This window comes from Clostridium sp. Marseille-P3244, from assembly GCF_900120155.1.
In the GTDB taxonomy this organism is placed as follows: Bacteria; Bacillota; Clostridia; order Lachnospirales; family Lachnospiraceae; genus Mediterraneibacter.
The window spans coordinates 2,562,335-2,607,599 of record NZ_LT635549.1; the positions used below are offsets into that span (position 1 = coordinate 2,562,335).

Annotated in this window: 43 protein-coding genes (1 of these 43 only partly in view); 8 read left to right on the top strand and 35 right to left on the bottom strand. The window is 41.1% G+C overall.

Annotated features, from left to right (window positions below; translation table 11 throughout):
* The 4 genes from codY to BQ7367_RS14000 form a co-directional block, all read right to left on the bottom strand.
* Positions 1–19 carry the beginning of a GTP-sensing pleiotropic transcriptional regulator CodY gene (codY, locus tag BQ7367_RS13985; RefSeq protein ID WP_072526240.1) on the bottom strand. 761 nt of this gene lie to the left of the window's left edge, so 19 of the gene's 780 nt are visible here — the first part of the coding sequence; its start codon is at positions 17–19; its stop codon lies beyond the left edge, outside the window.
* A 140-nt stretch (positions 20–159) separates the two neighbouring features.
* Positions 160–2,238: a type I DNA topoisomerase gene (gene topA, locus BQ7367_RS13990; protein WP_072525995.1), complete on the bottom strand. Its 2,079-nt coding sequence runs from the start codon at positions 2,236–2,238 to the stop codon at positions 160–162.
* 27 nt (positions 2,239–2,265) lie between these two features.
* Positions 2,266–3,378 (bottom strand): DNA-processing protein DprA, encoded by a 1,113-nt coding sequence (gene dprA / locus BQ7367_RS13995; RefSeq protein WP_072525996.1) that lies wholly within the window; start codon positions 3,376–3,378, stop codon positions 2,266–2,268.
* A gap of 3 nt (positions 3,379–3,381) precedes the next feature.
* Complete coding sequence (locus tag BQ7367_RS14000) at positions 3,382–5,019, bottom strand: YifB family Mg chelatase-like AAA ATPase (protein ID WP_143142993.1); 1,638 nt, start codon at positions 5,017–5,019, stop codon at positions 3,382–3,384.
* Positions 5,020–5,200: 181 nt separating this feature from the next.
* On the opposite strand from BQ7367_RS14000, the gene sigK reads away from it, so the two are divergent.
* A complete protein-coding gene (sigK, locus tag BQ7367_RS14005) occupies positions 5,201–5,833 on the top strand; it encodes an RNA polymerase sporulation sigma factor SigK (protein WP_072525997.1) in 633 nt (210 codons plus the stop codon).
* A 163-nt stretch (positions 5,834–5,996) separates the two neighbouring features.
* On the opposite strand, the gene pckA is transcribed toward sigK, so the two are convergent.
* The 10 genes from pckA to BQ7367_RS14055 form a co-directional block, all read right to left on the bottom strand.
* Entirely contained in the window at positions 5,997–7,601 is a 1,605-nt protein-coding gene (gene pckA / locus BQ7367_RS14010; protein WP_072525998.1) for a phosphoenolpyruvate carboxykinase (ATP), read from the bottom strand.
* 334 nt (positions 7,602–7,935) lie between these two features.
* Entirely contained in the window at positions 7,936–8,337 is a 402-nt protein-coding gene (locus BQ7367_RS14015) for a cytidine deaminase (RefSeq protein WP_072525999.1), read from the bottom strand.
* Positions 8,324–8,668, bottom strand: a complete 345-nt coding sequence (locus BQ7367_RS14020; RefSeq protein WP_072526000.1) for a hypothetical protein — start codon at positions 8,666–8,668, stop codon at positions 8,324–8,326. Before BQ7367_RS14020 ends, BQ7367_RS14015 begins: the two co-directional genes overlap by 14 nt.
* A 15-nt stretch (positions 8,669–8,683) precedes the next feature.
* Positions 8,684–10,174: a threonine synthase gene (thrC, locus tag BQ7367_RS14025; protein ID WP_072526001.1), complete on the bottom strand. Its 1,491-nt coding sequence runs from the start codon at positions 10,172–10,174 to the stop codon at positions 8,684–8,686.
* Between the two features lie 127 nt (positions 10,175–10,301).
* Positions 10,302–11,597, bottom strand: a complete 1,296-nt coding sequence (locus BQ7367_RS14030) for a Na+/H+ antiporter NhaC family protein (protein ID WP_072526002.1) — start codon at positions 11,595–11,597, stop codon at positions 10,302–10,304.
* Positions 11,598–11,716: 119 nt separating this feature from the next.
* On the bottom strand, positions 11,717–12,208 hold the full coding sequence (gene leuD, locus BQ7367_RS14035; RefSeq protein ID WP_072526003.1) for a 3-isopropylmalate dehydratase small subunit: 492 nt from the start codon (positions 12,206–12,208) through the stop codon (positions 11,717–11,719).
* Entirely contained in the window at positions 12,209–13,522 is a 1,314-nt protein-coding gene (gene leuC / locus BQ7367_RS14040) for a 3-isopropylmalate dehydratase large subunit (protein WP_072526004.1), read from the bottom strand.
* A 91-nt stretch (positions 13,523–13,613) separates the two neighbouring features.
* Positions 13,614–14,699: an aspartate-semialdehyde dehydrogenase gene (asd, locus tag BQ7367_RS14045; RefSeq protein WP_072526005.1), complete on the bottom strand. Its 1,086-nt coding sequence runs from the start codon at positions 14,697–14,699 to the stop codon at positions 13,614–13,616.
* Between the two features lie 51 nt (positions 14,700–14,750).
* Complete coding sequence (gene argH / locus BQ7367_RS14050) at positions 14,751–16,130, bottom strand: argininosuccinate lyase (RefSeq protein ID WP_072526006.1); 1,380 nt, start codon at positions 16,128–16,130, stop codon at positions 14,751–14,753.
* Between the two features lie 61 nt (positions 16,131–16,191).
* Positions 16,192–16,842, bottom strand: coding sequence for an epoxyqueuosine reductase QueH (locus BQ7367_RS14055; protein ID WP_072526007.1), 651 nt, complete (start codon positions 16,840–16,842; stop codon positions 16,192–16,194).
* A gap of 199 nt (positions 16,843–17,041) precedes the next feature.
* Between BQ7367_RS14055 and BQ7367_RS14060 the strand changes: the two genes are divergently transcribed.
* Both BQ7367_RS14060 and BQ7367_RS14065 read left to right on the top strand, forming a co-directional pair.
* Positions 17,042–17,809, top strand: coding sequence for an ABC transporter ATP-binding protein (locus BQ7367_RS14060; RefSeq protein WP_072526008.1), 768 nt, complete (start codon positions 17,042–17,044; stop codon positions 17,807–17,809).
* Complete coding sequence (locus BQ7367_RS14065) at positions 17,802–18,500, top strand: ABC transporter permease (RefSeq protein WP_083588949.1); 699 nt, start codon at positions 17,802–17,804, stop codon at positions 18,498–18,500. Before BQ7367_RS14060 ends, BQ7367_RS14065 begins: the two co-directional genes overlap by 8 nt.
* 98 nt (positions 18,501–18,598) lie before the next feature.
* On the opposite strand, the gene BQ7367_RS14070 is transcribed toward BQ7367_RS14065, so the two are convergent.
* The 9 genes from BQ7367_RS14070 to BQ7367_RS14110 all read right to left on the bottom strand — a co-directional run bounded on the left by BQ7367_RS14070 (position 18,599) and on the right by BQ7367_RS14110 (position 29,026).
* On the bottom strand, positions 18,599–20,290 hold the full coding sequence (locus BQ7367_RS14070; protein ID WP_072526009.1) for a coiled-coil domain-containing protein: 1,692 nt from the start codon (positions 20,288–20,290) through the stop codon (positions 18,599–18,601).
* A complete protein-coding gene (locus tag BQ7367_RS14075) occupies positions 20,287–21,345 on the bottom strand; it encodes a dsDNA nuclease domain-containing protein (protein ID WP_072526010.1) in 1,059 nt (352 codons plus the stop codon). Before BQ7367_RS14075 ends, BQ7367_RS14070 begins: the two co-directional genes overlap by 4 nt.
* A gap of 185 nt (positions 21,346–21,530) precedes the next feature.
* On the bottom strand, positions 21,531–22,424 hold the full coding sequence (locus tag BQ7367_RS14080; protein WP_072526011.1) for a DUF5688 family protein: 894 nt from the start codon (positions 22,422–22,424) through the stop codon (positions 21,531–21,533).
* A gap of 25 nt (positions 22,425–22,449) precedes the next feature.
* Positions 22,450–23,268, bottom strand: a complete 819-nt coding sequence (locus BQ7367_RS14085; protein WP_072526012.1) for a recombinase RecT — start codon at positions 23,266–23,268, stop codon at positions 22,450–22,452.
* Positions 23,269–23,518: 250 nt separating this feature from the next.
* Positions 23,519–24,487: a YqaJ viral recombinase family nuclease gene (locus BQ7367_RS14090; protein ID WP_442855406.1), complete on the bottom strand. Its 969-nt coding sequence runs from the start codon at positions 24,485–24,487 to the stop codon at positions 23,519–23,521.
* Positions 24,460–25,395 carry a DUF932 domain-containing protein gene (locus tag BQ7367_RS14095; protein WP_072526014.1) on the bottom strand — a complete coding sequence of 312 codons (936 nt, stop codon included), beginning with the start codon at positions 25,393–25,395 and terminating at the stop codon, positions 24,460–24,462. Before BQ7367_RS14095 ends, BQ7367_RS14090 begins: the two co-directional genes overlap by 28 nt.
* A 248-nt stretch (positions 25,396–25,643) precedes the next feature.
* The gene (locus BQ7367_RS14100) at positions 25,644–26,951 is read right to left on the bottom strand and encodes a hypothetical protein (protein WP_072526015.1); all 1,308 of its coding nucleotides are present in this window, start codon (positions 26,949–26,951) and stop codon (positions 25,644–25,646) included.
* A gap of 22 nt (positions 26,952–26,973) precedes the next feature.
* Positions 26,974–27,312, bottom strand: coding sequence for a DUF2085 domain-containing protein (locus tag BQ7367_RS14105; protein ID WP_072526016.1), 339 nt, complete (start codon positions 27,310–27,312; stop codon positions 26,974–26,976).
* A gap of 1 nt (position 27,313) precedes the next feature.
* Positions 27,314–29,026 carry a DUF5050 domain-containing protein gene (locus BQ7367_RS14110; protein ID WP_072526017.1) on the bottom strand — a complete coding sequence of 571 codons (1,713 nt, stop codon included), beginning with the start codon at positions 29,024–29,026 and terminating at the stop codon, positions 27,314–27,316.
* A 116-nt stretch (positions 29,027–29,142) separates the two neighbouring features.
* Between BQ7367_RS14110 and BQ7367_RS14115 the strand changes: the two genes are divergently transcribed.
* Positions 29,143–29,463 carry a helix-turn-helix domain-containing protein gene (locus BQ7367_RS14115; RefSeq protein ID WP_072526018.1) on the top strand — a complete coding sequence of 107 codons (321 nt, stop codon included), beginning with the start codon at positions 29,143–29,145 and terminating at the stop codon, positions 29,461–29,463.
* Here BQ7367_RS14115 and BQ7367_RS14120 read toward each other — a convergent pair.
* The 3 genes from BQ7367_RS14120 to BQ7367_RS14130 all read right to left on the bottom strand — a co-directional run bounded on the left by BQ7367_RS14120 (position 29,447) and on the right by BQ7367_RS14130 (position 30,568).
* Positions 29,447–29,674 carry a DUF6809 family protein gene (locus BQ7367_RS14120; RefSeq protein ID WP_143142994.1) on the bottom strand — a complete coding sequence of 76 codons (228 nt, stop codon included), beginning with the start codon at positions 29,672–29,674 and terminating at the stop codon, positions 29,447–29,449. The two genes, BQ7367_RS14115 and BQ7367_RS14120, sit on opposite strands and share 17 nt — an antisense overlap.
* Positions 29,675–29,735: 61 nt before the next feature.
* A complete protein-coding gene (locus BQ7367_RS14125; RefSeq protein ID WP_072526020.1) occupies positions 29,736–30,068 on the bottom strand; it encodes an LPD28 domain-containing protein in 333 nt (110 codons plus the stop codon).
* A gap of 2 nt (positions 30,069–30,070) precedes the next feature.
* Positions 30,071–30,568 carry an SF0329 family protein gene (locus BQ7367_RS14130; protein WP_143142995.1) on the bottom strand — a complete coding sequence of 166 codons (498 nt, stop codon included), beginning with the start codon at positions 30,566–30,568 and terminating at the stop codon, positions 30,071–30,073.
* 470 nt (positions 30,569–31,038) lie between these two features.
* Between BQ7367_RS14130 and BQ7367_RS14135 the strand changes: the two genes are divergently transcribed.
* From BQ7367_RS14135 to BQ7367_RS14145, 3 genes are read left to right on the top strand one after another with little or no spacing between them, the layout of a single operon-like run.
* On the top strand, positions 31,039–31,314 hold the full coding sequence (locus BQ7367_RS14135; RefSeq protein WP_072526022.1) for a hypothetical protein: 276 nt from the start codon (positions 31,039–31,041) through the stop codon (positions 31,312–31,314).
* The gene (locus BQ7367_RS14140; protein WP_072526023.1) at positions 31,295–31,864 is read left to right on the top strand and encodes a hypothetical protein; all 570 of its coding nucleotides are present in this window, start codon (positions 31,295–31,297) and stop codon (positions 31,862–31,864) included. The genes BQ7367_RS14135 and BQ7367_RS14140 overlap by 20 nt, the downstream gene beginning before the upstream one ends.
* Positions 31,837–32,022, top strand: a complete 186-nt coding sequence (locus BQ7367_RS14145) for a helix-turn-helix domain-containing protein (protein ID WP_072526024.1) — start codon at positions 31,837–31,839, stop codon at positions 32,020–32,022. Before BQ7367_RS14140 ends, BQ7367_RS14145 begins: the two co-directional genes overlap by 28 nt.
* A gap of 73 nt (positions 32,023–32,095) precedes the next feature.
* On the opposite strand, the gene BQ7367_RS14150 is transcribed toward BQ7367_RS14145, so the two are convergent.
* From BQ7367_RS14150 to BQ7367_RS14175, 6 genes are all read right to left on the bottom strand, one after another.
* On the bottom strand, positions 32,096–32,281 hold the full coding sequence (locus tag BQ7367_RS14150; protein ID WP_072526025.1) for a hypothetical protein: 186 nt from the start codon (positions 32,279–32,281) through the stop codon (positions 32,096–32,098).
* Between the two features lie 19 nt (positions 32,282–32,300).
* A complete protein-coding gene (locus tag BQ7367_RS14155) occupies positions 32,301–33,407 on the bottom strand; it encodes an RtcB family protein (protein WP_235837605.1) in 1,107 nt (368 codons plus the stop codon).
* A 374-nt stretch (positions 33,408–33,781) separates the two neighbouring features.
* Positions 33,782–34,099: a hypothetical protein gene (locus BQ7367_RS14160; RefSeq protein ID WP_072526026.1), complete on the bottom strand. Its 318-nt coding sequence runs from the start codon at positions 34,097–34,099 to the stop codon at positions 33,782–33,784.
* Between the two features lie 87 nt (positions 34,100–34,186).
* A complete protein-coding gene (locus BQ7367_RS14165; RefSeq protein WP_072526027.1) occupies positions 34,187–36,010 on the bottom strand; it encodes a recombinase family protein in 1,824 nt (607 codons plus the stop codon).
* Between the two features lie 288 nt (positions 36,011–36,298).
* A complete protein-coding gene (locus BQ7367_RS14170) occupies positions 36,299–37,327 on the bottom strand; it encodes an ATP-binding protein (RefSeq protein ID WP_072526028.1) in 1,029 nt (342 codons plus the stop codon).
* Positions 37,314–39,098 carry a hypothetical protein gene (locus BQ7367_RS14175; protein ID WP_072526029.1) on the bottom strand — a complete coding sequence of 595 codons (1,785 nt, stop codon included), beginning with the start codon at positions 39,096–39,098 and terminating at the stop codon, positions 37,314–37,316. Before BQ7367_RS14175 ends, BQ7367_RS14170 begins: the two co-directional genes overlap by 14 nt.
* A 317-nt stretch (positions 39,099–39,415) precedes the next feature.
* On the opposite strand from BQ7367_RS14175, the gene BQ7367_RS14180 reads away from it, so the two are divergent.
* Positions 39,416–41,986, top strand: coding sequence for a P-loop NTPase family protein (locus tag BQ7367_RS14180; protein WP_072526030.1), 2,571 nt, complete (start codon positions 39,416–39,418; stop codon positions 41,984–41,986).
* A 96-nt stretch (positions 41,987–42,082) separates the two neighbouring features.
* Here BQ7367_RS14180 and BQ7367_RS14185 read toward each other — a convergent pair whose 3' ends face one another.
* From BQ7367_RS14185 to BQ7367_RS14195, 3 genes are all read right to left on the bottom strand, one after another.
* Complete coding sequence (locus BQ7367_RS14185) at positions 42,083–42,700, bottom strand: recombinase family protein (RefSeq protein WP_072526031.1); 618 nt, start codon at positions 42,698–42,700, stop codon at positions 42,083–42,085.
* A 143-nt stretch (positions 42,701–42,843) separates the two neighbouring features.
* The gene (locus tag BQ7367_RS14190; RefSeq protein ID WP_072526032.1) at positions 42,844–43,521 is read right to left on the bottom strand and encodes a retron system putative HNH endonuclease; all 678 of its coding nucleotides are present in this window, start codon (positions 43,519–43,521) and stop codon (positions 42,844–42,846) included.
* Positions 43,522–43,523: 2 nt separating this feature from the next.
* A complete protein-coding gene (locus tag BQ7367_RS14195; RefSeq protein WP_072526033.1) occupies positions 43,524–44,792 on the bottom strand; it encodes an AAA family ATPase in 1,269 nt (422 codons plus the stop codon).
* Positions 44,793–45,265 lie beyond the last annotated feature (473 nt).

A 45,265-nucleotide genomic window follows, 5' to 3' on the forward strand; every position in this document is an offset into this window, starting at 1 on the left:
CCAACAGTTGTACGCTCATTACTTCCTCCGCATCCTGATCTGTATACTTTTTTGTATACTTTTCAATTGTATAGACAAATTCAAATAAATAAAGAGACAGAATTATATTATCATACAATTTCAGGAATAACAATACAATTTATTTATTCTGTATGGTTTTTATTGTTTTTTCTGGTCCAGGACTGTCACATAACCGCATTTCTCATCCGCGCAGACCAGTTTATTGCCTTTCTCCAGCATGTATCCGCCGCATTCCGGACATTTTTCCTTCGATGGTTTCTGCCAGGACATGAACTCGCATTCCGGATTATTTTCGCACCCGTAATACTTTCTGCCTTTCTTTGTTTTGCGGATCACTACTTCTTTCCCGCACATCGGACAGGGTACTCCGATCTTTTCCAGGTAAGGCTTTGTATTCCGGCATTCCGGGAATCCCGGACAGGCAAGAAATTTCCCGTGCGGGCCATACTTAATGACCATGTTGCGGCCGCATTCTTCACAGATAACGTCTGTTACTTCATCTTCAATCTTTACACTCTCCAGTTCTTTTTCCGCTTTCCGGACCGCTTCATCCAGATCCGGGTAAAAGTTCCGGATCACTTCTTTCCACTCAACCTTTCCCTCTGCCACCATATCCAGCAGACCCTCCATATTGGCGGTAAAATTCACATCCACAATACTGGGGAAGGACTGTTTCATCATATTGTTCACTACTTCACCCAATTCGGTGATGTAGAGATTCTTTGCCTCCTTGATCACATATCTGCGCCCCAGGATGATAGAAATGGTCGGCGCGTAAGTGCTTGGCCGTCCGATGCCCAGCTCCTCCAGTTCCTTGACCAGACTGGCCTCTGTGTAGTGGGCCGGAGGCTGAGTAAAATGCTGTTTCGGATCAAATTTTTCTCTGGACAGAACGGAATCCATCGTCAGATTCCCTACAAGAACATTACTCTCTTCTTTTTCCTCATCCGCTTCTGTATATACGGTATGGAATCCGTCAAACAGCACTTTGGAGGTGGACACCGTAAAACAATACATATCCGCTCCGATTTTCACGGAGATCACCTCATAACGGGCAGGAGCCATGCGACTTGCCACAAATCGTTTCCAGATAAGCTGATACAGACGGAACTGATCCCTTGTCAGAGAATCCTTCAGCGAGGCCGGAGTCCTCGTGATGTCTGTAGGACGAATCGCCTCATGCGCGTCCTGGATCTTTTTGCTGTCATTTTGATTTCTGCTGCCCGCCACTGTATATTCTTTTCCATAAGCGGATGAGATGTAGTCTCTGGCCGCCGCATCTGCCTCGTCCGCGATCCTGGTGGAGTCTGTACGAAGATAAGTGATGACACCGACAGTCCCGTTGCCCTTGATATCAATCCCCTCATACAACTGCTGCGCGATCCGCATGGTCTTCTGAGTGCCAAAATTCAGTGCCTTTGCCGCTTCCTGCTGAAGGGTACTGGTGGTGAATGGAAGCGGCGCTTTCCGGATCCGTTCACCTGTCTTTATGTCTGTGATCTTAAATTCGGCATTTTCTATCTTTTTTAAGATTTCTTTTAATTCCTCCCCGGAACGGATGGTCAGTTTTTTCTTGTCCGTACCGTAGAATTTCGCGGTAAGAGGGCGCTTTTCTCCCTTTACTTTCAGGATCGCGTCCAGTGTCCAGTATTCCTCCGGAATAAACGCATTGATCTCGTCTTCCCTGTCTGCCACCAGACGAAGTGCTACCGACTGGACACGCCCCGCGCTCAGGCCTCTCTTTACTTTCGCCCAAAGGAGCGGACTGATGCGGTATCCCACCATACGGTCCAGCACACGTCTGGCCTGCTGGGCATTGACCAGGTTCATATCGATATCTCTGGGAGATTTCAGCGACGCTTTTACTGCGTTTTTCGTAATCTCATTGAACGTAATGCGCCTCATCTTTTTTTCATCCAGCTTCAGAGCAGCCGCCAGATGCCATGAAATGGCCTCCCCTTCCCGATCAGGGTCAGTGGCAAGGTACACTTTGTCCGACTTTTTTACTTCCTTCCTTAAAGCCGCGAGTATATCGCCTTTCCCACGTATCGTGATATATTTGGGTTCATAATCATGTTCGATATCGATGCCGAGTGAACTCTTCGGCAGATCGCGGACATGTCCCTGAGACGCCGCGACCGTGTAGCTGCTCCCCAGAAATTTTTTGATCGTCTTTACTTTGGCAGGCGATTCTACGATAACAAGATAATGTGCCATAAACTAAATTCCTCCATCCCGGCGGCCTTATGCCCGGACATAATGATTCTTTGAAATTTCTCTTACATATCCCTGTAATTCAAGGGATACCAAATGCTCCATGAGCTCTTTCGCGCTCAGTTCAGTATCCGATATAAGCTGATCTATACTCTTCGGATAAAAGCCAAGGCAACTATACACCAATTTTTCTGGACTTTCAAGCATTTTTTCATTTTTATCAGTCTTTTTGCCCTCTGCAGATCCCCTCTTTTTCTCTTCGACTGTCTCATTTTCGGCCGCCAGATTCCACTCTTTTACCAGTTCCTCTGGTGACAGAAGCACCCCGGCGCCCTGCCGGATCAGCCGGTTACACCCATCGCTCATAAGGCTGTTCACCGGCCCCGGGAGCGCATAGACGTCTCTTCCCTGCTCCAGGGCCATATCTACCGTGATCAGAGATCCGCTTTTTCTTCCTGCTTCCATTACCAGGACGGTATCTGACATTCCGCTGATAATCCGGTTACGGGCAGGAAAGTTCTGGGGGAAGGGCGGTGTACCCGGAGGCTGTTCTGATACGATCCCCCCTCCGTGATCCAGAATATCTCTGTAAAGTCCGATATATTCCTTCGGATAGCACACATCCACTCCTGAACCAAGCACCGCATAAGTCCTTCCACCGCCCAGAAGCGCGCCCCGGTGTCCCATTCCGTCAACCCCTCTGGCCATCCCGCTGATGATCTCCACACCGTGCTCAGCCAGTACTCTGGCAAAATCCACCGCATATTTTTCTCCGTATGGAGTACAGCGTCTGGCCCCTACAATGGCCACTTTTTTTCCTTCTTCATCAGGCAGTTTTCCCTTTACATAGAGCGCATACGGAAAATCAGGTATCTCACGGAGTCTTTGGGGATACCCGGGAGAAAACCATGGGAGGAATCGAATTCCTTTCTCACGCAGCTTTTCATATTCAGCCTCCGGATTTTTTATTTTCTTTGCCTGCATAATTCTATTTTGTTCCTGCTCATTCAAGAACCTCAATTTTTGTAATCGCGTATCTTCTATATAATAAACCGCTTCTGCTGTCTTCAATTTATCCCGCAGAAGGCATTTCTTTTTCATCGGTATCCCTTTGATCCGTGCCAGCCAGTATTCATATTTCATTCTTTATCTCCCCCAGTATCTCCTGTCTATCATCCGGTACCCGATCGCTTCCTTCAGATGCCTCTCCTTAATTTGTTCCGAGCGATCCAGATCAGCGATAGTCCTTGCGGTCCTGATGACCCTGTGGTAGGTACGGGCCGTCATCCCCATGGCAGTAAATGCCCGTTCCATCAGGGCCTGTTCGCTGCTGCCCAGCGCACAGTATTTCTTAAGATCTTTTCCTTCCAGCATGGAATTATTTCTGATCTCTGTTCCCTGATAACGCTCCTCCTGGAGTTTTCTCACCTGACACACCCGTTTCCTGATCTCTTCTGAGCCTTCTTTGTTTTCCTCTTCTGCCAGGTCTTTATAGTTTACTCTTGCCGCCTCTACACACAGATCAATCCGGTCCAGAAACGGTCTGCTTATCCTGTTTAAATATGCCTGGATCTGGGACGGTGTACAGGTACATTTCTCCAGATCCGGATAGCATCCGCAGGGACAGGGATTCATTGCCGCCACAAGGATAAAATCTGCCGGAAAACTGTAGGTGCCGTACGTTCTTGATATCTGGATCTTTCGATCTTCCAGCGGCTGGCGCAGTACTTCCAGGACCGGTTTTTTGAACTCCGGCAGTTCATCCAGAAAAAGGACTCCTCGATGGGCAAGGCTGATCTCTCCTGGTCGGGGAATGATCCCGCCTCCGGTCAGAGCCGCCCGGGTAACCGCATGATGCACTTCCCGGAAGGGCCTTCTGCGGATCAAAGGAGCCTGTTCGTCCAGCATGCCCAGGACACTGTAAACTCTTGTGATCTCCATACTCTCTTCCAGGCTTAAGGGAGGAAGTATCCCTGCAATACACTTTGCCGTCATAGACTTTCCGCTTCCAGGCGGACCGATCATAAGCAGATTATGGCCGCCCGCGACCGCGATCTCCGCGGCTCTTCTTACATTTTCCTGCCCACGTATCTCTTTAAAATCGGGACCTGTTTCCTCTGAAATCTCCTGACTGCGCTTTGCCGGAATAATCCCCGCCTTCCTTTCGCCTCTTAAAACTGCCGCTGTCTCCTCAAGACTCTTTACTCCTATCACCCGCATGCCTTCTACAAGAGCCCCCTCCGCCGCGTTTTCCCATGGAACAACACAGCAGGATATCCCTGCCTCTTTTGCTTTCAGCGCTACAGGCAGGATTCCCGGTACTTTTCTGACTTTTCCGTCAAGGCCCAGTTCCCCTATGATCAGGCAGTTTTTCACTGCCTCCGCACTGATCTGCCCGAGAGACATCAGGATTGCCGCGGCGATAGGCAGGTCAAAAGATGCTCCTCTCTTTCTCAGAGTAGCCGGTGATAAATTGATCACCGTACGTTTCGCCGGATATTCGAACCCCGAATTTCTGATCGCGGTCCTTACCCGCTCTCCTGCCTCTTTTACCTCAGAGGACAGATAGCCTACCATGTGAAATACCGGCAGTCCATTTGAGACATCCGCCTCCACATGGACAAATTCCACTCCAAGTCCTTCGATGGATGCGGATAAAATTGTGCTGAAACTCATCTGCGCTCCTTTCTCTTGAGTTCCCTGTAAATAATCACCCGTACAAACACCACTGATCTGTTGATAAAAGTGAAATCCGGCCGATACAGCCAGACACCCTGCCGTCATAACAAACGACCGCAGGCGGTAAGATCTCCGGGAAAAGACTTTCCCAAGAATGTACGTCCATCATAGCCTACGCGGCTGCGGATGTCAAGACCGAGATACCGGATGTCCTTCTTTCTTGTGGAAAAGCACAATCCCCGGAATCGTTTCATACACTATATCAAATGTGCTAAGAGGTGCCGTCTTGAAATCATTTCCCAACCCCCTCACTCCTTCGGAAGAGAAGTATTACATCCAGAGATATACAGAGGGAGACCTCGAAGCAAAGCACATACTGATCGAACGAAACTTAAGACTTGTAGCCCATGTGATCAAAAAATATCAAAATCTGGAGGAAGATCCCGATGATCTGATCTCGATAGGAACCATCGGACTGATCAAAGCAGTCGTCACTTTTAATCCGGACAAAGGAAACCGTCTTGCCGCATATGCTTCCCGATGCGTGGAAAATGAAATATTGATGCACCTGCGTTCCAGGAAAAAGGCCTCAAAAGAAATCTCTCTGTATGAACCGATCGGTACGGACAGGGAGGGTAATGAGATCAGGCTCTATGACATCATCGAAACGGATGAGGCAGATGTCCCCGATAAAATCTACCTGAAAGAAAATATACAGAAGCTGTATGAAAAAGTTGAAAACGAGCTTTCTAAAAGAGAAAAGCTCGTTTTAAAAATGCGATATGGGCTTTATAACGGAGAGGAATACACCCAGCGGGAAATTGCCAGACAGCTTGGTATTTCCCGCTCTTACGTCTCCAGGATCGAAAAAAGCGCGATTGAAAAACTGAGAGACTTTTTTGATCCGGATGAAAATTAGCTGATTTTCCGACTTCCCGGTCAAAAAAGCATCCCGAGAAAAAGGGACCATGTCCCGTCGCCAGCATACTGACAGGCAGCACTCATCCGCTCATCAGTATGCTCTGTTTTCAGACAGAACACAGTCCCTTTTTATTTTTCACAGATTTCCAAACAGAACCGGATCACTCCTGCGGGCCTGCTGCCACCAGGGCTTTTCCAAGCTCATTGCTCTCATATTTCTTGAAGTTCTTCACGAATCTTGCGGCAAGATCTTTCGCCTTTGTCTCCCACTCGGAAGCTTCAGCGTATGTGTCACGCGGATCAAGGATCGCGGGATCAACGCCCGGCAGTTCTGTCGGAACCTCAAAGTTGAAGAACGGGATCTTCTTTGTCGGCGCGTCCAGGATCGCTCCGCTTAAGATCGCGTCAATAATGCCACGTGTGTCTTTGATGGAGATACGTTTGCCTGTACCGTTCCATCCTGTATTTACGAGGTAAGCCTTTGCTCCGCTCTCCTTCATTCTCTTAACAAGCTCTTCCGCGTATTTCGTCGGGTGCAGCTCCAGGAACGCCTGTCCAAAGCATGCAGAGAAGGTCGGTGTCGGCTCTGTGATACCACGCTCTGTTCCTGCCAGTTTTGCCGTAAATCCGGACAGGAAGTAGTACTCTGTCTGCTCCGGAGTCAGTACAGATACCGGAGGAAGTACGCCGAAAGCGTCAGCGGACAGGAAGATCACATTCTTTGCCGCCGGAGCTGCGGATACCGGGCGCACGATCTTCTCAATGTGGTCGATCGGATAAGATACACGTGTATTCTCTGTCACACTCTTGTCTGTAAAATCAATTTTTCCATCCGCGTCAAGTGTAACATTCTCAAGAAGAGCGTTTCTCTTGATAGCATTATAAATATCCGGCTCAGAATCTTTGTCCAGATCGATGACTTTCGCGTAGCATCCACCCTCAAAGTTAAAGATCCCGTTGTCATCCCAGCCGTGCTCGTCATCTCCGATGAGAAGTCTCTTCGGATCTGTGGACAGTGTCGTCTTTCCTGTTCCGGAAAGGCCGAAGAAGATGGCTGTATTCTCGCCGTTCATATCTGTGTTTGCTGAGCAGTGCATGGAAGCGATGCCCTTCAGCGGCAGATAATAGTTCATCATGGAGAACATACCTTTCTTCATCTCTCCGCCGTACCATGTATTCGCGATCACCTGCTCACGTGTTGTGATATTGAACATAACCGCTGTCTCAGATCTTAATCCCAGCTCTTTGTAGTTCTCTACTTTTGCCTTTGACGCATTGTATACGACAAAGTCCGGTGTAAAGTTCTCAAGTTCCTCCTCTGTCGGACGGATGAACATGTTCTTTACAAAATGAGCCTGCCAGGCTACTTCCATAATAAAACGGATGGACATACGTGTGTCTTTATTCGCTCCGCAGAACGCATCGATCACGAAAAGTCTCTTGTTGGAGAGTTCCTTAATAGCAAGATCTTTTACCGCGCTCCACGCCTCCTGGCTTGCCGGATGGTTGTCGTTTTTGTACTCGTCGGAAGTCCACCATACTGTGTCTTTCGAATTCTCATCCATTACAATGTATTTGTCTTTCGGGGAACGTCCTGTATAAATACCTGTCATAACGTTAACTGCACCGAGCTCACTTACCTGGCCCTTATCATAGCCTTCCAGGTTCGGGTTTGTCTCTTCTTCAAACAGCATCTCGTAAGAAGGATTGTAAACAATTTCTGTAGTTCCGGTAATACCATACTGAGTTAAATCAATCTTTGACATATTACTCTTTACCTCTCTCTTTCTATAGTATTTGCCGCCAGATATACTGAAATATCCTCTGACGTAGGTACAGTTCTCATTATACAAAACTATTGGCAAAAAATCAACAATAATCTTTTCCAACTTTTTCTTTTATCTGAAGGTTTTTTTGCATTTAAATTCATACAATCCAGTCAATTTCCGCAATGTTTGTTGATTTTGGCATAAAAAATGCAAGATTTTATTTAAAATCTTGCATTTTAATTCATTTTTATGGTATCTACGCTCTCCTGATCAGCTGTATCAGGTATTCCCGCTCTCTCTGATCGTTAAATATTCTACATTTTCAACTTGCCTAAAACATTTCCGGAAGAAGTTCTCCAAGAGTGTATTCTTTGTATTCTGACACCGATCTGGCGCAGATGACTCTGAAACTGTCCGCCTGACAGAACTCCGCCATTACCTGCCGGCACACCCCGCAAGGATAACACCAGACCGGAGCATCTTCTCCGCCAACTATCGCAATGGCCAGAAATTCTCTCTCCCCTTCGGATACTGCCTTAAAAAAAGCTGTTCTCTCCGCGCAGTTCGTAGGGCCGTAGGCACGGTTCTCTATGTTGCATCCCGAATATATCTTCCCGTCCGTACAGAGCAGAGCCGCTCCTACCCGGAAATGAGAATAGGGACTGTATGAATTTTCACGGGCCAGCAAAGCAGCCTGGATCAGCCCGGCAGCATTTATTTCAGTAATATTCATTTTTGACCTTCGTTGTATAGATTCCAAACCAGATCAGCACGCACAGAAACACTACCATTCCCACCATATCCACTACGGCCATCGGATATATATAGCAGTGGACAATGTCGATGCCTCCGTATATTACCGCTGTGATCCCGAATATCAAAAGGGCCGGGCCGGCTTTTCTGATATAGGCTTCCTTGTCTTTGCATTTTTTATATCTGTACTCTTTTCCCAGAAGAAGCGTCTCGCTTACCTCACCTGTCGCTTTCATCTTCACAAACGCATATACGGCATATATCCCGCAGATAAATACCATAATTCCAATAAATCCCCAGACACTGTCCATTGTTTTTTCCGCTCCTTATATCCCAAGAATCTCTTTCACTGTTTGTTTCATATCTTCCGCGTCACATTCTCTTTTATGTCTGACCGGAGCCTTCCGGATCTCCTCAATGGCTTTCGGGATCGTTGTTCCGGATATACGGCTCAGTTCATCAATGAGACTGAATTCATCCGCCTCGGCGTATTTCTTCTCATCAATCGCTGTCATTACACTGTGGATAAACTTGTACGGGCTTGCCGTGGACGCCACCAGACATTTCCGCCCGTCTTTGCTGTCCTTCCGATATCTGGAACAAACAGAGGCCGCGACGGAAGTATGCGTATCCATTACGTAACCTGTACGCTCATACGTCCTGCGTATGGTTTGGGCGCACTCTTCTTCCGTGGCATACCCACCCACAAAATCTGCCAGCTTCTCTTTCATGGCAGGTGTGATCTCATAGACGCCCTTGTCCTTCAGCAGTTCCATAAGCTCTGCGTCCTTCCCGGCATCCTGCTCTGCGATCGTGTAGATCAGACGCTCCAGGTTGCTGGAGATCAGGATGTCCATAGAGGGAGATGACGTCAGGATAAAGTCACGGTTCCTGTCGTAAACTCCTGTCTGAAAGAAATCAAAAAGTACCTTATTCTCATTGGAAGCACAGATCAGCTTCCCGATGGGTACACCCATTTTCTTCGCATAATATGCCGCCAGGATATTTCCGAAATTCCCGGTAGGTACTGTCACATTGATCTCCTCTTCGGATGTGATCTCCTCATTCTCAAGAAGTTTTGCGTATGCATATACATAGTAGACGATCTGCGGAACAAGACGTCCGATATTAATCGAATTCGCGGAGGAAAACTGATAGCCTGCCGCCGCCAGCTCTCCTGCAAGCTCCCGGTCTTCAAATATGGCCTTCACGCCATTCTGGGCATTGTCAAAGTTGCCATGGATAGCGACTACAGCTGTATTGTCCCCTTTCTGGGTCACCATCTGCAGTTCCTGGATCCGGCTCACACCGCCCTTCGGATAGAACACGATAATCTTTGTCCCCGGCACATCCGCGAATCCTGCCAGCGCGGCTTTTCCTGTGTCGCCGGATGTGGCGGTCAGGATAACGATCTCATTGGATACATGATTCTTCTTCGCAGCTGTGGTAAGGAGATGAGGCAGTATAGACAGGGCCATATCTTTAAAAGCAATGGTGGCACCGTGAAACAGCTCCAGATGATAAGTATCTCCCACCTTGACAAGAGGCGCGATAACCTCTGTATCAAACTTTGAGTCATAGGCGCTGTTGATACAGTGCCGCAGTTCTTCCTCTGTAAAATCTGTAAAAAACTGTTTCATTACCGCATAAGCCGTCTCCTGGTAGGACATCCCTTTCAGTTCCTCCAAAGACACATCCAGTTTCGGAATATACTCCGGCACATAAAGACCTCCGTCATCCGCAAGTCCTTTTAAAACAGCCTCTGATGCAGTCACTTTCTTTTCTGAATTCCTTGTACTGTTGTATAATAGATTCATCGTTTTATCCTCTTTTTCTTCAGGGTTGGCGGACTCATTTCCCAAATCCTTACAGGTATGCCGCCGCTGTCCTGAATTATATCACAGTTACCTGTTATCGTGCAATTCTGAACTTATGATCATAAAATTATATTCTTCTGCTTTTCCCGCTCAACATAATAGCAAACACTCCGCACACTGCCATCAGTATAGGATATACCAGATAGGGCATCATATCCAGAGGCGTAAGTCCGGTCAGAGTAGCTGCCGATAACAGCTGAGCCCCATATGGGATCAGGCCCTGTCCCACGGAAGTAAACATGTCCAGAAGGGATGCAGAACGCTTCGGATCCACCCCGTACTCATCACTGATCTCTTTGGCAATGGGACCGGCCATAACAATCGCCACTGTATTATTGGCCGTACACATATCCACCAGAAGAGCAAGCAGCGCGATCCCGCCCTGCGCGCCCTTTTGACCGCGTATCCTGCTCCTGATCAGGTCCAGAATAAACTGGATTCCGCCGCCGGCTTTCACAAGTGATACGATACATGCCACGACAATGGAGATCACCGTGATATCATACATGGAAGTCACACCATCGCCTACCACGCTGAACATTTCAGACAACGCAATGTTTCCCATCGCCACCCCTACGATCAGAGAGATTACGATCCCGCTGATCAGGACAAGGAACACATTGATCCCGATGAGAGCTCCCACAAGCACAACAATATAGGGCAGCACTTCCCAGAGATTATACTCCAGCTCCGATCCGTTCTTGTAACTAGAGCCCATGGTGATAACGCAGAAAAATACGATGGTGATGATGGCTGCCGGCAGAACGATCAGGAAATTTGACTTAAACTTATCCTTCATCTCACATCCCTGTGTCTTTACCGCCGCGATCGTTGTATCCGAAATCATGGAAAGGTTGTCGCCAAACATAGCCCCGCACACAACTGCCGCAATGCAGACTGCCATGGAAAAACCGGTCTGCTCACTGATGCCCACCGCAATTGGAGCAAGAGCCGCGATCGTTCCCATGGAGGTGCCCATGGATACAGAGATAAAGCAGCCGATCACAAACAGTCCCGCTACAGCAAAATTGGCCGGGATCAGAGAAAGGCCAAGATTGACCGTACTGTCCACCCCTCCTGCCGCTGTCACTGCCCCGGAAAATCCTCCCGCGCACAGAAAGATCAGGCACATGGTAATAATGTTCTCTTCTCCCACTCCTCCTGCGATCAGCTTCATCTTCTCCTGAAAACCCATCTTCCGGTTCTGCAAAAACGCCACGAACAAGGCGATCAAAAACGCGACTATGGCGGGCATTGCATAGAAATCGTCAAACACGATCCCTGCGCCCAGAAAAATCACCAGAAAAACGCCGATCGGCAAAAGCGCTGCTGCCCTTCCCTTTGTCTGATTCTCGTTATTCATCCTTCTTCCCCTTTCTCTTCCTGCCGGCAATTCCATCCAAAAAGGGGTGCCGCACCATCTATGGACCTGTCACCTTTGGTCTTCCTTCTGTGCCGCATCCCTTTTCCCTGCTCAACTTTCTATTTCTTTTTACTGTTTGTATAATTCACCAGTCCGCCTGCCGCGATCAGTTTCTGCATAAATTCCGGAAATGGCTGTCCCTGGAACTGCGTGCCTTTTGTATGGTTATAGATCTTGCCGCTGTCAAAGTCTACTTCTACTTCATCCCCTGCTTCAATCCCTTTTGCAGCCTCCGGACATTCGATGATCGGCAGACCGATATTGATGGCATTGCGGTAGAAAATTCTGGCAAAAGTCTCCGCGATAATACAGCTTACACCGGCTGTCTTAAGGCACAGTGGCGCATGCTCCCTGGATGAACCACAGCCGAAATTCTTATTTGCCACAATCAGATCACCGGGCCGGACCTTCTTCACAAAATCCGGGTCAATATCTACCATCGCATGGCTCGCCAGTTCTTCCGCGTCAAAAGAATTCAGATATCTTGCCGGAATGATCACGTCTGTATCTACATTGTCTCCATATTTAAAAACATGTCCTTTTGCTTTCATTTATCTCTCACCTGCCTTCCTGGAATCTGCTGCTCCATCTGCGTCTGAAACTAATTTTTCAGGATTGGCAATACAGCCTGCGACCGCGCTGGCAGCAGCCACTTCCGGCGATGCCAGATAGATCAGAGAATCCACATGACCCATGCGGCCTACAAAATTGCGGTTGGTGGTGGATACACATTTCTCCCCTGCTGCCATAACGCCCATATGGCCGCCCATACAGGGCCCACAGCTGGGAGTATTCACCGCGCAGCCGGCGTCTATAAAGATATCAATGAGTCCCTCTTTGATACACTCTTTATAGATCTTCTGCGTTGCCGGGACCACCATGACCCGCACATCCGGGTGTACGGTACGGCCTTTCAGTATGGCCGCGGCTTTCCGCATATCCTCCATCCGTCCGTTTGTACACGACCCGATGACCACCTGGTCAATCTTGATGGGCTCCATCGCTTCTACTTCATCGATGGTCTTTGCATTCCCCGGCAGATGCGGAAATGCCACAGTCGGACGGACCTCTGACAGATCAATGTTAATGACCTGGTCATACTGTGCGTCCTCGTCTGCCTCATAGATTGTATATGGTTTCTTTGAATGTTCTTTTATGTAAGCCAGCGCCTTCTCATCTACCGGGAATATCCCGTTTTTCGCTCCTGCCTCAATGGCCATATTTGCCATAGTGAAACGATCATCCATAGAAAGGTTCGCAATACCGTCGCCGGTAAATTCCATGGATTTATACAGCGCGCCGTCCACCCCGATCATGCCGATAATATGAATGATAATATCTTTTCCACTGACATATTTTCCCGGTTTTCCGGTGAGTACGAATTTAATAGCGCTTGGCACTTTAAACCAGATCTCGCCCGTGGCCATACCGGTGGCCACATCTGTTGTACCCATGCCCGTGGAAAACGCACCCAGAGCACCATACGTACATGTGTGAGAATCTGCTCCGATAATACATTCTCCCGCAGTGACTACCCCCGCTTCGGGAAGGATCGCATGCTCCACACCGGACTTTCCCTGCTCAAAATACCAGGTCAGCCCCTGCTCTCTGGCGTATTCCCGGATCGCCTTGGAATTCTCCGCGGATTTAATGTCCTTATTTGGAGTAAAATGATCCGGCACAAAAACCACCTTGTCCTTGTCGAACACTTTGTCAGCCATCTGCTTAATGATCGGAAGAGCCATCGGGCCGGTGATGTCGTTCGCCATCACCACGTCAAGCTTCGCTTCGATCAGCTGACCCGCCTCCACAGAGTCAAGTCCTGCGTGGGCCGCCAGAATTTTCTGTGTCATTGTCATTCCCATATAAGTAAACCTCCTTTTGTGAAAATTCTGTGAAAGGGGCCGTGTACCTTTTAAAAGGTACACGGCCCCTTTTAAAAGAATATTCAGACTATTATTTTTTCTCAATATATCCTTTTGCTGTCAACGCCTCCGCGCACAAGACCGCACCGCCTGCCGCTCCTCTGACTGTATTATGTGACAGCCCGATAAACTTATAATCATATATCGTATCTTCTCTCAGCCGTCCGATGGAAACGCCCATGCCGTTTTCATAATCCACATCCAGTGTCACCTGCGGCCGGTTGTCCTCCTCCAGGTACTGGATAAACTGTTTCGGAGCGCTGGGAAGATTCGCTTCCTGCGGAAATCCTTTAAAATTCACCAGTTTCTCAATGAGCTGCTCTTTGGTGGGTTTCTTCTCAAAATTGATAAAGACAGCTGCTGTATGTCCGTTCAGTACCGGGACTCGCACGCACTGACATGTGATTTTCGGGAGCTCTGCTTTCACGATCTCGCCGTTCTCCACTCTTCCCAGTACTCGGAGCGGCTCCTGCTCACTCTTTTCTTCTTCTCCCCCGATAAACGGGATAATGTTCCCTTCCATCTCCGGCCAGTCTTTAAATGTCTTTCCCGCGCCTGAAATTGCCTGATATGTGGTCACTACAAGCTCTTTCGGTCCGAATTCTTTCCATGCCGCCAGACAGGGAGCGTAACTCTGGATCGAACAGTTCGGTTTCACGGCAATAAAACCGCGGCTCGTACCAAGTCGTTTTCTCTGATCCGGGATCACGTCGAAATGAGCAGAGTTGATCTCCGGAACCACCATAGGAACATCCGGGGTCCAGCGGTGAGCGCTGTTGTTGGATACGACAGGAGTCTCCGTCTTTGCATAGGCCTCTTCAATGGCCCGGATCTCATCTTTGCTCATATCTACCGCGCTGAATACAAAATCTACAGTGGAAGCCACATGCTCCACATCATTTACATTGAGGACCACCAGCTTCTTTACCGCTTCCGGCATAGGGGTATCCATTTTCCAGCGTCCGCCTACCGCTTCCTCATATGTCTTTCCTGCAGAACGCGGACTCGCAGCCACAGTCACTACCTCAAACCATGGGTGATTTTCCAGAAGAGCGATAAACCTCTGCCCAACCATCCCAGTTGCTCCAAGAATTCCTACTTTTAATTTCTGATCCATTCTTTTTCTCTCCTTCTCTGTACTGTCATTTCTTCTTCAGATTTCCGGCTTTTATTTGGCTGCCAGATACTCTTCTTCCAAAGCGATCACCTTTTCCATGGCCTCCCTGCCCGGAGCGCCGATAGTGTTGCGTGTCTCTACACAGGTTTTCATACTGATCGCGTCATAAATATCTTCCTCAAACACCGGGGAAACCGCCTGAAATTCTTCCAGGCTCAGATCATCCAGCGCGATTTTCTTTTCAATACACTCCAGTACCAGACGTCCTACGATCCCGTGGGCATCCCGGAAGGGGACCCCATGATTTACCAGATAGTCCGCCGCGTCTGTAGCATTGGTAAATCCATGTCTGGCGCTTTCCTCCATCCGGTCCGCATTGAACTTCATCGTCCGAAGCATGCCTGTGAACAGTGCCAGACATCCCTTTGTAGTATCGATGGCATCAAATACCAGTTCTTTATCCTCCTGCATATCTTTATTATACGCAAGGGGAAGCCCCTTCATCGTCGTCAGGAGGGAGGTCAGAGCCGCGTATACTCTCCCGGTCTTTCCCCGCACCAGCTCTGCAATGTCAGGATTCTTCTTCTGGGGCATGATGCTGCTTCCTGTACTGTAGGAATCATCGATCTCCACAAACCTGTACTCATTCGAATTCCAGATAATGACTTCCTCAGAAAACCTGCTTAAGTGCATCATTACCGTAGACATGGCTGCCAACAGCTCGATCAGATAATCCCGATCTGATACAGAATCCATGCTGTTCAGTGTAGGCCCGTCAAATCCGAGAAGTTCTGCCGTATACTCTCTGTCAAGCGGATACGTTGTCCCTGCCAGAGCCCCGGATCCCAAGGGGCAGAGATTCAACCTCTGATAAATGTCTTTCATCCTCATCCGGTCTCTTTTGAACATCTCAAAATAAGCGCCCATGTGGTGGGACAGTGTGACCGGCTGTGCCTTCTGCAGATGGGTAAAACCTGGCATGTAAACTTCCAGATTTTCTTTCATCAGTTTTAAGAGCACTTCCAGGAGCTCTTTCAGAAGCCCGTCCAATTCTTTGATCTCATCTCTTGTATAAAGCTTCATATCCAGCGCCACCTGATCATTCCGGCTTCGCCCGGTATGCAGCTTCTTTCCCGCGTCTCCGATCCGGTCGATAAGATTCGCCTCAACAAAACTGTGAATATCCTCATATTCATCCGTGATCTCCAGGATCCCGCTCTCAACATCCCGGAGGATGCTGTCAAGGCCTTCTATGATCTGACTCTTCTCTTCATCTGTCAGGATCCCCTGCTTCGCCAGCATCGTCACGTGGGCAATGCTGCCCTGGATATCCTGTTTCCAGAATCGCTTGTCAAACGAGATAGAAGCGTTGAAATTATATACAAGTTTATCCGTTTCTTTCGTAAAACGGCCGCCCCATAACTGCGCCATTTTCTCATCCTCTCCTCTGCATTTTTATCCACTAAGTTTATCACACGAAAGCGCGAAATGTCTACTCTTTTATTCTGTTTGACTTCGGATCCCGGCGGTCTCTCAGGGAAAACTCGCATCCACAGTAATCCTGACGGTAGAGTCCGTATTCCTTTGACAGTTCAATAGACCGCTTATATCCGTTTTTCTTTTTAAAATCAGAGACCAGATATTCTACCCCATATTCCTTCCCGGTTTTTATCCCGATCTCATTTAATTTCTGCGCGTTTTTCATCGGGCTGATACTCAACGTAGTCGTAAAATAGTCAAACCCTCCCGCGGCAGCCTGCCGCGCAGTCTCAGAAAGACGCAGTTCATAGCACTTCATGCACCTTTCACCGCCTTCTTTCAAATCCTCCAGCCCGGCCGCCATATCGTAAAATTTTTCCCTCTCATACTTGCCCGCAAGAAATGAGACCGGATATTTCAGGCTCATTTCCCGGATCAGTTTCTGCTGCTCCAGGATGCGTTTCGTATACTCACTTTCCGGATAAATATTAGGATTATAATAGAAGACCGTGATCACAAAATACTGGGATAAGTATTCCAGCACAGAACTGCTGCAAGGAGCACAGCAGCTGTGGACAAGAAGCGTCGGCACTCTTCCTTCCGCATCCAGCTGTTTTATCAGTTTTTCCAGTTCTTTCTGATAATTGACTTTCTGTACGTTCATAAAAATTCTCCTGCATATTCTCCTTGACAATGCCTCTGCTTTTTAGGGCAGAACACATTTTGTTTTCTATTATACAGCGTATTCCCCCTGGTTGACAAGCATGGCTGTGCTGCCAGATCTTTCTTTTTGTTTTCCTCACGCCATACTGTTTTTTTCATAAACTAACTATATAAGATACAGATCAGATGGAAGTGACTCTATGGATCAAATATTAGAATTGAACAATATAAATTATTCCTACCATACATTGGACGGGGAGACAAAAGCCCTGTCCAATATTTCATTTGCCGCTTCCCGTGGAGAATTTACGGCGATCGTCGGCCCGTCGGGCTGCGGAAAATCTACGCTCCTCTCCCTCATCGCGGGACTTATGAAACCGGAAAGCGGAGAAATCCTTTTAAATGGAGCCCCTCTAACCACAAACTCCTCTAAAATCGGTTACATGCTTCAACATGATCACCTGTTCGAATGGCGCTCTGTCCGGCGTAATGTTCTGCTCGGGGCAGAGATCAATAAGATGCTCACCCCCAAGATCAGGCAGCGCGCCGATGATCTCCTTGAACAATATGGGCTCAAACAGTTTGCCCACTCAAAGCCTTCTGAACTGTCGGGAGGAATGCGTCAGAGAGCCGCGCTGATCCGCACACTGCTGCTGGAGCCTGAGCTCCTGCTGCTGGATGAACCTTTCTCCGCTCTTGATTATCAGACCAGGCTGACAGTAAGCGATGATATCGGGCAGATCATACGACGTTCCGGAAAAACCGCCCTTCTTGTCACCCATGACCTGTCAGAAGCAGTGAGCCTTTCCGATCGGGTTATTGTTCTGACAAGGCGGCCGGCACGAATTGCCTGCGTTGTCCCTGTCACCTTTTCCCTGGAGAACGACACCCCATTAAACCGCAGGAATGCGCCTGAATTTAAGACTTATTTTAATAAGATATGGAAGGAGTTGAACAGTAATGAATAAAATATCTCCAGCGCAGGAAAGATTTCTTATCCGGCTGCGCCGTCATCGCCGGATCGTTGTGGCCGCGCGGGTGCTGATCCTTGTCCTTTTCCTTATTCTCTGGGAAGTATGCGCCAATACCGGAATTATCGATTCTTTTATCTTCAGCAGCCCTTCCCGTATCGCGGTATGCTTCTGGGAAATGGTGCTGGACCGCTCGATCTTTCTCCACATTGGTGTTACTCTGTATGAAACCATCGTAAGTTTTCTGCTGGTCACTGTTTTGAGCATCCTCACAGCTGTTCTGCTGTGGTGCAGCAGGAAGCTTTCCGAGATACTGGAGCCCTATCTTGTCGTATTGAACAGTCTGCCCAAATCGGCTCTGGCTCCTCTTCTCATTGTATGGCTGGGAGCAACACCGACAACAATCATCGTGGCCGGCATGTCGGTCGCTGTTTTTGGAAGTATCATGAATCTGTATACCAGTTTCTCAACCGTGGATCAGGAAAAGATCAAGCTCATATATACGCTCCATGGCACACGCAGGCATGCACTCTTCAAAGTGGTGCTTCCCAGTTCTGTGCCAGCTATCATCAGTAATATGAAAGTCAATATCGGGCTTTGCCTGGTGGGGGTAGTGATCGGAGAATTTCTTGCCGCAAGAAATGGACTGGGATATCTCATCATCTATTCCAGCCAGGTATTGACCTGACTGGACAAAAAGACATTTTGACTATCGTACCTGAAATGGTGCGAGGACACGCAAATGCGTGCCCTCTAAAAACAAATCTGTATGCAGCATTGTTGACTCTACAACTCTGCTTCTGTCATGAATTGAAATAAAAAAGATTTATCTTGCTCAAATTCTTCTTCAGACAATAATTTATATTTGTCATTGTTTAATTCAATTACATTACTAAATTTAATATCTGGAAATTCATCTTTTGTGAATCCTAAAGTTGAAACAATCAATTGGGTTTCTTCACCCATAACCTTAAAAAGATATTCTAATAATTCATGCTTCTTTTCCATATCTATTTCAGCATTACTAGGGCTATCAAACACTATCGGAAATTGTATTGCTTCCTCGTTAAATTCTCTTCTTAATTTGAGTAAATTTATATACCAAATAATAGTGGCAATCGGCTTATTGCTTCCTCCTGCTACAAATGTTGACTTTATGTTTTCTAACTTTTTATCTTCTATTTCAACTAATCCAAACCTAAATTTATCAGCTACCATCAGTTCATAATATTTTTTATTCACTTTCTTTTTTGCTTCATCATATTTTTTCCGTTGCTTTTTCAAATCATCCAAATTATTATTTTTTTCATTAAGTTCGGATGTTAATTCCCCTAATTCTTTCACTAAAGATTCTCTAATCTCAATAAATCCTTTATATCTCAATACATCTTCTACTTCACTCGTATTTATCTTAAGTCTTTCTTCATACTTTTGTAATTTTTCTAAATGTTCCTTATATCGAAGTTCTTCTTTATTGATTTTTCGTTCTATTTCAATTAACGAAGCTTCTAATTCTGTTTTTAAAAACAGAGCATCTTCAACTGTATTATATTTTTCTATCCTCAACTCCATTTGATCCACAATCGCAGAATGACAATATGGACACTCATGATTAACAATTTTCTTGATATCTCCATCTACATTTCGGGTAAAAATATCCAAATCATTCATATGTAATATCAAATCTTCTTTTTCATTACGTAGACGAATAAGAATCTTTTTGGTTTTGCTTAACTTCTTAACAATTTTCGAATACTCTTCTTTTGTATTCTCAATTTCACTCTGTAAATTATCCATATTAACGGAATAATCACTATTATTAATATTTTTATTCACGCGAACTACCATATTTTGATTCAGCGTTACATTTTCACCAAGTTTTTCACACTCAATACTCAAATCTTCAATTTGCTTTACTATAGTATAATACTCTTTATTATAGACATTAAAATGATAATATAATACTTTATCTTTATAATCTGCATATTGTGATAAACTTTTAAATGATGTAAAATTAGTACCATCCATCTTATCTTGGTCCAAATAATTCAAGATATAATTATAAGCAGGTGGTGCTATTTCCAAATTTCCGTCTCTATTGGGTAATTCAACTGCGAAATCAAAAATCCCTTTTAAATAACTAGCCAATTCATGCCTACTTATAGTTCGAAAAATCTCCTTAAAAGGGGTCTTCTCATAAATTTTAAAAAGACCTTGATTTCTAAAAATATAATAATTTTCATTTTCGACAGAAAAATCCATTATAAAGATTTTGTCGTTAATATTCCATTTATCTTCATAGTAACAATCCGCCCCTAATGTATGATAAATGCTTTTTAATATTACAGACTTTCCCCGTTTTGTACCATCTATACCACTTGATGTAATAATATTTCTTCCCCTAAAAAAAGGAATACTATAGGATCTTTTCTCTTTGACGGAAAATATATAAAGCTTATTTATTATCAATTGTTTCATAATAATCCCTCCTGGAATTTAGCCAATATTAAAATGCACAATGCTTGCTTATCATATATCGAATATTCAATGTCAAATGAATCCGCAAATTTTTTTACCATAAACGAAACATTCTCAGCAATTGTTTTATTGAATTCATCTAGGTGTTCTGAGATATACTGAGCTATTTGCCCTTGTGTTTTTTGCAAACACTTATTGAATGTCAAATCCTGTACAATTTGGGTTAAAGCGTTTTTTATCTTCACCTGATCGCTAAACAAACTGTATGTATTGTCAATTATAGTTTTAGCTCGTGCGACTGCTACATCTGAGATATCAATATACTTTTGTATCATATTATCAAACTCCGCACGAGTAATTCCTTTCTTGTCAATTACCTCTTGATAATCTTTACATTCCAATTCATAATTCGATTTTAGGGTTATTGTATCTGTCAATAAACGATATAGCGCAGTAACCTTTATAGGCTCTTTTCCAGTTAATTCAACAAAAAAGTTTACCGTTTGTCCTATCAAACTGTTCTGCGGATTAAATAAATCCATTGATGTATAAATATAGTACGTATCATTTAATGCTATATCATTATCTATTTCTAATTCTTTTTTTATATTATCAGAAATATATTTTCTGCTTTTTTCATCTAATTTAACAAGTTCTAATTCCCCCACCGAGCTATAAATTTTTTTATCCATGCCTCTCAAAGGGGTATTTACAACTATAGCCACTTTTGTTTTTATCTCTCCCCCCTGTTCGTTGGCTATATTTTTTAATATATATACCTTGCCTAAAATAGATTTTCCTGTCTTATCTGTCTTTGCAATTTTGCCAATTGTATATGGGCCTCCCCCACTATATGTCTTTATTTGGTAAAATTCTAATGCAGATTCCATATGCAATTCTAAATCGCACACATAATCAAAAACCATACAAAAATTCTTTCCTGTTTTGTAGACCTCATAAATTTTCCCCAGTCCCCACAAAACTTCATTTCTAAACCTATTTTTAGATCTTGCACCAGATAAATCAAACGGTAATTTTTGATATAGCTTTTCCAAACGTATCCCTCCAAAAGGTATAGTATTTCTATTCAAAATTATACAGTATTCCGCCTTTACTCTCAAGTATGTACATAGCGGAAAGCTTTCTGCATACCCAAAACAATATTCATATTCTATGCAAGTAAATACACCATTTTATTTGTGAATGCTGACAGTTTTTAACTGTCAACATTTCACATCTATCACGCCGCAATCTCCACTTTTCCGCTTCCCCTCTGATAATGATACACTTCATCCGAAAGCCGGTCCATTTCATCTACCACACCTCGGTTTACAGACCGGACCATTCTTCTCAACTCGTCCACAGGTATTTCATCATCTCTTAAAAGCAACACTTCATGGATCGAACTGGGCAGTATGTAAAGATCGCACCCGCTCCAATCAGCGAACTTATCCAATAAGTCTATCCTGAGTATTCCGATCGCACCCCTGTTCTGATATTTATTTGTAAGAACATACAGTGCAGACTCAAACTTATTCTTATCCGGCAGTCCGGTTAAGTCTCCCTTGGGAAATATAAATCTGAGGACTTCATTCAAGTCTTTTATGTCAAATTCTTCCGTTTTCAGATTGGAAAAAGCTGTCTCCCACAAAGCTTCTTCACTGATCCCCCACTCTTTGAGCATATGGTTCTGGACAATCGTACTGGCAACTCCGTTCTCATTTTTATCAATGATAATCCTGCAGTACAGGACTAAGTCAAGGAAATCTTTGTGCGGTATTCCTGACATAGCATCTGCATTCCATGCTTTATTGATTACCGTCATCTCAATTTTCCCACGGACATCTTTCCATTCTTTATATGCCATATCTATATCAATTTCCATGGCAGAACGATAGACTTCCACAGCAAAGCCAACACAGACAGACAATTCCGCTCCGGCGCGATACTGGCTGTAAATGCTGTCCAGATAGATTAGCGGCTGCAGATTATTTTCTTTGTCTGAAAATGCGATCGCATCCTTTTCAGCCCTGTTATTTTTCTGGATTGCGACAATCTCCACTGTCACATCCCTGCCTGCTTTTTCACGTACTCTTTTTAATAATTCCATTTTAAATTCATCATAACTTAACATTTTTATCTTCTCCGTTTCTTATTGATTATGCTGTCTGCTCCGTATATTCCGCATCAAAAATATCTTCGCCGTGGATTTCCGACATATCTTCCGCGATCTCGTTCTTGATCGTTTCATCTGTAGATAATGCTTTCCTGAAATCCGCCTTGATAGGAGCATATTTAAGGGCCTGTTTGATCACGGTTTTCTTCGCCATTGCTTCATAATTTGTTTTCCATGGACTGAATGAAGAATCAAACGATTTAGAGTATTCCTTCGCGTATGCGTCCACAGCCTCTTTGCTCATAACCTCAAACCCAAATCCACCGTTGACAAGTTTAAAAAGACCGTAGAAAAGTCTCAGCTCCCCACGGTCATGCAATGCAGGTCTGTGCTCCAGTTTCGGATTCAGACCAAGTTCATATTCAAATTCGTCATTCTCATAGACTGCCTGTGCAGAAATGATCTGCATTTGAGGATTGCGGTATCCCAAGTCGATCAGCCCTTTATATCCGATCTGGAACTGACACTCCATAGTTCCTTTATTATTAAACGGGATCAGATATGCCTGTCCGAGCGGTGTATTCGGCTCTAATCCCAACTGAGCGGCATTCATCAGCGCCGCAAGGAAACTCATTTGTGTACACTCCTGTAATTTAGGCGTTGTATTTAATGCCGACAAAGCCATCCGGGTAAACCGTTCCGGTGTAATAACTTCTGGCAGAGCTTTCTTGATCTCCGGAGCCATTGCTTTTATCAGATCTGCAATACTCATAGATCTTGTCAGTTTCTTTTCTCCTACTGCCTTTGTTTCCGCTTTCTTTGCAAGTTCTTCTTTTACACTATTTGTAGCTCTCGCTGCCATTTTCCTAGTCCTCCTTCAATAAGATTTTAAGAATCCAATATAACAACTTTTCTCTGTATTTCATTTCCCTGACCTCAAAAGCGACAGGACCGGAAAATCCTGCCGCCTTATCCATATATTTCATATCCCATGTACAATCTCTGAAACCAATTCAATAAGCTGTTCTTTGAAAAGTATCAGAAATATGAGCACCATCACTAAAATAATACATAGCTTTATGACACTAAACTTCATTGTGTTTTATCCTCTCCTATGCTGCTTTCACTGTAAATCTCCGGCTTGTAGTTTCCCTCCGATATTTTTCATAGATCTCCGGCTGTTCTGCTTTCAGACGCTTTTCATCTATACTGCTCCGGCTGTAATTTTTCCATGATATCCTGTAATGCTCATTTTCAGCTATTTCCGCGTCACCAAGATACAATTTCAACTCCTGATCAATCTGCCGTTTTTCTGTTTCTATTTTATCTAATAAGACAGAAAGTTCCTGTCTGCGTTTCAGCCGTTCATCAAAACCTGATAATGGTATGGTAATGCTCTTTGATTCTTTAAAGCGTTCTGCAATTGCTGCATCCGCCGTTTTTGAGCCGTCAGGATCAGGCATTATCCTTGGAATTATATGATTATCCCAAAATTCTTTTTCAATCTGTATCAGGTTTGCGATTATATCATCATCTCGGTCAATCCTGTAATATTTGAATTCTTTTCCATAGATCAGAACAGCAATGTACCAAGCATCCGCATCACATACAGCCATATAGTGATAACACTGGATCTGATAGGTAACCGGAATTTTCCCGTCTTTCCAATAATCAGCCATAAGCGGACTGGCAGTCTTACATTCCAGTCCGGCATTCTCTCCGACAATCATCCGGTCAATATCAGCGAGCATAAATGGATTCTTTCCATTATAATATATAGCATTTGCACGCCTGACCTTTTTCCCAGTAGCCTCACAGAAACGTCTTGCAACATATTCTTCAAGTTCCCGTCCCTGTCTCATTGCTTCATTATCAATATCCTTGATTGCATCAGAAGTTTTATCATAATAGACCTGCATAGCGGTACGGTATGGATTTAGCCCGCATACTGCACCTGCATCAGAGCCTCCAATCCCCTGTTTCCTGTAACGAAGCCAGCTTTCTTTATCAAGATTCAGAGTCGAAATAAGTTTCTTTATATCCTGTGCACCTCCTATGCAGCCATGCTTACAAGCTGATATGCTCTGTCAATCAGCGGATTGCCCTCTACAGTTTTAGAAAACAGGTTTTCTTTATATTTCGCAGTCTGTCTCAACGGCTTTGCATGGGTAGCAAAGTCTGATACTGCATTAATAAACCTGTAAGCGTTCTTTCCGGTATCTTTCAGATCGGGAGCATCAAAATACCTGCTCTTCATATCTTCCTGCAGACGCTTCATGTTCCTGATCTGCTGTGGCGTTGATCCGTCCTCAACCGGAAGCAGGATTTCGATATAATCCATGACCTCCTGATCGGTGAGCTTGTGCATCCTGAGCTGTTCAAACTCTTTTCCAAGTTCATCCATATACCGCTCTGCTTTAAAAAGCGTGTCGCTCGCTTCTTTCATTTTGCTTTTAATATCCCCTGTGTGGATCATAGACCATGTCCGTTCAGCTGTTCTGAGCGCCAGATTCAAAGTATTATTACATACGACACGGATAGGCGTCAGGGCTACTTTGATCGCTCCTGATCCATCATGGGTATTGGAAAACAGGAGATACGGGCTTATCCGTTCACCAGAGATGATATATTCATGGGGCATATGTGCCAGTAACCATACTTTCTTACCGTCCTGAAGACTTCCGGCTGTTTCATATCTGACACCCTGACCAAGAAGTTCATCCGTAAATGAAAAGGCTTCGTGATTCTGGACAACCTTATAGCGGTCTGTAACGACTCCCAGCACCTTGCGGTCTGAATCACGGACATTTGCTTTATAACCTTTGATCGGCTCATTTTCTGTCGTATAAATCGGTTCCTGAATCACGTTCCAGTTTAACCCTGCCGCGATCAGAGCCTCTCTTGAATCCGGAGCTGTCATAACCTTTGTTCCCAGTCCGTGCCACGGGGTTTCTCTTACATAAAACATTGATTCTACATTTGCTGACATAATAAAGTCCTCCTTTGATTTTTTAATTCATAATTGTTTGTAAATTGCTGTTATCAGGTTATTTAATCGTCGTCTCTGAAAATCTGCTGGACGATCACTGCAGCGGCTCCGAGAAGAGCTATGATGATCTTATCCATTGGCATCCCCCTTTCGGCATAAAAATAGGACAGAACCCGTAATGAGTTCTGCCCGCAGGTAGTGTTATCATTATTATAATATATAAGTGTAATTTCAAAAATTTCTTTGTATTATTCTATCTCCTCTATACTTTTAACAAAGAGGAACATATACGTGTCCGGCCCGAGGGTCGATGTCCAATATCCTTGTATTTTAGCATCTGTAAGAATATCAGGAGCCGAAACTCCTTCCTCTAATTTCATAGGAATAGCGGGCTCATATTCACCTACAGGAAACAGATAATAATCCTCACCTTCCTGAGCGCCAATCGTTCCCGTCACCTCAACATACTGCCCACTGTAGCTTGTTCGGTCTTCATATAATTCTTCCACAGTAACCTCTTTATACTCTGGTCCGGGTAACTTTTCAACATTTACTGAATTATCTGTATTTTCTATTTCTTCTGAAGAAGCATCCGCATCAACATTATATTCTTCAACAAATTCCGCATAAGCTCCCACAAAAATTGGTACATCATTGGTGCTTAACCCCACATAATCAGCATACATGAACACATTATCCCCATTCAGTATGTTATCAAATCCACCGTATACTGCCACATAGTCAGCATCAATATATCCAGTAAAATACATATTTCCGCTTTCATCAGTCTGCTTTTGACAATTCTCTAAGTAAAATGCATATGTTCCAAAGTCATCAGGATCTGATCTTTTAATGGAGTCAACTGTACACGTATCCTGATCTATTAATTTAAAATCGTCCAATGTTACCGAAGGATTACTTTCATATCCTGCATATGTAGAAAGACCACTGCGTGCAAGTTTACCATGCAAGTTTTCAGGCACATAGTATGCAATAGGTGTACCATTTATCTGATGGTCCACCCACCAATTCCCATATATAATATCAGAATGGTACTCACTTCTGTCATCAACTATACGGGTGTATATATTGCTCCCACCACCGGCTTGTTTTTCTTCTGATACAGTCATCTGCCTGCCTTTAACAGACGGATCTGCTATACTTAGCAGCGTGTAAGAGTAGTCTGTATCACCGACAGAATCTTCTTCTGTCATTGAGATATATTCTTCATCAATTATAATCTGCATATCATCAGTCATGGTATATCCGGCCATTATATCTCCATCAGATATTAATGTTTTTCTATCATTCGCTGTAATATAACTATATGCATCAATTATATTTCCGTCTTTATCTGTCACCCTTCCCTGTTTATTAATCCAGAGCAATCCTGCTTCTACATCCGCATGGAAGTCTTCGCCTATCTTTTCATCAGATTTTTCTTCAGTAACTTTTGTTTCTTCAGAAGATGAATTATCATGTTTTTCACTACCGCAAGCAACCAAGGATAACACCATAACTGTCACCACTAATAAACTCACTATTTTCTTTTTCATAAGTTTCCCTCCAATTTTTATCTTATTTTTCAAAAAGAAAAGCTATTATCTGTAATTCTATACTTAGCAACCCATACCCTGCCAAACTTCCAGTAATCAATCTTCTACAATTTGTTGAAGAAAGTATCATTTTATGCTGTAAGAACCAATCTAGAAGCATCACTATACAAAAAATTATACATAATAAAATATTCGGTCTAAAAACAAAGAATAAAACAACTGCAAATAAGGCACCTATATAAACACCTGTACATCTGGCACAAACTGGAAACTGATAGCCATTTATAAAAAAGCTCCGTTCTGGCATTTGATGGCATCCCAAGAAATGACCAAATTTCATTAATTTTTTCCATAGTTTCATTTTAGAGCTCCTGACCGTCCCCCGTCACAACATTAATTACATAATTCAGAGATATGCTTCCACGCGCTTTACAACATATCAAGTCTCCAGCAACTTCAAAATCTCCTGCTATAGATATATCTTTTGGCAATGCGATCGGCTTTCTATTTTCATTTGAGACTGTATACTGAACGATAAAATTGTCTTTATGATAATACAATTTATCCTCAGTTGAGTTAAACCCAGTTACCATTTCCTCAAGTATTCTTTTTTCATTCGTTTCTATATCAAACATCTTAAAATCCAAATCCATCATCCCTTTTTGGTAGAAGACTCTATTTCTGCAAATCGTATAATTCCCTATTTTTTCCTCATCCATTACCCTTTCAATTTTTTGATTTTGTAAGTCTAAACGATACAGCTTTTTCCGTTCACTTGCATTGATAAAATAAAGTTTATTGTCTCCTTTAATCATGGGTGCTTTGCATTCTATATCAGAAATAACTTCTTCCGTTATATCGCGCTCCAAATTTTTCCTCCACATATGTTTATTCATAATATAATACAGCCAATCATCAACTATTGTGAAATCTTCTATTTTTTCTTGTGATATGATATCTTCAAATTCTGCCACTCTATTTTTTATATTTTCCCAACTGATTTTGCTTAATCTGTCCTGACTTCTGAAATACAGATACCTCTCATCTGAGTCTATATGAAATACTGTCTCACGATCATGAAGAGGGAAACTATAATATTGACCGTTCGTATTAATCTCCAATAATGTGGAGCGATTCTCAAGCAGTGAAGAACTTTCTGTAAAAACATATAAATTGCCACTATGCATAAGTGATGCTTTATTGTTCTTCCCAATCGTATTATTAACTTCCTGTGTTCCTGACGACGAATACACAGCATTATCCGTTAAAGTTCCTTGCAAAAACCTCACAAATGCACGCATTGCATCTCCTTTTATTCTAGTTGCTTCTATAAAGTTTTTAAATGATACCCTCTGTGATGATTCTGGATTATAAATAATAATATCTTTTTCAGTTACTTGAATACTATCAATATCTTCATAATACCAATGGAACGTTTGATTTCCATCATAATATAAAAATTCTGTTTTCAACATTACTATTCCACTATAAAGACTAAGATCCCAACCATAATCAGGTTCTTGATTCAGGTTATCTGATATAGTTATGCCAGAGTCTGTAGAACTAAAAATGTCGCTTATCTTTTTCTTAGTACTACTTTTCTTCGCAACCATGCAGCATACTATATCTGGTATCTTTCCTTTAAACATTAGGATACCAAGAATTTTTATCATTTCTAACGAGCCAACTTTTCCATCAAATGATATGCATTCCCATATATCTGGGAACGTTTTAAAATGATTCAACGAAATACGAATTTTATATAATTGCTCGGTCGAATCATCCAATTTTACAAATTTCAAAGGATCGTGATAATTATCCATACGATTCTTGAACTCAAACATTTGCTCTGTCATGCCGTGCTGAAATTTTGCACCACAGCTATCACATAACCAATAAGAAATATGTTCTGTATTTGTTTTTGTTTTTCCTCCTATCCCACATAACGCACCTAAAATATTTCCGAATAAAAGAGCACCACAGCATCCTTTCCCACAACTATATCCTGACGACTGTGTTGTATTAGTTGTTTCTACAATATGAACTTTTTCACTGGCACATTTAGGACACCTCATTTAACTTTCTCCTTTTGATTTATAAGTATATTTTTTATAGCTATAGATAATTATACTCCAGCTATATAAATATTACAATCAGGACAATATATTTTCTATAGGGAGTTGATTAAGTGATGAAAAACATCGATTTTGCGCGCATTGGTCGAAAATTAAAAGAATTACGAATCTCAAAGAATCTTACCCAAGAATATATTGCTAATATGGCTGACGTTAATGTAAGCCATATCAGCAATATCGAAAACAACCGAGTTAAAATTTCTCTCCCTACATTAGTCCACGTATGCAATGCACTTGACACTACAGTTGATTATGTCCTATTTGAAGAATATGAACATCCGACCTCCGTGCTTGAAACAGAAATACTACATGAAGTACATTTATGTACTCCTGAAACTCAGAAGCAGATTCTCAAAATCATCAAGGCTCTCCAATAGCTCTATGAGACTCTGAATAGCATTCGCTCATCAGTTGTACTGCATATCTAAAGCCATTGATAAACCCGGCTTTTTCTGCTATAGATGATATTTCATATATCTGATCCCTGTACTGCTCAAATTTCTGCCAATCAAGCTCCTGCTTCTTTTCTCTGAGCACATCCTGAATCTTCTCCTGTACCTTTCTGCTTGCATTATCATTTCCTTTCATCTCCTGAATATAACTGTCATAGATTGCCTGAATTTTGGTATACATACGTTTGTTACGGAACTTACATATGTTCCGCCCCTCCCTTCTCCAAATATTCGCTTTGCAAATATTCCTCTGGTATATCGTCAATCCACTCTTCCTCACTGATACATAGAAATCCCTCTTTTTCTACTTCTGGTAATTTATCATGCATCAATAAAGAGCCCCAGAAATTTACCAGAATTCCTTTAGCTATCTCACAGGGGATGCCCTGACACTCATCATCATGCCTTACCTCATACAGATACCATCCATCCGGTACTGTATCCCGTTTTATCCTCTCGTTGGTAAAGAGTGCCTTATATCCCCGTATTGTTATTTGCTCATAATACAACTCTTCCGCTGAATATCTCATAATCAGTCATCCCCTTTCCCGATTCTTTCAGCCTCTGCTCTTAAGCAGATAAATTTCTGAATCCATTCCGGCTTACTGAATCTATCTTCATAAATCTTCTTCACCGTTCTCTTGCCTATTCGTCGGTCAAATAATGCAAACAGATATACCAACGGATTATCCCATGATAAACATTTCTTAATCGGCCATACATTCAGATATAAATGCATGGCAAGCGTCACATCAGCAATCTCGAATAATCCTTTTTGTCTTTTTTCTTCCTCCGTAGGATAAAATTCGCTTTTATAGTAAACGTCACTGTTGGCAATCATAATTTCTTCTTTCTTATCAATCACAATTTTAAAAAATCTGTTATAAGAGCAAAATACACAATGACATTTGGATGTCGCCGGAGGTTCTGTCCTGTATTTGGGCCTGCAGTACTCAAAATCATATATAACTCTTCCTCTCAACTTTGGCGTCATTCTATCATACATAGCCTTTCTCGTTTTACTCCACATAATTTATCACCTCTACTTCATAAAAAATTAGTAGTAAGACCCTGCAGCCTTACCACTTGAACTATAGCGCTATATACATTTATCCGATAATAAAAATCTATAAATCAGATTAAAAACTAAAATCAACTAACAAAGAATTAAATGTTGTTGCCGAGGCAATCAGATTTTGTGGTACAAAAATTACGCTTTCTTTCCAATAATGCCATTTTACATGGTTTCAGGACTCGTAATTCAGTATTACAAGCATTCTGGTTGCCTGCTAAATACCGTAAATATAATACTTTATATATCTGTAGTATTAGACATATATACAAGTATATATAAAGTATACTAATATTACATATATTAACTATAAGTACTATTAATATGTATTATGTATACAGAGATAGATAGTATTTTAATTATATTTTTACTCTACATATAAACAAATAAATAAATCTACTAAAAACCAATAAGGAGGAATTGTATCAATGAAGAACCATGAAAACAAAACTGAATCTGTTAAGATCCGCTTAACAAAAACTGAATTAGATTCTATTCGTAAAACTGCTGAGGAGCATTCAGATACCGTCTCAAATGTAATACGGGATATTCTGTTTAAAAAACAACGTGATCTTTGCTCTTCTATAAGAACTGAACTTATCAGACAGAAAACATATAATCTGATCCAGCACATTTCTATGCCTAAAGCATCCCGTGAAAATCTTATAAAGGAGTTAAACAACTATGATGGACGTTGGAATTAAATTTCCGAATACAGGAGATTTTACTAATCATAATGTAATTGAAAATGTACTTAATTATATCTTCACAAATCCCACTGAGAGACATCCTGACCGTAAGCCTAAACCATTACATTTTCTAGGTGTTCCATACATAGGTCATCCGCCGCAAATAGATAAACTCATTGCTTGCTTCAAACTGATACGTGAAAGTCAGAACCAGACCATACCGCAGCAAATCTGGCATTTCACAATAAATTTTCCAATCAAGTTTTCTTCTACCTATAATGAATATTTCTATTTTGCTGATGCTATAGCAAGCCTTTTCAGCTACCAATATCCTGTTGCTTATTCATACCATACAGAGAATAAAACTACCGGAAACAGGCATTCACATTTTCATTATATTGTTTCCACCTCAAGTTACATCTCTGACCACCCTGCTTTAGATGCAGATCATTTAATGCAATATCTTATGCAGATGCCAGCTATAGCTGAACGCTATAATATTAACCTTTATTTTCAGCAAAGACAGGAGGAATTAAAATGTTTGAATCTTACGAAGATATTTTGACCATTCAAGATGTAGCAGACATATTAAAAGTAGGAACTACACAGGTCTATAAAATCGTCAGGTCAGGCGAACTGAAAGCATTTAAAGAAGGCAAGGACTGGAAGATTGCCAAGCCTGCGCTTGTTGAATATGTTGCTCAGAGGAGTCGTCTCCAGTAACCTCAACACACTATCTATATATAATCTATATTCTTTAAAAGAACCGGACTCATAAATCCAGTCCGGTTCATCCTTAATCTCTTTCTTTCATCTTAATCATCTGATTATATTTCTTCTTTTTATTGACTGACCGTATCTTTGCCCTCGGATCATATTTATCACAGTGCTGGCAGTATGTCTTATGGACGGCTGCCCTTCCTTTGGTACACTGACCAAGAGCAATATAATATTTGCATGGTACTTCTCTATACTTTGCCATATCTGTTACTCTCCTCTTTTCATTCACTTCCTGCCTTATAATTATAGACAGGTTTAAGAACCGTTTTGATTTCTACGCTGTCCCCGATCAAATCTTTGATCTCCTCGAGGCTTCTGTAAGCAAAGGGAGCTTCATCCAGAGTCTTCTTATTGATATTTGAGCTGTAAATGCCTTTCATTACTGATCTGAATGCTGATACTGTATATTTTTGTTTTACTTCCTCTCTCTTCAATATCCTTCCTGCTCCATGAGGAGCAGAATAATTCCAGTCATCATTTCCCTTGCCACTTCCTATGATCACACCATCCTTCATATTGATCGGAATAATTACAGGTTCATCTTTCAGAGCTGATACCGCCCCTTTCCTTAAGATAAGACCATTGGCTGTAGCTGCAATGTAATTATGCATTGATGAATATTGTACTGCTATTTTCCATTTCATTCCTTTTACTAATTCATCCAATATTGCTTTCCTGTTCACAGCGGCATATTCCTGAACAATTCTGATATCATGAAGATATCTTGTTTTAAGCTCGCCCTCTAGCCATGTAAGTTCATAAGGGATACGGATGTCATTTTCTATAAGATGTCTCTGCCCCTCGCGGAGATAGTATTCTGTTACATCTTTCCCAAGATGTCTGCTTCCCGAATGGATCACCACATAAAGAACTCCCTGATCGTTCTGGTCTATTTCTATAAAATGATTTCCTCCTCCTAAAGTGCCGAGGCTCATATCAGCTTTGCTTTCATTTATATGCCTGCAGCAATAAAGCTCTCCAAGATCAATCCGGTCTTTGAAGCGGTGCGCCTTCTTTCGGATCGCATATCCTGATGGAATGCGCTCCCGGATCACTGCATCAAGTTTCTGATATTCAATTTTCTTCTGCTTTAATTGAGCTATTGTAACCCCGCATCCAATATCAATTCCGACCACATTCGGCAATACTCTCTTTTCTACAGTAGCCGTAAATCCTATGGTTCCAACCTTGCCCGGATGGACGTCAGGCATAATCCTGATCTTACTTCCCCGAAACGCTTCGTTATCACATAGCATCTTAATCTGAGCTAGTGCATAATCTTCGATTGAATCCGTAAAAATCTTTGCAGAGGTACAGATACCATTCACTGTTTTCGTAATCTATAGTCCTTTCTCTTTGCTTGTGTCTTTTCTGAAAAAGGGTACAAAAAAGACACCTCTTAAATGAGATGCCGGATTATCCAGTATGGTATAAAAGAAACAAAGACGCTGTAATTACAGCATGATATAATACATTCTATGCTATCTATTTTACCTGATCATTTCTGAGGATAATCCACTCTCGGTTATATTTCATTGTGTTTAGTATTGCTACAAAGTTCTTCATAATGGTTATCCTCCTTCCTGAATCTGGTTAATACGCTTCACTACGGCTTTACAACCGCAGTCTCAGTATATAGAACCCACATACTGTTGTCAACCTTTTATTGGATTCCGGAAATCTCGGAAATCCACACAGATATTCATACCTGTTCATCTCCTGCCTCATTTCTATGACTTTCAGCATTATGATAAATTTCCTGCATAAAAAGTACCCCTGCCTGAAATCCAATTTCCATATATACTCCAGATATTACCTCTGTCAGTGCGTTTGCCGCATCATATAATTCTGAATTTCTCTTCGGATCATATTTAACAACTATTTTCGAATACTCTTTATACGCCTCATTCATTCTATCCTCATAGTCTGGACAGTTTTTTTCAGGTTCAGGACCATATAAAATATTGTCTACTATATTGCATAATTTTGCTCTTTTAAATATTTTTTCTATGTAGTTCATTTTTTGTTGCTCCTTAGTCGTTATTTTTCTGAATTTCTCTGAAACTGAATAAAGACTATCGGAAAAATTTTCTGAATCCGATAGCCTTTATTTTATAATTTCCCATTTTCCCTTTCCGCCGCTTCCATTAAATCTGATACGACCTTCTTTCTTAAGCACTTTCAGTTTATATTGTGCGCCAGAAAGGCTGCATCCCATTTTCTTAGCTATTTCTTTCGCTGTGATTGTCGGAGTTTCCCTTATCAGTTCTATAATCTGATTGCGTATCTCTTCTTTCTTTTTCAGTCGGTCAAACATGGCGCCATATTCAATATGGATTTTTTGCTCAAATTGTTCATTTCCCTCTTTCATTCCTATCACATTTGCAGGATTATACACAATTTCCATATATCTGGGATATATAATAAATTTGTCTATTTCCTCCAACATTTCATTTACTGTAGCTGTTTCAATATCACTCCCGTTTCTCAAATTATTCTCAATTTCCAAAAGACGCTGTTTTCTTGATACGTTTTTTATACTCTGTTTCTCTAATTTCTTTTTCTTTTCTCTACAGGATTTCAAGGTACTCTCTAAACTCTGCTGTCTTCTCTGATACATTTCATCAGATAGTACGCCGTTAAGTAATTTATCAAGCAATAAATCCTGCTGCTCTTTTATACGGCTTTCTTCAAAAACAAGCGACTGAATTTTATCTGCAGTTTGGTCCTCCTCCAATACTTGACGCAACAGAGATATTGTTTCTCTGATTACTGCTTCCCTGTCTACTGAAAACTGCTCTACACAAACATCTTCAAGTAGTTTAAACAGTTTTTCCTCGTCAAGATGTATGTTGTCGCACCCTTTTTCTCCTTTCATTCCTATTTTAGAAATCTGCGGTCTTGCCTTTTCTTTAGATTTTCTCCCCTCTAAAGCATATTTTCTGCACTTCCACTCTACAATCGGCTTTCCATCTGAATGATTTTTTCTAAATCTCCTGTAATATGGGTTTCCACAAAGCCCGCATATTATTTTTCCACTCAGATTATATTTGCCGGGATTACTCCCCCTTGGGAATGAATCTTTCTGTTTTGCTTTCACCGCCCTTCTGTCAATCTCGTCATTTGCTTCCCGCCATAACTCTTCTGATACTGTCTCCGGCACTTTATGTTCATATCGGAACTGCTGATCTTCAGATACTTTTTCCATCTTCTTACTCTCAAAATCAAAATGTTTCTTATTCATTACAGCAGTTCCCATATTTAAAGGATTCCGAATAATCCGCAGAATATCATCTTCAGTAAATTTCTTGCCCGTTCTCTTTCTGATACCTTCATTTGTCAATATATTTGCTATTGTCCTGCTTCCGTATCCGTCAGCACAGAGCTGATACATCCGTCTCTTCACCTGAGCCTCTTCTTCAATCAAAGCCACAGATTTATCCGGAAGTTTCTTAAAGCCGTATGCATTTGGGGTAAGAATCACGGAACCGCCATTTTTCTGACGGTTCCGGTGTGCATTGTTAATCTTTTTACTCAGCTCACGGCTGTACTCTTCCGCAAGGATCGCTTTAATTCCGGTGATCAGCGCATCATCCGTAGTGTAGAACTTATTTTCAATATAAATATACAGTTTCTTTCCATTCGTACACAGACGGTCCACGAAAAGATACCAGTCCTTCGTATTACGCATAAGCCGATCCTGTGATTTAATAACAATCACATCAAACAGATTCTTCTGCAGGTCATCATAAAGGCGATTATACTCGGTGCGCCCTTTTGTAGTCGTTCCAGATCGGCTCTCAATATATGTATCCACCAGTATCCAGTCCATGCGCCTTACACACTCTTTTGCCTCCTTTACCTGATTGGCAAGCGCATCCTTCTGGCTTTCTTCCTCTGTGCTGCAGCGGGCATAGATCACCGCGCGCATGGTTACTGTCCTTTCCGGATGAGATCTGTCATCTTCATGCGCTCGGAAGTACTTATAATATTCTGCTGTTCCAACAGACGGGCTAACTGCAGGATTATCTTTTGATTTTTCATATATTTATTCCTTTCTTGTATTATTTGTTTTTGGGGCATATGCTAACTCCGAACCGTGTAATTGGTAAAGCATATGCACATCATTTTCAATCAATTCGCATCATTTAATTCTGCTGTTTTCTTCCAGAATTGGAATATGTATATATATCACTTTGTTTCACCCAACCTTCAAATTTTAAATTGATTCAACTTTACATATGATCGGAGTCTCAATCTCTCTTGTATTGCCATTGAGATTATAGCGTCCTTTTAATACGGCTTCGCCGACTTGGAGACTCTGCAATATTTTTCTCCATGCAGGTATTTCATCTGGATCAATCAAACTCGCAATAAATTTCATCTCTCGTTGGACAGGCCTAAAAAAGAACATATTGCCTGCTTGCATAAGTGTATCAACTGCGTCACGATTATAGTTTCCAAGAAACTGTGACGACAAATATACTCCCATGCCAAACTTCCTACCTTCCCGGAGCATGGCAGATAACGCACTTCCCGGCGTTATCTGCATATTATGAAACTCGTCGAAGAGAACAATATCAACTTTTTTGTATCCATTTCGCACTTCTCTCCATAACATTTCGGCAAGAAATTCCGTAAGGAATATTCGCTGTAATTCCGGAAAATCTGAAAATTGGATGATTGTCACGTTTGCATCTGTTCCAATATTATAAGTTGGATTTCCTGTCATTATTCTGATATTATCGAGTTCAGAATATGGTCCTAACCGGGTGAGAAGATGTCCGATATTCTTTTCACTTTCTGAACTAATCATTTCACTTAACATCTCTTCTAGACATTCAATCAATGCAGGAATAGTCAGAGAATCTGTGCTGTCTACTACTCGGAAAATTGCTTCTCGCAACAGTTTTTTCTGATAATAACTCAGAATCCGCAGTGCATTTACAAATGAGTCTACCAGCGCACTTTCTATCCTATCCATTCCGAAGATAAAGTCCGTTCTTTTTTCAAGAGGGTTAAAAATTCTTACGGACTCTGAATAACGGAATTTGCACTTATGCAACTCGGGCAGAGAATAGCTTTTGGAATAATCAAAAATAAGAACACTTTTTCCATCCTGAATTTCTTCTTCAATTTTTCGGCAACAAAAATATGTTTTTCCCTCACCAGACTTGCCTAAAATAAGGATATGTGGATTTGGAGTTTTGCAAATTTTGATTTCATGATTTTCTTTATCCATCAACATGAGCTGTCATCTCCTTTCCCAAATCAATAACGTCTGCTTCTCCTACAATAGAAAAACAGGCACGACGGAATTTGTACGCTTCAATTCGTCTACCAGCAATTTGCACTCTCGAGGATAAGCCAGTAGAATCCGTCAACAAATTGCCTCTTTTTTTCATTTCGTAGAGAAAATTCAACTTATACGGAAGCATCCCTTCCCGAGCCAGCATTCTGTCAAAAATTTTTGTGGGAATCCACAGGAATTTTTCGTCATGGTAGCACGCTGCAAAAACAAACTTTTGCATTTTACGTTTCTCTATAATTTCCCAATGGACTAATTCACGCCTTATTATTTTTATAAAAGTTTCTTCTATATCTTCCGGAACATTAAATTTTTGCAGGATTTCTTCAAAATTAACATAAATTGGAAGATCAGCTGTCCTATATAAATCAATACCAACGGTATGACAAAACAGCTCGATAATTCTCCACCCTGAAAATAATATGCCTTCTGTTGTTGGGCAAGAATTTTTGATAATACTTCTTATTTCTTCCAGTCTTCTTTCTGCAAACATAAGGAATTCCGTGAGAAAAACACCGGTTATGTCTCCTCTATTTCTTATACTTTCTGTCGCTCGAAACAATTCCTTGGAAACCATCAAATTTACTGCATTAGACAGTACTGATACAGCGTCATTAAAAACAACCAAAACCGCATTCACGTCACGCTGAATTGAAAAAACAGAATTTCCTGTCTGACATATTTTTGTTGCGATTTTCTTAACGTTGTCTTGTTGCTTTCTTTTAATGTAGCTGCTTCCTCCGCCTGTCGCATCTACAATTAAAATCTCATCGTTTGTCTTCATTAATATATTTCGCAGATTACTGCTATTGTCCTCAGCATCAATACTCCTTAAACGCTCCCGATTGAAAATCTGTAGTAAGTAAATCAATTCATCTTTTGTTATGTTTTCACAAAATACCAAATTCAGAAAACATTTTAATTTTCTCCTTTCCTCTGCATAGACAGATGACAAAATACCCAATATTGGCATTTCCAACAAAAGTATCCGCTCTTGCCAACACGTTACATTTTTATATAGTGACAAATAAATTTCCAGTTGCTGTCTATTTCCTCTTTGTACCTTAAAATGCTTTTGCATAACTGGTAAATCCGGGAAGTCCAGCCGCTTTTCGTAGTTGCAATTTTCTGCATATACGAATTGTCCACTGTTCCATCCTGCTAATTCTGGAAAATAGTACACAGCTTGCGTCCTATCAATTTCCGCTCCAAAAGTAGAAAATAAAATCCTTTGAATTTTGCTCACACTGTTGTCCGGAGCAAAATTCACTCCTGCTTTTACAAATGCTTCATACAAATTTTTTCCGCTATTCTTTTTGACATCTCCCACAACCCATAAATTAGCATCTGGAAATAGAATAATATATTTGCTCTCCTTAATATCGACTTGTCTAAATTCAATTCTCGCCACACTCCACTCTCCTTTCAAGTTGTAGGCGAACTCTTTCACGCCCTGCGTCTCGTCATCATAATTTTCCATTAACATAATTTTCCCATTGTTCTGCAGAGCTAAATTTTCACTTACACAACTTCTCCTTTTCTTTTTTTCAGCATTCTTCAACTTCTTTTCCATTGTCTGTAATTGATGTGTGACACACTCCGCAGAATTTGTTACATTTGCATTTACTGTTGCCAATGATTGCATAATTTGATTCTGCCCGAATTGTAAAACTTGAGCGGAATCTGTATGTTCCGTGATGAATGGAATCATATTTTTTCTTTCTCCTTTCTTCTTACCGGTATATTTTTCTTGTCGACAGCTTCATGTTACCATATCGATACAACATTCATTTGCGATGTAAAGGAATATTTTTCGTGTATTAGCGCGTTACCTTATTAAAGTATAGTTCCTGACATTAATCATCAACTGTCCTTAATCAAAAAAATCGGCTGAAAAAAGCTCTATATAATTAGTAAAATTCATATTTTACACATCTATTTTTTTCCTTAGACCATTTCAATGTAATTGAATATTTAATTATGTTCATTTATAATAGATAGAATCGATTTAAACACGAGGAGGGCAAAATGGGAATCCATGAATTCAAATGCTTAGCCAATAATATAATATGTTTTTTTACTCAAAGTAAAATCTTTCTATACGAGGGAACTCCTAACACGCTTGAAGATTTTCTGGCTTTTTTGATTAATTCTGACAATGATATTGATATTGAAACATATATCGAAAACTTTATCGACAAAAATCCGAATGTTATTTATCCGCAATGTATCTTTGATGGATCAGAGAATTTCCATACATTCTTTCCGGATAATATCCGTAAGGAAATTCTAAATTTTGACAAATGGGACTTATCTGCTTTATACATTCCCTCCATAGATTCAGATCTCGACACTCTGGAAAAAGAAAAGGCAAAGAAATCCGTTTCAAACAATTCCTTTGCCTTAGCAGAAATTAATAATAAGATTTATCATCTTATTAATAATTTTTTATCTAAATTTCAAGAGCAGCTGAAAACAATACTTTCTAACTACTATTCCAATTATATTATGCCCAAAGATTGCATTACTTTACTTAAAAGACTTTTCTCAATTTGCATAAATTTATTAGATGACGTTCCTTTCTGCGATAACTTTCGAAAAGTTTATCATAAAACAACTGCACACATTAATTATGAACAAAGTGATTATGCTTCTTTAAAAAATACTATGGAAAAAAATTTCAGGATTATAATTTCAGGAGCAAAAGGCTCAGGGAAAACTACTTTTATCAGAGATTTCATTAATAAAATCCCATTTACCGATATATGTTATTTACAATATATTGGTTCTATTGAAGCCACACTTTCACAGATACATTTTTCTGACGCTTCTGGCACAACGTTATCGTACGAAGAAATATATACACGTTTGAAGAAAAAGAATGGGGCTTCTATACTGATTATTGATGACATGAACCTTTCCTCAAATTTACTATCAAAAGAGCTTGAAAAAATAGATTCATTGAACCTGCGGATTTTTATTATCACCTGTAATACATTATGGAAAGGAACTACATATGTTTCTTTTTCCGTACCCGTTTTTTCGGATGATAAACTAATAGATTACTACAAAAAAATCTGTAAAATCAGCGATCTAACGCAAGACTTCGAAACACGTATTTTAAAATGGACATCAAAAAATCCTTTACTTGTATCTCTTCTCGCATATACTTCTAAAAAGAATCCAAATGCGGTGAGACAGTTGCTATTCAAAGAGGATTATATCTTTAATCGCCCGGATGTTTCTTTTAAGCATCCTTACGACCACCAAACACAATCCTTATTAGGCCATATTAAAAAGTTATATGATATAACAATATTTAAGCATGAGAATAAAATATTGAAGAAATATTTAATCATATTAAGCTGCTTTTTTAATTACACGCTTCCTGTTTCATTCCTAGAAAAAGTCATTCCAGAATTTGATATTATAAACATTGAAAAGCTTTCAGCTCTCGGTTTTCTTACATTTAGCAAGGAATTAAACACTGTTCAGCTTTCTGCGCCAATAGCTGATGCAATATACGCCATTGAAAAGCCCTCTATCCCAGTTTTAGCAGAAATTCTTGAAAATATAACAAAGTACATATACGAATTCGATATTCTGCTACAAGAATTATCTATATCAAACATACTTTATCCACTGATTAAACGCTTGCAGAAAACTGTCGTAGTAAAAAATAACGCGCAACAAAAGGAAGTCTCTACAATGCAGAGTAATTGGTGGTCATTTGTATATATTTGTATAGAATATTATCAATCTATCGGAAATTATGATGCTGCCAAAGAACTTATAGGATTACTGGAATATCCAGATAAAAAGACTATTCTGTATTCTCAGTCTCCAATGGATCAAAATCTGTTTTCTTTGATAAATATATGGGCTAGAACTGATTCCAGCTTTGAGGGTATAGTAAACTCTCTGATAAGTACTATTGAAAAAGACAAAATGAGTCTTGCAGAATCTGCAACACGCCCAGAACTTTATATGCCCAATATGGTATTATGTAATTATTTGGCCTCAATTGGGCTTGACAAAATAATTCTCAGAATAGTAACTCAACAATATATTTTTTATCCGCAAAATATGAATTATGAAGAGCACTTCAAGAATTTATTAAATGTAATTAATGCTAGTGAGGCTCCTTACCCGCAGATTAAAAAAATATATTATAAAACTTCATATACCCTTTTATCTGCCTCTATAGAAACAATGACTTATGACTTTATTTCTGATTTTTTCCGTTCAATAAAATCTTGTGAAAATAAAGTTATAAAACTACAGCTATTGACCGTTCTCGCCTGCCAGTGTTTTAATACGATTCATTATTCTATCGGAACGCCCCGCTGCATAAAGATAACTGAATTTACTGAAAACTTTCTATTTGCTCAGTTGTCCGAGATACTAAATAGCTGTGTCTTTCTGCCTAAATATGTATTTGAATTATGCTACTTTTCTTTTCTCAGGTATAAACAGTTTCATCTCGTGGTAAACAAGAATATTCTAAATTTGGATACGGTTTTTGATTATTTGATTAAAAAATGTTCAGTATTATCTTCATCTGAAAAAAAATTCTATTTATCACTCAAACTGCTGTAAACCATTTCAAAACCTCTACCTTTTGACAGACCTGCCATCCATCCGGCAGGTCTGTCTCAAAATCCTATTTTCTAATTTTGACATATATCCCAAAACTTACACACCTTTTGATTCACTTTCATATTTCCGGACCATCCGGTAAAACGTACTGCTCGATAATCCCATCTTTCTCATTGCCTTTACCGCTGTAATTTCATTCCGTTTCCACTGTTCATATATCTGGCGAAACTCTTCAGGCTGATTTATTTTCGGTCTTCCCAAATGTTTGCCTTTAGCTTTTGCCGCCTCAATTCCCTCTTTCTGTCTCTTTCTTATTGTAATCCGTTCCTGCTCCGCAATACTCGACAATACCTCAATCAGAATATTCTGTATCATGTCAATGATCCACTGCTGTCCGTCCGGTACTTCAATCAAGGAAGTTGGAAGGTCAAGGATTTTCAATCTCACCTTCTTCTTTTGAAACCATTGTAGCTCGTTCTTTATATCTTCCTTACTTCTGGAGAGCCGGTCCAGTGACGTAATAATAAGCGTATCTCCTTCCCGCAAACCCAATGCGCCTTTTAAAGCCTGATAAGCCGGACGATCCAGATCTTTCCCACTGGATTTATCTGTTAGTATATTCTGTTCGTCTACATACTTTTTCAGCGCCAAAATCTGCCTGTCTAAATTCTGTTCCCGACTGCTTACTCTTGCATACCCAAAAACTCTTGCCATAATTACATTACTCTCCTATTTTTCTGTCAACCGTCCGCCCATGCATGGCGGTCGTTTACCGGGTGTATCGCGCACACAAAATAAAAGGAACACCGCTCACGATGCTCCCGAATTAGTATATTTATGTAGTTGAATTAAGTTTTCTATTCCCCAAGCCTTTTCTTTAGATACCAAATTGCTATTCCCGAATACGGTTTCAGATATCCTAATTCATCTGGTTCCTCGTACTCTTTTAATATTTTTCTCAGAAAGGTCTTTGTCCACTGACCTCTTTCTTTCATCCGTCTCATTTTGTCTTTGCAGGCAGCTAACACTTCTTTTCTATTTTCCATTAAAAAAGCGGATTCCCCATTATAATTCAAATTTAATGTATCTTCCAAATCCTCTTTCAACTCAGGATCATCTGACGTAATGCGTCCGTCGGCTTCATATCGTATCTTTTCTATACAGGTTTTATTATAAGGATCTGCCACTTTCAGATCTTCATCTTTTCGATGCGCGTCACAAGTAAGTTCTTGTAAATGCCGTTTTTTCCCCTCACTGTTCTTTCTTTCATTTCCGTAACAAACCCCTAGCATAATTTTATAATCCAACGCTTTTCTTGGATCATCTTTCAATTTACTCTGTGGCAAAATATGTTCAATTTTCACCTCAGTTGCCGAGTTCAATCTTCTCATACAATATCCGCACAGATACCCCTGATCCTTTAGCAGTTGTTCTCTCACATCATCTTTATCTGGATATCCGTCAAAATATGCATTTTTATTTTTTGCATACTGAATAAGAGATTCAGGGGTTTTTCCCTTTTGTATATATCTCATTGCTATTCCCCCAGTGGTATTTTTTCCAACTCTAACGTTTCTTCTGCCCATGTAACTTTTGGATGATTGTCCCCCAATTCCGCTCTTATCTGATCTGCAAATTTTTGCGCACTATCCAGATCCCCTTCATTTATATCATTTTCGAAATTTTTAACAAGATCATTAACTTTTTTTGCCATAGCTTCGCTTCCCTGACAAATCTTTAGAATATCGTTCACATCCAATCCATACGGTGTCTTTTCATACGTAATATTCCTGTTCTCATCAATCCTGATTAAATTTTCTTCCTTACATGATGCCATTATAACAGGAGAATGCGTAGCCGCTATAAACTGTACATTAGGAAAAGTGGCTTTTAATCCTGCGATAATCCTCCATTGCCACTTCGGATGAAGATGCATATCGAGTTCATCTATCAGTACGATACCCGGAGTCTGACTAATGTCTTCCAACAGATTGGGGTTCAAAAGCGCCATTCTATATGCGATATCCAATACCATCCATATTACAGACTGATATCCCGCACTTAACGCTCTTATCGGCAATGCCTCAGTTGATGTAACATAAATAAGTTCATCACTTTGATCATCATATTCAAAGCTCAGTACTTCTTCACCAAGCATTGTCTGCATAAATTTGCATAAGGCATCTTTAACACCCTGATACTCTCTGATCTTTTCCTTCCGTCTCCACTCCATTCTTTCCATATGGCGAACCCAGTTCATCAGCATTTTATTATTTGACGCTTCTGTTAAACATCCCTCATATCCAACAGTCCTGTAAAAATGCTTTGAAAATACATTTTCCGCCGACTCTCTTTTCTGCATCCACATTCTGGCTGTACTCTGATAACTCAGCACTGGCAAAATATATTTTTCTCCATTTGCCATCTGTTCCGCTTTTCTTGAAATTGTTCGGGGTTCCACGGTGCTTCTTGATGCCTTAACGCTGCTTTTCTTTCTCACCCATTCAAAATTCTCTTCGTCAATTTTTGCCTTGCACCTTACTTCCACAGGAGTCATATAGCGTCTATTAAAAGATCCATCACCCGTATTTTCCAGTATTACCCGAATTTCATCTTTAGTGAAATTTCTTCCTGATACATCTGGCAGCCCTGCGATGAATCCGCCAAGTCCAACTGAAACAGCCTCTAAAATTGAAGTTTTTCCGTATCCATTATCCCCTATCAACAGATTAAATCCTTTTTCAAGGTCTAAAGTGCACTCTTCAATCCCCTTAAAATTTTTTATCGTTACTTGCTCAAGTCTCATACTCCACCTATTTTCCCTTTCTCAATCATTTACTCAAGCTATTACCTGCCCTTTATTATAGCGTATTCACTAATGTTTGTATACCAAATATCTTCAACGCTTTTCAGCATTCTTCTTTCTGCGCAGAACGATGGTCATTCTGTCTTTTTGTCCCTTCACCTCTTTAAGATGGATTGGCTGATCATGTCCATCGTGCTGCTGTGCGTAATGGCAATGGCTCTGTATGCGGTGATCGGGGTGGTGGAGAAATTATATAAGAAACGATTTTGAGGGGAGTATCCCAAAGTTTGTGTAAACCTTCAAACTGATGTAAGATAGACTTACCAGTTTGGAGGTTTATTTTATGGCAAGAAAAAAGGATACCCCACAAAAAGCAGCCCTTCGAGAAATGATGGGTAACTACATGAAAGAAAACAATGTTAAAGTCAAAGATGGGACAGATGTTAACTCCATCATGCGGGATATGATGTCCA

Excerpts from the sequence above, each read along its gene's own strand:
- BQ7367_RS14065 (WP_083588949.1), top strand. The coding sequence starts at position 17,802 with ATGAATAAAATATCTCCAGCGCAGGAAAGATTTCTTATCCGGCTGCGC.
- dprA (WP_072525996.1), bottom strand. The coding sequence starts at position 3,378 with ATGAAATATGAATACTGGCTGGCACGGATCAAAGGGATACCGATGAAA.
- BQ7367_RS14070 (WP_072526009.1), bottom strand. The coding sequence starts at position 20,290 with ATGAAACAATTGATAATAAATAAGCTTTATATATTTTCCGTCAAAGAG.
- leuD (WP_072526003.1), bottom strand. The coding sequence starts at position 12,208 with ATGAAAGCAAAAGGACATGTTTTTAAATATGGAGACAATGTAGATACA.
- BQ7367_RS14185 (WP_072526031.1), bottom strand. The coding sequence starts at position 42,700 with ATGGCAAGAGTTTTTGGGTATGCAAGAGTAAGCAGTCGGGAACAGAAT.
- BQ7367_RS14130 (WP_143142995.1), bottom strand. The coding sequence starts at position 30,568 with ATGTGGAGTAAAACGAGAAAGGCTATGTATGATAGAATGACGCCAAAG.
- thrC (WP_072526001.1), bottom strand. The coding sequence starts at position 10,174 with ATGAATCTATTATACAACAGTACAAGGAATTCAGAAAAGAAAGTGACT.
- BQ7367_RS14140 (WP_072526023.1), top strand. The coding sequence starts at position 31,295 with ATGATGGACGTTGGAATTAAATTTCCGAATACAGGAGATTTTACTAAT.
- BQ7367_RS14170 (WP_072526028.1), bottom strand. The coding sequence starts at position 37,327 with ATGTTGATGGATAAAGAAAATCATGAAATCAAAATTTGCAAAACTCCA.
- argH (WP_072526006.1), bottom strand. The coding sequence starts at position 16,130 with ATGGCGCAGTTATGGGGCGGCCGTTTTACGAAAGAAACGGATAAACTT.
- BQ7367_RS14120 (WP_143142994.1), bottom strand. The coding sequence starts at position 29,674 with ATGAAAGGAAATGATAATGCAAGCAGAAAGGTACAGGAGAAGATTCAG.
- BQ7367_RS14125 (WP_072526020.1), bottom strand. The coding sequence starts at position 30,068 with ATGAGATATTCAGCGGAAGAGTTGTATTATGAGCAAATAACAATACGG.
- leuC (WP_072526004.1), bottom strand. The coding sequence starts at position 13,522 with ATGGGAATGACAATGACACAGAAAATTCTGGCGGCCCACGCAGGACTT.
- asd (WP_072526005.1), bottom strand. The coding sequence starts at position 14,699 with ATGGATCAGAAATTAAAAGTAGGAATTCTTGGAGCAACTGGGATGGTT.
- BQ7367_RS14095 (WP_072526014.1), bottom strand. The coding sequence starts at position 25,395 with ATGTCAGCAAATGTAGAATCAATGTTTTATGTAAGAGAAACCCCGTGG.
- BQ7367_RS14115 (WP_072526018.1), top strand. The coding sequence starts at position 29,143 with ATGAAAAACATCGATTTTGCGCGCATTGGTCGAAAATTAAAAGAATTA.
- BQ7367_RS14165 (WP_072526027.1), bottom strand. The coding sequence starts at position 36,010 with ATGCGCGCGGTGATCTATGCCCGCTGCAGCACAGAGGAAGAAAGCCAG.
- BQ7367_RS14175 (WP_072526029.1), bottom strand. The coding sequence starts at position 39,098 with ATGATTCCATTCATCACGGAACATACAGATTCCGCTCAAGTTTTACAA.
- BQ7367_RS14100 (WP_072526015.1), bottom strand. The coding sequence starts at position 26,951 with ATGAAAAAGAAAATAGTGAGTTTATTAGTGGTGACAGTTATGGTGTTA.
- BQ7367_RS14060 (WP_072526008.1), top strand. The coding sequence starts at position 17,042 with ATGGATCAAATATTAGAATTGAACAATATAAATTATTCCTACCATACA.
- BQ7367_RS14180 (WP_072526030.1), top strand. The coding sequence starts at position 39,416 with ATGGGAATCCATGAATTCAAATGCTTAGCCAATAATATAATATGTTTT.
- BQ7367_RS14160 (WP_072526026.1), bottom strand. The coding sequence starts at position 34,099 with ATGAACTACATAGAAAAAATATTTAAAAGAGCAAAATTATGCAATATA.
- BQ7367_RS14015 (WP_072525999.1), bottom strand. The coding sequence starts at position 8,337 with ATGAATATTACTGAAATAAATGCTGCCGGGCTGATCCAGGCTGCTTTG.
- topA (WP_072525995.1), bottom strand. The coding sequence starts at position 2,238 with ATGGCACATTATCTTGTTATCGTAGAATCGCCTGCCAAAGTAAAGACG.
- BQ7367_RS14020 (WP_072526000.1), bottom strand. The coding sequence starts at position 8,668 with ATGGACAGTGTCTGGGGATTTATTGGAATTATGGTATTTATCTGCGGG.
- BQ7367_RS14145 (WP_072526024.1), top strand. The coding sequence starts at position 31,837 with ATGTTTGAATCTTACGAAGATATTTTGACCATTCAAGATGTAGCAGAC.
- pckA (WP_072525998.1), bottom strand. The coding sequence starts at position 7,601 with ATGTCAAAGATTGATTTAACTCAGTATGGTATTACCGGAACTACAGAA.
- BQ7367_RS14085 (WP_072526012.1), bottom strand. The coding sequence starts at position 23,268 with ATGGCAGCGAGAGCTACAAATAGTGTAAAAGAAGAACTTGCAAAGAAA.
- BQ7367_RS14190 (WP_072526032.1), bottom strand. The coding sequence starts at position 43,521 with ATGAGATATATACAAAAGGGAAAAACCCCTGAATCTCTTATTCAGTAT.
- BQ7367_RS14150 (WP_072526025.1), bottom strand. The coding sequence starts at position 32,281 with ATGGCAAAGTATAGAGAAGTACCATGCAAATATTATATTGCTCTTGGT.
- BQ7367_RS14110 (WP_072526017.1), bottom strand. The coding sequence starts at position 29,026 with ATGAGGTGTCCTAAATGTGCCAGTGAAAAAGTTCATATTGTAGAAACA.
- BQ7367_RS14135 (WP_072526022.1), top strand. The coding sequence starts at position 31,039 with ATGAAGAACCATGAAAACAAAACTGAATCTGTTAAGATCCGCTTAACA.
- BQ7367_RS14030 (WP_072526002.1), bottom strand. The coding sequence starts at position 11,597 with ATGAATAACGAGAATCAGACAAAGGGAAGGGCAGCAGCGCTTTTGCCG.
- BQ7367_RS14055 (WP_072526007.1), bottom strand. The coding sequence starts at position 16,842 with ATGAACGTACAGAAAGTCAATTATCAGAAAGAACTGGAAAAACTGATA.
- BQ7367_RS14000 (WP_143142993.1), bottom strand. The coding sequence starts at position 5,019 with ATGACGGCAGGGTGTCTGGCTGTATCGGCCGGATTTCACTTTTATCAA.
- BQ7367_RS14080 (WP_072526011.1), bottom strand. The coding sequence starts at position 22,424 with ATGTTAAGTTATGATGAATTTAAAATGGAATTATTAAAAAGAGTACGT.
- BQ7367_RS14195 (WP_072526033.1), bottom strand. The coding sequence starts at position 44,792 with ATGAGACTTGAGCAAGTAACGATAAAAAATTTTAAGGGGATTGAAGAG.
- BQ7367_RS14105 (WP_072526016.1), bottom strand. The coding sequence starts at position 27,312 with ATGAAACTATGGAAAAAATTAATGAAATTTGGTCATTTCTTGGGATGC.